48 protein-coding genes and 1 riboswitch (2 of these 49 running past the window's edge) are annotated in these 57,671 nt (G+C 48.4%); of the genes, 41 read left to right on the top strand and 7 right to left on the bottom strand.

Annotated features, from left to right (window positions below; genetic code table 11):
- Together M2277_RS05020 and M2277_RS05015 are read left to right on the top strand one after the other, a co-directional pair.
- Positions 1–568, top strand: the 3' portion of a protein-coding gene (locus tag M2277_RS05020; protein ID WP_148246605.1) for an ROK family protein. 314 nt of this gene lie to the left of the window's left edge; 568 of the gene's 882 nt are visible here — the last part of the coding sequence; its start codon lies off the left edge, out of view; its stop codon occupies positions 566–568.
- 200 nt (positions 569–768) lie between these two features.
- Complete coding sequence (locus M2277_RS05015; RefSeq protein ID WP_006212211.1) at positions 769–1,782, top strand: HRDC domain-containing protein; 1,014 nt, start codon at positions 769–771, stop codon at positions 1,780–1,782.
- A 73-nt stretch (positions 1,783–1,855) separates the two neighbouring features.
- Here M2277_RS05015 and corA read toward each other — a convergent pair whose 3' ends face one another.
- A complete protein-coding gene (gene corA, locus M2277_RS05010) occupies positions 1,856–2,791 on the bottom strand; it encodes a magnesium/cobalt transporter CorA (RefSeq protein WP_006212209.1) in 936 nt (311 codons plus the stop codon).
- A 442-nt stretch (positions 2,792–3,233) separates the two neighbouring features.
- Positions 3,234–3,362, top strand: a riboswitch (SAM riboswitch).
- 132 nt (positions 3,363–3,494) lie between these two features.
- Between corA and metA the strand changes: the two genes are divergently transcribed.
- From metA to glnA, 22 genes are all read left to right on the top strand, one after another.
- The gene (gene metA, locus M2277_RS05005) at positions 3,495–4,412 is read left to right on the top strand and encodes a homoserine O-acetyltransferase MetA (RefSeq protein WP_006212207.1); all 918 of its coding nucleotides are present in this window, start codon (positions 3,495–3,497) and stop codon (positions 4,410–4,412) included.
- Positions 4,413–4,436: 24 nt separating this feature from the next.
- Positions 4,437–5,621, top strand: coding sequence for a PLP-dependent transferase (locus M2277_RS05000; protein ID WP_036639671.1), 1,185 nt, complete (start codon positions 4,437–4,439; stop codon positions 5,619–5,621).
- The gene (locus M2277_RS04995) at positions 5,618–6,895 is read left to right on the top strand and encodes an aminotransferase class I/II-fold pyridoxal phosphate-dependent enzyme (RefSeq protein ID WP_280754283.1); all 1,278 of its coding nucleotides are present in this window, start codon (positions 5,618–5,620) and stop codon (positions 6,893–6,895) included. The genes M2277_RS05000 and M2277_RS04995 overlap by 4 nt, the downstream gene beginning before the upstream one ends.
- Positions 6,896–7,011: 116 nt before the next feature.
- The gene (mqnC, locus tag M2277_RS04990; RefSeq protein WP_148246606.1) at positions 7,012–8,145 is read left to right on the top strand and encodes a cyclic dehypoxanthinyl futalosine synthase; all 1,134 of its coding nucleotides are present in this window, start codon (positions 7,012–7,014) and stop codon (positions 8,143–8,145) included.
- A 173-nt stretch (positions 8,146–8,318) separates the two neighbouring features.
- Positions 8,319–9,224 (top strand): putative sporulation protein YtxC, encoded by a 906-nt coding sequence (locus M2277_RS04985; RefSeq protein ID WP_148246607.1) that lies wholly within the window; start codon positions 8,319–8,321, stop codon positions 9,222–9,224.
- A gap of 462 nt (positions 9,225–9,686) precedes the next feature.
- Complete coding sequence (gene thrS / locus M2277_RS04980; RefSeq protein WP_006212202.1) at positions 9,687–11,624, top strand: threonine--tRNA ligase; 1,938 nt, start codon at positions 9,687–9,689, stop codon at positions 11,622–11,624.
- 93 nt (positions 11,625–11,717) lie between these two features.
- Positions 11,718–12,461 (top strand): 3D domain-containing protein, encoded by a 744-nt coding sequence (locus M2277_RS04975; protein ID WP_006212201.1) that lies wholly within the window; start codon positions 11,718–11,720, stop codon positions 12,459–12,461.
- A gap of 131 nt (positions 12,462–12,592) precedes the next feature.
- Positions 12,593–12,886 (top strand): hypothetical protein, encoded by a 294-nt coding sequence (locus M2277_RS04970; protein WP_006212200.1) that lies wholly within the window; start codon positions 12,593–12,595, stop codon positions 12,884–12,886.
- A gap of 198 nt (positions 12,887–13,084) precedes the next feature.
- The gene (gene liaF / locus M2277_RS04965) at positions 13,085–14,182 is read left to right on the top strand and encodes a cell wall-active antibiotics response protein LiaF (protein WP_280754282.1); all 1,098 of its coding nucleotides are present in this window, start codon (positions 13,085–13,087) and stop codon (positions 14,180–14,182) included.
- 5 nt (positions 14,183–14,187) lie between these two features.
- Positions 14,188–15,288, top strand: a complete 1,101-nt coding sequence (locus M2277_RS04960; RefSeq protein ID WP_040680955.1) for a sensor histidine kinase — start codon at positions 14,188–14,190, stop codon at positions 15,286–15,288.
- Between the two features lie 18 nt (positions 15,289–15,306).
- Entirely contained in the window at positions 15,307–15,960 is a 654-nt protein-coding gene (locus M2277_RS04955; protein WP_006212197.1) for a response regulator, read from the top strand.
- Positions 15,961–16,112: 152 nt separating this feature from the next.
- Positions 16,113–17,768 (top strand): S1C family serine protease, encoded by a 1,656-nt coding sequence (locus tag M2277_RS04950; protein ID WP_280754281.1) that lies wholly within the window; start codon positions 16,113–16,115, stop codon positions 17,766–17,768.
- A 130-nt stretch (positions 17,769–17,898) separates the two neighbouring features.
- Complete coding sequence (locus tag M2277_RS04945; RefSeq protein WP_006212195.1) at positions 17,899–18,585, top strand: response regulator transcription factor; 687 nt, start codon at positions 17,899–17,901, stop codon at positions 18,583–18,585.
- Between the two features lies 1 nt (position 18,586).
- Positions 18,587–20,038 carry a sensor histidine kinase gene (locus M2277_RS04940; RefSeq protein WP_006212194.1) on the top strand — a complete coding sequence of 484 codons (1,452 nt, stop codon included), beginning with the start codon at positions 18,587–18,589 and terminating at the stop codon, positions 20,036–20,038.
- A gap of 52 nt (positions 20,039–20,090) precedes the next feature.
- The gene (locus M2277_RS04935; protein ID WP_040680968.1) at positions 20,091–21,041 is read left to right on the top strand and encodes a 4-hydroxy-3-methylbut-2-enyl diphosphate reductase; all 951 of its coding nucleotides are present in this window, start codon (positions 20,091–20,093) and stop codon (positions 21,039–21,041) included.
- A 306-nt stretch (positions 21,042–21,347) separates the two neighbouring features.
- A complete protein-coding gene (locus M2277_RS04930; RefSeq protein ID WP_280754280.1) occupies positions 21,348–22,304 on the top strand; it encodes an ABC transporter permease in 957 nt (318 codons plus the stop codon).
- Between the two features lie 31 nt (positions 22,305–22,335).
- Positions 22,336–23,232, top strand: a complete 897-nt coding sequence (locus M2277_RS04925) for a carbohydrate ABC transporter permease (protein WP_063480420.1) — start codon at positions 22,336–22,338, stop codon at positions 23,230–23,232.
- A 79-nt stretch (positions 23,233–23,311) separates the two neighbouring features.
- A complete protein-coding gene (locus M2277_RS04920; protein ID WP_063480419.1) occupies positions 23,312–24,976 on the top strand; it encodes an extracellular solute-binding protein in 1,665 nt (554 codons plus the stop codon).
- A 79-nt stretch (positions 24,977–25,055) separates the two neighbouring features.
- Positions 25,056–26,630: a helix-turn-helix domain-containing protein gene (locus M2277_RS04915; RefSeq protein ID WP_006212189.1), complete on the top strand. Its 1,575-nt coding sequence runs from the start codon at positions 25,056–25,058 to the stop codon at positions 26,628–26,630.
- A 38-nt stretch (positions 26,631–26,668) separates the two neighbouring features.
- Positions 26,669–28,465, top strand: a complete 1,797-nt coding sequence (locus tag M2277_RS04910) for a sensor histidine kinase (RefSeq protein ID WP_006212188.1) — start codon at positions 26,669–26,671, stop codon at positions 28,463–28,465.
- Positions 28,466–28,642: 177 nt separating this feature from the next.
- Complete coding sequence (gene aroF, locus M2277_RS04905) at positions 28,643–29,698, top strand: 3-deoxy-7-phosphoheptulonate synthase (protein WP_036639642.1); 1,056 nt, start codon at positions 28,643–28,645, stop codon at positions 29,696–29,698.
- Between the two features lie 296 nt (positions 29,699–29,994).
- Complete coding sequence (glnA, locus tag M2277_RS04900) at positions 29,995–31,419, top strand: type I glutamate--ammonia ligase (RefSeq protein ID WP_006212186.1); 1,425 nt, start codon at positions 29,995–29,997, stop codon at positions 31,417–31,419.
- 161 nt (positions 31,420–31,580) lie between these two features.
- Here glnA and M2277_RS04895 read toward each other — a convergent pair whose 3' ends face one another.
- On the bottom strand, positions 31,581–32,618 hold the full coding sequence (locus tag M2277_RS04895) for a LacI family DNA-binding transcriptional regulator (protein WP_172963910.1): 1,038 nt from the start codon (positions 32,616–32,618) through the stop codon (positions 31,581–31,583).
- A gap of 482 nt (positions 32,619–33,100) precedes the next feature.
- Here M2277_RS04895 and M2277_RS04890 point away from each other — a divergent pair, with 482 nt between their 5' ends.
- The 8 genes from M2277_RS04890 (at position 33,101) to M2277_RS04855 (ending at position 42,309) form a co-directional block, all read left to right on the top strand.
- Positions 33,101–34,444 (top strand): ABC transporter substrate-binding protein, encoded by a 1,344-nt coding sequence (locus M2277_RS04890; RefSeq protein ID WP_148246612.1) that lies wholly within the window; start codon positions 33,101–33,103, stop codon positions 34,442–34,444.
- Positions 34,445–34,552: 108 nt separating this feature from the next.
- Positions 34,553–35,446, top strand: a complete 894-nt coding sequence (locus M2277_RS04885) for a carbohydrate ABC transporter permease (RefSeq protein WP_006212185.1) — start codon at positions 34,553–34,555, stop codon at positions 35,444–35,446.
- Complete coding sequence (locus M2277_RS04880) at positions 35,446–36,282, top strand: carbohydrate ABC transporter permease (RefSeq protein ID WP_006212184.1); 837 nt, start codon at positions 35,446–35,448, stop codon at positions 36,280–36,282. Before M2277_RS04885 ends, M2277_RS04880 begins: the two co-directional genes overlap by 1 nt.
- Positions 36,283–36,306: 24 nt before the next feature.
- Positions 36,307–39,033: a GH36-type glycosyl hydrolase domain-containing protein gene (locus M2277_RS04875; protein ID WP_280754279.1), complete on the top strand. Its 2,727-nt coding sequence runs from the start codon at positions 36,307–36,309 to the stop codon at positions 39,031–39,033.
- Positions 39,034–39,116: 83 nt separating this feature from the next.
- Positions 39,117–40,001, top strand: coding sequence for a hypothetical protein (locus M2277_RS04870; protein WP_063480416.1), 885 nt, complete (start codon positions 39,117–39,119; stop codon positions 39,999–40,001).
- Positions 40,002–40,175: 174 nt separating this feature from the next.
- Positions 40,176–41,264, top strand: coding sequence for a 3-phosphoserine/phosphohydroxythreonine transaminase (gene serC / locus M2277_RS04865; protein ID WP_036639632.1), 1,089 nt, complete (start codon positions 40,176–40,178; stop codon positions 41,262–41,264).
- Between the two features lie 129 nt (positions 41,265–41,393).
- Positions 41,394–41,858 carry a tRNA (uridine(34)/cytosine(34)/5-carboxymethylaminomethyluridine(34)-2'-O)-methyltransferase TrmL gene (trmL, locus tag M2277_RS04860; RefSeq protein WP_006212180.1) on the top strand — a complete coding sequence of 155 codons (465 nt, stop codon included), beginning with the start codon at positions 41,394–41,396 and terminating at the stop codon, positions 41,856–41,858.
- A gap of 196 nt (positions 41,859–42,054) precedes the next feature.
- Positions 42,055–42,309 carry an AbrB/MazE/SpoVT family DNA-binding domain-containing protein gene (locus M2277_RS04855; protein WP_009595823.1) on the top strand — a complete coding sequence of 85 codons (255 nt, stop codon included), beginning with the start codon at positions 42,055–42,057 and terminating at the stop codon, positions 42,307–42,309.
- Positions 42,310–42,594: 285 nt separating this feature from the next.
- Here the strand turns inward: M2277_RS04855 and M2277_RS04850 are convergent, their stop codons facing one another.
- Together M2277_RS04850 and M2277_RS04845 are read right to left on the bottom strand one after the other, a co-directional pair.
- Positions 42,595–43,680 (bottom strand): phosphodiester glycosidase family protein, encoded by a 1,086-nt coding sequence (locus M2277_RS04850; RefSeq protein ID WP_148246616.1) that lies wholly within the window; start codon positions 43,678–43,680, stop codon positions 42,595–42,597.
- Positions 43,677–44,084 carry a hypothetical protein gene (locus M2277_RS04845; RefSeq protein WP_348537768.1) on the bottom strand — a complete coding sequence of 136 codons (408 nt, stop codon included), beginning with the start codon at positions 44,082–44,084 and terminating at the stop codon, positions 43,677–43,679. Before M2277_RS04845 ends, M2277_RS04850 begins: the two co-directional genes overlap by 4 nt.
- 381 nt (positions 44,085–44,465) lie before the next feature.
- On the opposite strand from M2277_RS04845, the gene M2277_RS04840 reads away from it, so the two are divergent.
- Together M2277_RS04840 and M2277_RS04835 are read left to right on the top strand one after the other, a co-directional pair.
- Positions 44,466–45,122 carry a helix-turn-helix transcriptional regulator gene (locus M2277_RS04840; protein WP_280754277.1) on the top strand — a complete coding sequence of 219 codons (657 nt, stop codon included), beginning with the start codon at positions 44,466–44,468 and terminating at the stop codon, positions 45,120–45,122.
- A gap of 110 nt (positions 45,123–45,232) precedes the next feature.
- Entirely contained in the window at positions 45,233–46,447 is a 1,215-nt protein-coding gene (locus tag M2277_RS04835; protein ID WP_036639622.1) for an aminotransferase-like domain-containing protein, read from the top strand.
- A 141-nt stretch (positions 46,448–46,588) separates the two neighbouring features.
- Here the strand turns inward: M2277_RS04835 and M2277_RS04830 are convergent, their stop codons facing one another.
- On the bottom strand, positions 46,589–47,368 hold the full coding sequence (locus tag M2277_RS04830; protein ID WP_036639619.1) for a DUF2161 family putative PD-(D/E)XK-type phosphodiesterase: 780 nt from the start codon (positions 47,366–47,368) through the stop codon (positions 46,589–46,591).
- 266 nt (positions 47,369–47,634) lie between these two features.
- Between M2277_RS04830 and M2277_RS04825 the strand changes: the two genes are divergently transcribed.
- Entirely contained in the window at positions 47,635–49,530 is a 1,896-nt protein-coding gene (locus M2277_RS04825; RefSeq protein ID WP_036639617.1) for a PrkA family serine protein kinase, read from the top strand.
- Between the two features lie 240 nt (positions 49,531–49,770).
- Entirely contained in the window at positions 49,771–50,838 is a 1,068-nt protein-coding gene (locus M2277_RS04820) for a globin-coupled sensor protein (protein ID WP_036639614.1), read from the top strand.
- Positions 50,839–50,955: 117 nt separating this feature from the next.
- On the opposite strand, the gene M2277_RS04815 is transcribed toward M2277_RS04820, so the two are convergent.
- Positions 50,956–52,347: a SpoVR family protein gene (locus tag M2277_RS04815; protein WP_006212170.1), complete on the bottom strand. Its 1,392-nt coding sequence runs from the start codon at positions 52,345–52,347 to the stop codon at positions 50,956–50,958.
- A gap of 273 nt (positions 52,348–52,620) precedes the next feature.
- Between M2277_RS04815 and M2277_RS04810 the strand changes: the two genes are divergently transcribed.
- Entirely contained in the window at positions 52,621–54,417 is a 1,797-nt protein-coding gene (locus M2277_RS04810) for a S9 family peptidase (RefSeq protein ID WP_280754276.1), read from the top strand.
- Positions 54,418–54,484: 67 nt separating this feature from the next.
- Here the strand turns inward: M2277_RS04810 and M2277_RS04805 are convergent, their stop codons facing one another.
- Positions 54,485–55,459 carry a cation diffusion facilitator family transporter gene (locus tag M2277_RS04805; protein WP_006212168.1) on the bottom strand — a complete coding sequence of 325 codons (975 nt, stop codon included), beginning with the start codon at positions 55,457–55,459 and terminating at the stop codon, positions 54,485–54,487.
- Positions 55,460–55,754: 295 nt separating this feature from the next.
- Here M2277_RS04805 and M2277_RS04800 point away from each other — a divergent pair, with 295 nt between their 5' ends.
- The 4 genes from M2277_RS04800 to glpX form a co-directional block, all read left to right on the top strand.
- Positions 55,755–55,937 (top strand): GapA-binding peptide SR1P, encoded by a 183-nt coding sequence (locus M2277_RS04800; protein WP_006212167.1) that lies wholly within the window; start codon positions 55,755–55,757, stop codon positions 55,935–55,937.
- A 186-nt stretch (positions 55,938–56,123) separates the two neighbouring features.
- Positions 56,124–56,786 (top strand): helix-turn-helix transcriptional regulator, encoded by a 663-nt coding sequence (locus M2277_RS04795; protein ID WP_006212166.1) that lies wholly within the window; start codon positions 56,124–56,126, stop codon positions 56,784–56,786.
- A 13-nt stretch (positions 56,787–56,799) separates the two neighbouring features.
- The gene (locus tag M2277_RS04790) at positions 56,800–57,606 is read left to right on the top strand and encodes a pyruvate, water dikinase regulatory protein (RefSeq protein WP_006212165.1); all 807 of its coding nucleotides are present in this window, start codon (positions 56,800–56,802) and stop codon (positions 57,604–57,606) included.
- 46 nt (positions 57,607–57,652) lie between these two features.
- Positions 57,653–57,671 carry the beginning of a class II fructose-bisphosphatase gene (glpX, locus tag M2277_RS04785; protein WP_280754275.1) on the top strand. Its footprint extends 956 nt past the window's final position, so the window shows 19 of its 975 coding nt (coding positions 1–19); it begins with the start codon at positions 57,653–57,655; the stop codon falls past the right edge of the window.

Below are 57,671 nucleotides of genomic sequence, written 5' to 3'. Positions count from 1 at the left end.
TGTAAACGGTGCAGCTCTCGGTGAGTATACCTGGGGAGCGGCTCAGGGACTGGACAGCTGTCTTTATATTACGATTGGTACTGGAGTAGGGGCAGGCGCAGTGGTTTCAGGCGAACTGATCCATGGTCTGTCACATCCGGAGATGGGACATATTTATGTGCGCCGCCACCCGGAAGACCAGTATGAAGGAACTTGCCCTTACCATGCAGACTGTTTGGAGGGTCTTGCAGCTGGTCCATCGCTCAGCAAACGCTGGGGAGTTCCAGGGGTAGAATTGACACCGGATCATCCAGCCTGGGAGATGGAAGCCCATTATCTGGCTCAAGCGCTGATGAATTATGTGCTGATCTTGTCCCCGCAGCGAATCGTGATGGGCGGAGGCGTCATGAAGCAGGAGCAGCTGCTCCCGCTGATACGTACGAAGCTCCAGGAGCTGCTGGCGGGATATGTCCAGCATCCAAGCCTTCATGATGCCATTGATCAATTCATCGTACCGCCAATGCTGGGAGATAACGCAGGTCTTTGCGGTGCCTTGGCACTGGCCAAGCTGGCGGTGGATGAAGCGTAGAGCGTTCAAGCGTAACGCTTTATTTCTTGTAAACCATGAGTGAAAAAACCTGTTGGATTACGTTACAAAATATGGTATTATAGTTTCAACAGTATAATCGTTGGAACGGGAAGCACCTTTCTTGACGCTGCGGCGGAGGAGAGGTGCTTTTTTGCGTTGTCCTATCGTTGTGCTGAATGAGTAACGGGAGGCAGTGAGGGATGTTAATTGTGTTCATGAATCAAATGAGCGGAGCGGATGAGTCGGGTCATCTCCGTTCTGCTCAAGTATGGATCGGCGAGGATGAAGGAGTATGGCGGCTCGGTTGGCGGAATATAGAGCCGGACGGTGAGGTACTCGATGACGAATGGTATGAAGGGAACTCATGGAATGAGCTGTTATGTGTGTACCGACACCGATTGGCGATGAAGCTCGGGGAAGGATTTCGGCCGCTGATCGAGGGGATATTTCATGAACCGGGAGAGAGTGCCGGCAAGAATCTGGGCGTGCAGAAGCTGCAGTGTTACAGTGAGCTGTACGGCTCGGAGGAGCTGTATACAGAACTGTGCGCCTGGCGCAGAAGGAAGGCGGCATCCGGGAGAAAAGCACCTTACTTTATTGCTAGTAATCGGGTTTTGAGACTAATCAGTGCTTTTGTTCCCCAAACGGAGGAGGAGCTGCTGCAGCTTCCTGGAATCGGGGTTAGCAAGGCCTCGGAGCACGGAGTAGAATGGTTGGAAATGACGGCAAGAATCCAGCGCACAACAACGTTTCCGCTGAATTGGGTAGACGCGCAGCTGCAGGAAGAGGTGTTCTTATCCTGGCTGTACAAGCAGAAGGAACAGAAATATAAACAGGAGCTGGATCGCTTTCGCATTCGTCGTACCGTGCTGCTTGGCATAGCCGAGGGAGTGTCGCTAACCCAGCTGGAAGAGCGTACATCGTTATCAAGGCGGGATTTGGTCGAGGAATTGGAAGGGCTCGAGAAGGAGGGCTATGACACCGAGCAGCTGCTGCAAGTAGAATTGGATGAGATTACGGATTTGGAGCAGGAGACGGTATGGAAGGCGTTCGAGGAGCTGGGCGATACGTTTCTTAAGCCGGTATTGCAGCGCGTGTATGGACAATCTCCGAATGGTGATGAGGCTGGCGGAACGGAGCGGCTGTATGAGCGGCTTCGCCTGATGCGGATTCGCTTTCGCCGGGAAGAGCCCGGGAAGGCAAAAGTCGGCTAATAGGCATTAACGAAATCAGGACGGAATCTCCTATGAGCAAGGAGGTCCGTCCTGATTATATGAATCCTATATATCATATCCAGTCTTTTTTGCGGAACAAATAGAACATGAGAGCGCCGGCAAATACCATGATGCCGATAACAACATAATACGAATATTTCCAATGAAGTTCAGGCATATAGTCAAAGTTCATACCATAAATGCCCGTAATCAGCGTTAGTGGAATGAAGATGGTTGTAATGGCCGTGAAGACGCGCATAATTTCATTCGCCCGATTGGCGATACTGGATTGGTAAGCCTCGCGAAGGTTACCCATGAGATCCCGATAGGTCTCAAACGTTTCTGAAATTTTAACGGCATTCTCATAGATGTCACTGAAATATTTCTGCAGTTGGTCATCGATTAGCCGGAGATCCTTTTTGTTCAAGGTGTTGATAACTTCCTTCTGAGGTCCAAGGACTTTTTTTAGCCACAGGATTTCACTGCGCAGGCCGATGATTTCACTGAGATGAGATTTCTTGGTATGCATGAGGATGTCTTCCTCCAGCTTCTCGATCCGTGCTTCAATGCGGTCCCCGACAGAGAAATAATTGTCTGTGACGAGGTCGATCAACAGATAGAGGAAACGGTCAGGCGTGCTAACCTCATCCTCCCAAAGGAGCGGCTTCACCGAACGGAGTTCATGAATCTTCTGCTTGGTTACCGTAATAATAAAATGTCTGCCCAGGAAAACGTTTAATGCCCGAAGAAAAATTTCCTCGTCGTCAAACCGGATGCTGTTCACGACGATAAAATAATGGTTCTCATATATTTCGATTTTGGGACGCTGTTCCTCTTCACTGAGACAGTCCTCAACTGCAAGATCATGCAGGGAGAAGAGGGGCTGCAGCTCGGCTAAATCATCCACGTCTGCATCCAGCCAGTAGAAGCCGCTGGCCGGAGCTGTCAGCGTCATTTCGATGTCTTCAACAGGGGTAAATACACCCGAATCGACCAACCGGATTTTCATCTGATATCACTCCTTTGTCAATTACAAGCTGCTTGGTTAAGCAGTAAAGGCACAGGATATCAGCTAACCGGCGTACAGGCATAATCTAAGGAAGGGATGAATACGATAAAAGCGCATGAAAAATAACGCTGCCCTCTGCCGGTAAGCTGATCTTAATCCTATGCGGTTGTGCGTCTTGTGCATCCACTTTCTGGCTCGGGTCACCGTCCATCTTCCATGTCACCTCTTTCATACTCGGTTTCAAACAGCACTTGTCTAGTATAACGCCGGGTGTGGGACCTTTCAAGTTGAAATCCGGCGTATGCAAGACCCTAGTACAGGGTATGGGAGCCCACGGTGAAGTGTGACGGATTAAACGAAAAGGTTCTTGACGAACAATTGCGGATGATTTAAAGTAAATATCAATTACGAACCATGTTTGAAGACAATTGAATAAAGCGAAATCTTATCAAGAGCAGGTGGAGGGACTAGCCCTATGAAACCCGGCAACCGGCGGCAACATCGCACGGTGCTAATTCTTGCAGGAGATACGACGATTCTTATGAGCCGCGTATAGCCTGACAGATGAGAGAGGCGCATTGTGATACGTATATGATGACCTTTCTCTACTTGAGAAAGGTCATTCTTGCGTTTATACAGTCTAACGCTCTTTCTCACAGCTTAAATGGATGTATCATTTCACAATTTGAAGGAGTGAGCCCTTATGCCAATTAAAATTCCGGATGCCTTGCCGGCAAAGGAAGTTCTGGCTGGAGAAAACATTTTTGTAATGGATGAAAGCCATGCCTTTCACCAGGATATCCGCCCATTGCGGATAGCTATTCTGAATTTGATGCCTACCAAGGAAACCACGGAGACGCAATTGCTACGATTGATCGGTAACTCCCCTCTTCAGGTGGACGTTGTGCTTCTTCATCCCAGCTCCCACGTTTCGAAGAACACGTCGGCAGAGCATCTTGAATCCTTTTACAAAACCTTTGAGGAAGTGAAGAACCGCCGTTTTGACGGCATGATCATTACAGGAGCCCCGGTGGAGCAGTTGGAATTTGAAGAAGTAAATTACTGGAATGAGCTCACCGAGATTTTTGAATGGAGCAAGACGCATGTGACTTCCACGCTGCACATCTGCTGGGCGTCTCAGGCAGGGCTTTATTATCATTACGGTGTGCCCAAGTACAGCCTGGAGGAAAAATGCTTTGGCGTATTCCCTCATACGATTAATGAGGCGTGTACCAAGCTTCTTCGCGGCTTTGACGAATTGTTCTTTGTTCCGCACTCCCGTCATACGGAATTTCGGCGCGAGGACATTACAGGGATTGACGATCTGGTCATCCTGTCCGAGTCGGAGGAAGCAGGAATCTACTTGGTTTCAAGCCGGGACGGAAAACAGATTTTTGCCACAGGACATTCCGAGTATGATGCAGACTCTCTGAAGTGGGAATATGACCGCGATGCTGCCAAAGGATTGGACATTGCCCTGCCGCGCAATTATTACCCGAATGATGATCCAACCAGAACGCCTCCATCCATATGGCGTGCGCATGCAAATTTATTATTTACTAATTGGCTCAATTACTATGTATATCAAGAAACGCCATACGATATTGGTCCGCAAATATAGCAGCGTACAGGAGGAGAGTAAGTGATGGAGAAGAAACCATTAAGTATAGAGAGCCGGCTGGCACAGATCGGATCGGTGCAGGAGCCGGTGACAGGTGCAGTTACATTTCCGATATATCAAGCGACGGCCTACCGTCATCCGAAATTAGGGCAGAGCACGGGTTTTGATTATGCCCGCACGAAAAATCCCACCCGATCGGTATTGGAGGATGCCTGCGCAGAGCTGGAATCCGGTGATGCCGGATTTGCATGCAGCTCAGGCATGGCTGCGCTGCAGACGATATTTTCCCTTTTCGGTCAGGGGGATCATCTGATTGTTTCGCTGGATCTGTATGGAGGAACGTACCGGCTGTTAGAGCGGATTATGTCCAAGTTCGGCGTAACGGCGACCTATGTGGATACGAATGACATGGATGCACTGGAGCGGTCCAGGCAGTCAAACACGAAGGCTGTGTTTATCGAGACACCGACCAATCCGCTTATGATGATTACGGATATCGAAGCTGTCTGTACATGGGCAAGACATCATCAGCTCATCAGCATCGTGGATAATACACTGTTAACTCCATACTTCCAAAGACCGATTGAGCTTGGGGCAGATATCGTCATACATAGTGCCACCAAGTATTTGGGAGGACATAATGATGTGCTGGCCGGCATTATCGTAACGAAAGGCAAAGAGTTATCAGAGGAGATGGCTTTCCTGCACAACTCCATTGGCGCAGTATTAAGCCCGTCTGATTCCTATCAGCTGATGAGGGGAATGAAGACACTTGCGCTTCGGATGGAGCGGCATGAAAGTAATGCAACTGCGCTTGCTACATTCTTGACCACACACCCTGCGATTGGCGAAGTGTTTTATCCTGCACTGCCGGATCATCCGGGGCATGACATACAGAATCGTCAATCCAGCGGCAACACGGGCATCTTCTCGTTTAAGGTGAAAGACGCCCGCTATGTAGAGCCTGTACTAAGACATATTACACTGATTGCGTTTGCCGAAAGTCTGGGCGGTGTGGAATCGTTGATGACGTACCCGGCCGTCCAGACTCATGCGGATATCCCGATTGAGATTCGCGAGGCTATCGGTGTAGATGACCGTTTGCTGAGGTTCTCGGTTGGCATTGAGCATGCGGAGGATTTGATCGCTGATCTGGATGCTGCCCTGAACGCAGCCATGGCTGAAGTGGAAGGGAGCACCGGAGAATGAGTATCGATAAAGGTCCATCAGGATTGGAGTCACAAGTCAACGGCAACAGCGTGCCGGGAAAAAAAGGTCGCGAAGGCGATGAACTCCGATTTGAAACCAAATTGCTTCATTTCGGCGGAGAGATCGACCGGGCAACCGGTGCATCGAGTGTTCCGATATATCAAGCCTCCACGTTTCACCATGAGGATATTTTCAACCCGCCGCTGCATGATTACAGCCGTTCCGGCAATCCGACGAGACAGGCTTTGGAGGATTATATCGCCCTCCTGGAGGGAGGCGCGCGCGGCTTTGCCTACGCTTCCGGCATGGCGGCGATTTCCAGCTCATTCATGCTGTTATCTGCCGGCGATCATATGATTGTAACGGAGGATGTCTATGGCGGAACCTACCGCCTGCTGACCAGCATTCTGAGCCGTATGGGCATCGAGAGCACTTTTGTTGACATGACGGATTTGGATCAGGTGAAGGCGGCGCTCAAACCGAACACAAAAGCTGTGTATATGGAAACACCTTCGAACCCGACGCTGAAGATTACCGACATCGGTGCAGTGACGGATTGGGCGAAGGAGCATGGTCTGCTCACCCTGCTGGATAATACGTTCATGACTCCGTTTTACCAGCGTCCGATCGAGTTTGGCGTGGATATTGTCATCCACAGTGCCACCAAATTCCTTGGCGGGCACAGTGATGTGCTGGCAGGTCTCGCTGTTGCGAGAACACAGGAATTGGGAGACCAATTGAAGCAGCTGCAAAATGGTCTGGGCACCGTGCTTGGCGTTCAGGATTCCTGGCTGCTGATGCGAGGAATGAAAACCCTCAGCACGCGCATGGCTCATTCGGAGCAAAGTGCAGCCAAGCTGGCAGCCTGGCTGCAAGGCAGAAGCGACATTAAGCAAGTGTATTATCCCGGCCTGCTGAGCCATCCTGGTCGGGAAGTGCACGAGAAGCAGTCCAGCGGTTATGGCGCGGTGATCTCCTTCGATGTCGGCTCGGGCGAGCGGGCGAAGGAGGTGCTGAACCATGTGAAGCTGCCGCTTGTAGCGGTGAGTCTGGGTGCTGTGGAGAGCATCCTGTCGTACCCGACGATGATGTCCCATGCGGCCATGGGCGAGAAGGTTCGGCATGAACGCGGCATTACGGATGGTCTGCTTCGTTTCTCGGTCGGACTTGAGGATGTGGATGACCTGATCGCTGATCTGGATCGTGGTTTTGCCGCCAGTCATGAAGTTCCAAGACGAAGTGATGAACTGAATATACGCTCTGCCAAATCATAGAATTCGGCATCCTGTCACGGACGGGATGTCGTTTTTGCTGGCGGAATGTGGTAGGATGGGATAGATGAAGTTTTACTGGTGCTTTGTAATTTTGTTCTAATAGGGAGGCTGCAAGAATGAGTGCGGTAAACCGTATTTTGGATAAAGCTTTACGCGGTGATCGTTTAGATCTGGAAGATACTGTTACGCTGTTTGAGAGTGATGAGATTGAGAAGATTGGACATGCGGCGAATGTTATGACAAAGCGTCTGCATCCCGATCCCATCACAACATTTGTTATTGGCCGGAATATTAACTACACGAACATTTGTGATGTATTCTGCCGTTTTTGTGCTTTTTACCGCAGACCCGGCTCTTCAGAGGGGTATGTTCTGCCCGATGAGACCATCTTCCAGAAGATTCAGGAAACCGAGGACGTGAACGGTACTGAAATTCTGATGCAAGGCGGAGTTAACCCGGATTTGCCTTTCACTTATTATACGGATCTGCTCCGCAACATTAAGAAGCGGTTTCCTAACATTACGATGCATTCCTTCTCGCCTGCGGAAATCATGAAGATGGTTGAGATCTCCGGGCTGACGCTGGAAGAGGTTATGCGTGAGCTTCATGCGGCTGGTCTCGACTCCTTGCCTGGCGGCGGTGCAGAAATTCTGGATGATCGTATCCGCAAAAAAGTCAGCCGTCTGAAAGGCACATGGCGCCAATGGATGGATGTTATGCAAACGGCTCATAAAGTCGGCATGAATACAACGGCTACGATGGTTATCGGTCTTGGCGAATCGATGGAAGAGCGTGCGCTGCATATGCTTCGTGTACGTGATGCGCAGGATGAATGCATTCAGAACGGTTACGATTCCAAGGGCTTCCTGGCCTTCATTCCGTTTACCTTCCAACCGGACAATACGAACCTTAAGCGTGAACGTGAAACACCGGAAGCGTATTTGAAGACAGTAGCGATCGGTCGTCTGGCCATCGACAACGTACCGAATTTGCAATCGTCCTGGGTAACGATGGGTCCTGAGGTTGGTAAGCTGTCCCTTACTTATGGCTGTAATGACTTTGGCAGCACGATGATGGAGGAGAACGTCGTATCTTCCGCAGGTGCCGTATACAAGGTCAATATTGAATCCATTATTCAATTGATCCGCGAGACCGGAAATATCCCGGCTCAGCGCAACACCCGCTATGATATTCTTCGTGTTTTTGAAGATAACAGCACCGTTGAGCGCGACTTTGTTATGCAGAACTAATCTTATACTTTCTGATTTGTTTAGGGTGGGCCGAAGGATTTCGGCTCGCCTTTTTATTATGCAGACCATTTATTAGATATTCTCCGGACTTGCTTGTTTTTCCAAGCGAGAGTTCCGTATATCCCCGAGCGGGTCCCCATATACTGAAAAGGGAACTCGAAAGGAGTGATTCCATGGAACTGTTCAGCATTTCTGTCGGTACAAGGACGGAAGACGAGAAAAAGACGTTTCACCGTATATTGTCAGACAAGCAGAAAGAGCTACATAAACAATGCAAGCAGCTGAAATTCGCATTCACCGCTTCGAATGACCGCGTTATTTGGACGTGCTCCGGCAAACTTCCGCTATCCTCATGGACCGTATCTGCCGACACGCTGCGGCGGCTCACTTCCGAAGCAGTCACTGCTTATATTATGGAAGAGAAGGAGCAGGAGATTGCTGCACGGTTGATGTTCTCGGAATTCGAGTTTGATGACGAGGAAGAAGCAGGGCGGATTCTGCAGTGGTTCCTCATGCTGCTGCAGAAGGAAGAGGGCCCGTCGGGGGACTTCTGGCAGAGCCGCAGGCGCAGGCTGTCTGAGGGCATCTATCAATGCCTTAACGAGTCACCGGAGCTTAATCTGGATGGGTTCATGACCTTCCGTCTTCAGTCCTATGAACAGGAGCTCCGCGAGATGGCGGAGTATGCAGTGGATGAATTTATGCTGGATCAGCAGTACGAGGAATTTGTGAGCCTGCTGAAATATTTTGTCTATTTCCAAGAGCCGAAAATGCCGCTGGTCCATGTGATTCATAAAGGGGATGAAGATTTTCTGCTGCTGGACGGCAATCTTCGGCCGATTGAGCGTCCTCGCGATGACGGACTTGTGATGGAGAGGCTTGATCAAGAGATGGAGATTGAGGATATGGTCGTCAGTACATTGATAGCCGTGTCACCGGCTCGAATGATTATCCACACGAGACAGCCGGAGCTTCCTGTCATTGTGACACTGGCCCATATTTTTGATAACCGTGCCGAAGTATGCTGCAGCTGTCCGGAATGCAGTGCACTTCTTGGAAGTGGTCGAATGATGACTTGACGTTTCGAAGCAGTCAGGATTATAATTACTGATAAATTCACGTAAAAGCTCTGACAAAGACATGAATCAATTCGGATTAGACCGCTCAGAGAGAGGAAACCTCGGCTGCAAATTTCCTCCGGTTCACCATTGGTTTACCCCTTTGTAGCTGTGTCGTCGAACCCGCACATCAAGATCAATGCGGATGAGTAGGCTTCACCGGTTCATGACCGTTACTTCATGCTGATGAAGGATCTTCTTGATGATGTACCAGGTACATCCATTGATGGAGAGATCGAATTAGGGTGGAACCACGGGTATAACACTCGTCCCTTCGCGGGACGGGTGTTTTTTGCATGTTCCGGCGTCTGACGGAGAGTGCACGGGTTTGTGAATCCGAGCGCTTGCTTGCGGAGGGAACTGGACTAACGCGTCCTTCATATATGGAAGAAACGTGAAAACCTTTTTTGGGAGGAATACAAGGTGGCTATTAACATTAAATTGCCTGACGGCTCTGTACGCGAGTATGAGGCAGGCAGCAGTATCGAAGATGTGGCTGCATCGATCAGCAGCGGGTTAAGAAAGAATGCAGTTGCGGGCAAACTGGACGGGATTGTCGTTGATTTATCAACGCCGCTGCAAGACGGAGCCTTGATTGAGATCGTTACGCAAGATACGCCCGAAGGGCTTGAAGTGATGCGTCACAGTACAGCGCACTTGCTGGCGCAAGCAACCAAGCGGTTGTATGGAGCAAAAGAAGTCAAGCTGGGCGTGGGTCCCGTCATTGAGGATGGCTTCTATTATGACATGGATCTGGAGGAGCCGTTGAATCCGGAGGATCTGCAAAAGATTGAGAAGGAAATGGAACGCATCATCGGCGAGAATCTTCCGATTGTCCGCAAGGAAGTAAGCCGTGCAGAAGCCCTGCGCGTATTCGGCGAGCTCGGGGATCCATACAAGCTGGAGCTTATTAATGCCTTGCCTGAGGATAGTGTCATTACAATTTATGAACAGGGCGAATTCTTTGACCTTTGCCGTGGACCGCATGTTCCTTCAACCGGCAAGATCAAAGTATTTAAATTGATGAATGTGGCGGGTGCATACTGGCGCGGTGACAGCAAGAATAAAATGCTCCAGCGCGTATACGGCACAGCGTTTGTAAAAAAAGCGCAGCTGGATGAGCATCTTCACCTGCTCGAGGAAGCCAAGAAGCGGGATCACAGAAAGCTTGGCAAGGAACTGCAAATGTTTACGTTCTCGCAGCTTGTTGGACAAGGCCTGCCGATCTGGCTGCCAAACGGTGCGAAATTGCGCCGTACCCTGGAGCGTTATATCGTTGACATGGAGGAGCGTCTTGGTTACCAGCACGTATACACGCCTGTTCTCGGAAACGTGGAACTGTACAAAACCTCGGGTCACTGGGAGCACTATCAGGAGGACATGTTCCCGAAAATGGAGATGGACAACGAAGAACTGGTCCTTCGCCCTATGAACTGTCCTCACCATATGATGGTGTATAAGAGCGATATGCACAGCTACCGGGATCTGCCGATCCGCATTGCCGAGCTTGGCATGCAGCATCGTTACGAGATGTCCGGGGCACTGACCGGCCTGCATCGCGTACGTGCGATGACGTTGAACGACTCGCATATCTTCTGTCGTCCGGATCAGATCAAGGAGGAATTTGCGAGAGTCATTCAACTGATCATGACGGTTTATAAAGACTTCGGCATTCATGATTACCGTTTCCGCTTGTCGTATCGGGATCCTCAGGATACCGAGAAGTATTTCCAAAACGATGAGATGTGGGAAATGTCCCAGCGCATGCTGCGTGAAGTTGTGGAAAGCCTCGACATGCCGTTCTATGAAGCGGAAGGTGAAGCGGCCTTCTATGGTCCGAAGCTGGACGTGCAGATTCGTACGGCACTGGGCAAGGAAGAAACGCTGTCCACCGTTCAACTCGACTTCCTGCTTCCGGAGCGCTTTGAACTGGAATACGTTGGGGACGACGGTCAAAAGCACCGTCCGGTTGTTATCCACCGCGGTATTCTGGGCACCATGGAACGCTTTACGGCATTTTTGCTCGAAAATTTTGCAGGCGCACTGCCGCTGTGGCTCTCGCCTGTACAGGTTAAGGTGATTCCGGTCTCCAACGCCTTTGAAGACTACGCCAAGGAAGTGGCGGAGAAGCTTCAATTCGCAGGCATCTCGGTAGAGCCGGATCTTCGCAATGAGAAGCTGGGCTACAAGATTCGCGAAGCACAGCTTGAGAAGATTCCTTACATGTTCATCGTAGGTGAGAATGAGAAAAATGCGGGTGCCGTTTCCGTTCGCAAACGCGGCGAAGGGGATATCGGCGCGCAGTCGCTGGACGATATCATCCTCAAGCTTCGTGAAGAAATCAACACCCATGTCGTTTAAGTTGAAGTAAGAAGAGCAGCATGCAAACCTCTGCCAAGATGTATATTCTATTTGAGAAGTGGGAACCCTCGCTAGTAAGGGGGAGGTACTCACATGATCCAATGGAAAACATGGCAGAGGTTTTTTGCTGGTTTTATTTTATCAGCAGTCTTGTTTAGTGCAGGTTCTTCAACAGTAGATGCCTACAACTTGATTCTAAGCGAATCCTTCGAATCAACAGACACCAGGAATGTTTATGAACCTTACGGGGAAATTCAAGGCTCCGATTACATCGAAATGTCTCGGTTCTATGCGCTCCGAGTAGCAGGGTTCAGTGATATCAATAGATACTTGGAAATTCCCGACACAGCCAAGAGAAGTGAGCCTGACAAGAAGCGTGGATCCGTTCCTGTGCTTGCACCGAAGGATGATCAGGTGCTGCACACCGTGAAGGTAACCGCTACCGGGTACACGGCCGGTTATGAATCCACCGGGAAGAAGCCGGGACATCCGCAGTATGGAATTACCTATTCCGGTGTGAAGGTTAAGCGGGATCGAAATACGCTGTCAACGATTGCCGCAGACCCGGATGTGTTTCCAATCGGGAGCATTCTCTATGTCCCAGGCTATGGGTATGGCATTGTAGCGGATATCGGGTCTGCCATCAAAGGCCAGAAAATCGACCTTTACTTCTCCACAACCAAGCAGGTGTTTAAAGAGTGGGGTAAAAAGGACGTCGAGGTGCAGGTCATTAAGACCGGCAGCGGCAAATGTACGGAAGAAATGCTGAAGACGCTAGATAATGCAATTGAGACCTATCACTTCCTGCCTTCATCGGTGCTTGAAGAAGCAATTTAAGGCTCTTTAAGCACGCGCTCAAGGAATAAAGATTTCGGAATAATGACTGCTTGTTCTTCGCATACTACTTTTCGGGGGCAAAACCCCTGAAGAGGATGATGGTATTGCATAAGAACAGGGAGGTGAATACTGTGGCTAAGAAGAACAAGGTGCAAGAGAACTTTAAAACACCGAATGAAAAGTTTAACGCTGAGTTTGCTGAAGATACCAGCATAGCCAGCAACCCTAAAGGGAATTCCAAAGTTCAAGAGAACTTCAAAACACCGAATGAAAAGTTTAATGCTGAGTTTGCTGAAGATACCAGCATCGCCAGCAACCCAAAAGGAAATTCCAAAGTTCAAGAGAACTTCAAAAAACCGAACGAGAAGTTTGATGCTGAGTTTGGCGAACTGAACACACCAGGGGACCATTCTGCAAACCGTTAAGGTTTAGATGCCAGCGTCCGTTCGTGAAAAATAAGACCTCCGCTTTAGCGGAGGTCTTTTATTATGGTTAAATACCCATTTTTATCCACTCACTCGGTCTCAAGACGGAGATCACTTTCATTCCACCGCCGCTAACCGGTTCATTCCAATATGTTGTACACTGTAGTTAAATAAAAAAATGAATTGGAAGGCAAGGGGATGACCATGAGTAGAAAAGGATGGAGCCAGCTTAGCAGCGGATTGCTGCTCATTGGTATCGGCGTTCTGTTTCTTCTAAATCAGCTTGATCTTATAAATGTGGACCTTGGTTATATATTCTCGACCTTTTGGCCGGTGTTCCTTATCTGGTTCGGGCTGCAGAGTTTGATTTATGCCCGTGGAGGAGCCCTGTGGGGTGCTGTTGTACCCATCATTATCGGGACGTATTTTCTCGGAAGAAACCTGGATTTGGTTGATTTCTCATTTGGCGATCTTATCAAGTATGCGATTCCGATCATTTTGATTGGTTTTGGATTGCAGGTGATCTTTAAACCGAGACATCATACACCGCCACCTTCACCGCCAAGTCCGGATGATTTCAGTTCGCATCGCCGGGAGGACTATGATCTGCCTGAGCCGCCGGAAGCCCGGCCGCTCGATTCTTCCCTCGATGAAGAGTTCGAACGGAGATTCGGCAAGCCAGACAAGGCTGACAAGGCTGACAAGACCCATTCGGATCCAGAGCCAGCCTCTATGCACGATCGTGAACGAGGTAAAGGATATCGATGGGATGGACAGCAGCATGAACGCCCGCGCCAAGAGCGTGAGGATCGCAGTCGCTTTAGGGTTCATGTTGATTTTGATAATGACGGCAGAAGCTACGGTGATGGCTCCGACAATACAGATCACCATCATGACCAATCCTGGAATGGTCATGATACGGTGAACAAGTCCTCTTTTATCGGGGACGTGCATATGGGTAAGGATTATTTTCAGCTGAAGCCAACGAATATTTCGCAGTTCATTGGAGATACGGTGCTTGATCTGACGAAGGCTCAGATTCCCTATGGGGAAACGAAGATCAATATCTCGGCTTTTATCGGGGATGTCAAGGTGTTTGTTCCGAATGATTCGGATATCGGCATCCATGTCACGACCAACTCTTTCATTGGCGATATGAAGGTGCTGGAGGAAAGCCGAAGCGGGTTTATGAGCAATGCCGGATTGGAAAGCCCGCATTACAGGGAAGCGGGTAAGAAGATTCGAATTATTGTTAGCGTGTTTATCGGTGATGTCAAAGTGAACAGGGTAGGATAACTGTTATGATGGGAATTTTGAAAAATACCAAATGGGTGATTTTGTTTTACTTTTTGCTGATTGGAGCCGGGGTTGCTGTTTTCCTGTATACAGCGAACCAATCCGGCTACATACATATTGAAGATAACCGGCTGTGGGTGTATTACACGGTCGGTGTCCTTCTGTTTACGGGGATTGCGGGATACATTGCAGGACAGCGCATTCAGCGCCCGCTGGATTTGCTTCATCTGAACATGCTGCAGGTTGCCAAGGGAAATCTGAATGTGCGGCTGCCGGCCATGGAAGACGGTTCTTTTGCCAGAGTGTATGATGAATTCAATGGAATGACGGAAGCGCTGGAGAAAAAAATGAAGCTCCTGCAGCGCCTGGGCGAGCAGGATGTCATTGAGAAGGAAATCGCTGCGGAAGCGGCGGTCCTTGAAGAACGGCGCCGAATGGCAAGGGATTTGCATGATACGGTTAGCCAGCAGCTGTTCGCGATTCATATGTCGGCCTCATCCCTTCCGGCGGTTCTCAAGCGAAATCCGGAACAGGGCGATAAGGTGCTGGGGCAGTTAATCGAGATGTCTCATGTTGCACAGAAACAGATGCGGGCACTGATTGCACAGCTTCGTCCCGTGGAATTGGAAGGCAGAACCCTGGAGGAGGCACTCGAACGGTGGTTCCCGGATTACTGCCGCCAAAATGGCCTGAAGGGCATGAAGGATGTTGAAATTTACGGAGGGGTATCGGATGCGATTGAGCATCAGCTGTTCCTGATCATTCAGGAAGCGGTTGCCAACATCGTGAAGCATGCGGGTGCAAGTCTTGTCAGCATGTCCCTCCGGGAGGACCAGAAACGTGTCATTTTAAGCATCAGCGACGACGGTGTTGGATTTGACGAGGTTGCAGGCAAGCAGGGCTCATACGGGCTGTCTACCATGCGTGAGCGCGCCGAGAAGCTCGGCGGGCAGGTGGATATCATAAGCAAGAAGGGTGCAGGCACGACGGTTCGCGTGAATATTCCGCTTTTTGAAGCAGAGGGGAAACAGGGATCGACCACGGAAGAGAGCAAGGATCAGGAAGATCGAGAAGAGCTGGAAGAACTGGCTGAGCCAGTGGAATAGAGAGGGGACAACATCATTATGGGTACGATTCGGATACTGCTGGCTGATGATCATGATATGGTTCGCATGGGGTTGAAAACGTATTTGTCGCTGGACCCGGGATTTGAAGTCATCGGTGAGGCAGCGAATGGGCAAGAGGTTGTCGATATGTTGCGGAATGGAGATGAGGCATCGAGGCCTGATCTCATTCTTATGGATTTAATGATGCCGGTCATGAACGGGGCCGAGACTACACGTGCCGTCATGTCCGAATTCCCTGATCAGAAGATTGTCATTCTGACAAGCTTCCTTGAGGACGAACTTGTGGTGGAGTGCATTGAAGCGGGTGCTGTCAGTTATGTGCTGAAGACCGTATCGGCCGATGAGCTTATATATGCTCTCCAGGGGGCATTCAGAGGCATGCCGGTGATGACTAAAGACGTATCGGAAGCGCTGACTCGGGGGATTCGCCGACATATGGTGAACGGGGATGAATCCGGACTCACCGAGCGTGAGAAAGAGGTTCTGCTGCTGATTGCCGAAGGGAGAAGCAACAAGGAGATCGGGGAAGAGCTGCATATCAGCATTAAGACCGTGAAGACGCATGTCAGCAATCTGTTGATGAAGTGTGAGCTGGATGATCGCACGCAATTGGCGATTTATGCCCACCGGAAGGGCTGGGTCAAAATGTAGCGAACAACTCATATTCCGGGATGTAGCCCAGCTTTCTTTTTATCTGCCTTTTAATTGTTTTTAAGGTACTATTAAGGTTTATAGTACACAATAAGAACAGTTAATCAATTAAACCACTTGGAAGCAAGTGATTTTAAATAGGAGGTAGACCTATGGACGATCAAAGAAAGCGTTACGGGTACCCGGATGATGAGGCAAACAACAACGAGTCGAATAACAATGAATTACCGAGACGTGAGAATGAATCTTCTTCTGAGAATTCTTCTTCTTACTACTATTCTTACGGACCGTTTCAGTCCATACCCAGTGAGCGTGATGACGAGCAGACAGATCACCCATACCGCAGCAGAGAATCGCAGGAAGTGGAGGTTACCGCTCCTCAGCCTGTTAAACCGATACCATCTTCGGGCTTCTCGAATTCCTCCGGAAGCCAGGGCGGAGGTGGCGGCGGACCTGTGGATTCCATGACAAGAAATAAAGACTGGAATTATAATCAGAAGCCTAAAACTTCAGTGAAGACCGTGCTCCTGTCCTTCCTGGCAGGCGTACTCGTCATCTCAAGTTTGATGTTCGCCGCGGATCGTACGAATTTATTTACTCCGGATGCAGCGTTCTCATCTGAGCCAGCCCAAGAAACTTCGGCTAACGTGAGTGATAACGGCGGAGCAACAACGGCATCGGCGATAATTCCTTCGGGTCAGGGGGATGTATCCGCGGTTGTGGATCAGGCAAGTCCGGCTGTCGTGCTGATTGAGACACTGGTTAACAGCAATAATAGACAAAGCACGAATCCGAACATGAATGATCCGTTCTGGTACTTCTTTGGTGGCGGCCAATCAAGCCAGGAAGGAAACGGCGGGAATAGCGGTAATGGTGGAAACAGTGGAAATGGCAGCAACGGAGGACAGGAATCCCAGCTCCAGCCTTCAGGGATTGGCTCGGGTTTCATCTTTGACAAGTCCGGATATATTTTGACCAATGAGCATGTTATCCATGGTGCCGATGTGATACAGGTCACGGTACAAGGCATTAAAAAGCCTTATGAAGCGAAACTGCTCGGTTCCAGTTATGAGCTGGATTTGGCCGTTCTGAAAATCGAAGGGGCCGATTTTCCGTCGGTGGAGCTAGGTGACTCCAATTCGCTGAAGGTCGGTGAATGGCTTGTGGCTATCGGGAACCCGCATGGTTTTGAGCATACGGTAACCGCAGGCGTACTTAGCTCGAAGGAACGCGAGATCGATATTCAAGGCACGAACGGCGAAAGTGAGCGGAATTATGAGCATCTTTTGCAAACCGATGCCTCGATTAATCCGGGTAACTCAGGCGGACCGCTTCTTAACCTGAAAGGTGAAGTCATCGGGATGAACGTAGCGGTCAGCGCGGAAGCGCAAGGGATCGGGTTCGCGATTCCGTCCAACACGATTAAGGAAGTTGTGGAATACCTGAAGAATAATGAGGAAGTTCCGAAAGATCCGGTTCCGTTTATCGGGGCAAACCTGGGAACGGTCACTCCGCAAATTTCCCAGTCCCTGGGTACCGACGTGACGGAAGGCTCTTATGTTGACAGCGTTGTGTTCCGTTCGCCGGCATATGAAGCAGATTTGCGTCAATATGACATCATTGTTGGTGTGGATGGAACAAAATATCCGACTTCGTCAGATTTGGTTGACTTCATTAAAACGAAGAAAGTCGGAGACAAAATTACGCTGAACGTAGTTCGTAACGGCAAGAACATGGACCTGCCGCTGACGATCGGTGATAAGAACGAGTTCGATCTTTCCCAGCAGCAACAGCAGCAACAACCGTAACCCCGGATAGGTGTATACAACAAGCGGAAGGGATCGTTCCCTTCCGCTTGTCTTGTCCTTGAGACGACCGATATAATGGGATTGTGACGTCGTACTAAATATAACGCTATTAGATAGAGGAGATGCCGCTATGCGATCCCGGATATTAATTGTAGATGATGATGAGAAGATTATTTCCATGCTGCGCAGAGGACTTGCGTTTGAGGGCTACGATGTCCTGACCGCATCCAACGGAGCAGAAGGATTGAAAGTGATATTGAGTGAGGACCCGGATGTTGTCGTTCTGGATGTGATGATGCCCCAAGTCGATGGATTTGAAGCGTTGCGTAGACTCCGGGAAGGCGGAAGCACGACACCGGTGCTGATGCTGACGGCGAAGGACGAAGTGGAGAACCGGGTGAAGGGACTCGATACCGGAGCCGATGATTATCTCGTTAAGCCGTTTGCGCTGGAAGAGCTTCTTGCCCGCGTAAGGGCGCTGCTGCGCCGTAAAACCGGCGACGATTCGTCTAACCACCGGCTGACCTACGAGGATCTCATAATGGATACGGATGCGAGGGAAGTCATTCGCAGCGGTCAGAGACTGGAACTGACGGCGAAGGAGTTTGAGCTGCTGCATCTGTTTATGCAAAATCCGAAGCGGGTCCTGTCGCGCGATTTGATTATGGATAAAATATGGGGCTATGACTACAGCGGAGAGTCTAATGTGCTGGAGGTTTATATCGCCATGCTCCGGCAGAAGACCGAGGAACATGGAGGGAAACGGCTGATCCAGACGATCCGCGGAGCCGGCTATATTTTAAGAGGAGATAACTAGCATGTCCATTCGGTTAAGACTGACAGCGTGGTATACCGGCATCTTATTTGTGACACTGCTGATTTTCAGCTCGGCGGTGTATGGCTTTGTCCATTTGTATACGTATGAGGAGTTAAAGCAGCGTATTGAGCAGCAGGCTGACAAAATTGGTTTCACGCAAGGGGCGGTGGAGGTTCTGCCTAATAGATCCTCGGCTATCAGCTTGGAAGAAGCAGATCTGTATGTACAGACCTATACATTTTATAATGGTAAACTATGGCAATCTCAAAATATGGCTTTTAGCGGCATTCAATTTGACGTCCCTTCTGTAGAGAAGGCTTTAAATTCAAAACAAGCGTTTAAGCGTGTTACCGTGAACGGTAATTCGTTTTTGGTATTTGAAAATCGTGTTGTAGAGACAAATTCAGGGAAATTGTTTGGGTGGATACAAGTCGGTGCTAACACGCGTACCATTGAACAAACCCTGGACCGGCTCCAATCCATCCTGATCATGGGTTCGGCAGCCACACTTGTGATTGCATCAACCTTGGGACTGTTCCTGGCTCGCAAATCCATGAAACCGATCGGCAAGGTCACCGAGGCGGCGGAGCAGATCCAGAAGGGCACGGACCTTAGCGTTCGAATCGAATACGACGGGCCGCAGGACGAGATCGGGCAGCTGATTGGTACCTTTAACGGGATGCTTGAGAGGACGGAGGGGTTCTACAAAGAGCTTGAGGATGCCTACGCCGCACAGCGCCGTTTTGTATCGGATGCTTCCCATGAGCTTAGAACTCCATTGACAACCATTCGGGGGAATGTGGATCTGCTGCAAAAAATGTGGGAGGTAGCACCCGGCGAAAGAGCGGATATGGACGAAGCCACGATCAAGCAGATCTCATTCGAAGCGGTGGGAGATATATCGGATGAAGCCAAGCGGATGAGCCGGCTGGTGAACGATATGCTGTCTCTGGCAAGAGCCGATACCGGCCAGACCTTCGAGCTGGATCCCGTACCACTCCAGCCGTTGGTTGAAGAGGTCGCAAGGCGGGCTCATTTCCTGGAGAAAACGGCAGAGTGGCATGTGGGCGAACTGTCCGTTCTGAATGGTGTTTACGTGGAAGGCAACAAGGATTATTTACAGCAGATGCTGTTCATATTCATTGAGAATGCATTCAAGTACACGCCGGAGGGCGAGGTGAGCCTGGATGTTGTCCTGTACAAGGGACAGGTCGGGCTTCGAATTTCGGATACGGGAATCGGTATGGATAAGGACGAGGTTCCGTTCATATTCGAACGTTTCTACCGTGCGGATCAATCCAGAGGCATCACGAGCGGGACCGGACTTGGACTCTCCATTGCCAAGTGGATCATTGATGAGCATAAGGGGTCTGTGGAGGTTGTAACCCGAAGAGGGGAAGGCAGTACCTTTATCGTCTGGCTGCCCGTCGTATTTGCTCCTCCTCTGGAATAGGTTATAATAGACTAGATCGTTTACGTATTACAAGGGAAAGCAGGTGAGGATCATCGAAGTCTTGAGAATATCACCGAGAGGTTATTGTTATGGAGTCGTTGATGCCATGGTATTGGCACGTCAGGCGGCCCAGAATTTGGATCTTCCTCGGCCTATTTATATATTGGGCATGATTGTTCACAACAGTCATGTAACGCAATCCTTTGAGGATGAAGGCATCATTACCCTGGACGGTCCGAATCGGATGGAAATCCTGAGTCAGGTGGAGAGCGGCACCGTTATTTTTACCGCGCACGGGGTCTCTCCGGAAGTACGCAAGCTTGCACGGGACAAAGGATTAACGACACTGGACGCCACTTGTCCGGATGTTACCAAAACCCATGATTTAATCCGGGAAAAGGTAGCCGACGGGTATGAAATCATTTATATCGGCAAGAAGGGTCATCCGGAGCCGGAAGGTGCCATTGGCATCGCGCCGGATCATGTGCATCTTATCGAGAACGAGGAAGAGATCGAGCAGCTGCAGGTGAAGTCATCCCGAATCACCATTACGAATCAGACTACGATGAGCCAGTGGGATATCAAGCATATTATGAAGAGTCTGCTGGATAAATTTCCGGGAGCAGAGATTCATAACGAGATCTGTCTTGCCACGCAAGTGCGGCAGGAAGCTGTAGCCGAGCAAGCGGGACAGTCGGATTTGGTTATTGTGGTTGGAGATCCGCGGAGCAATAACTCGAACCGGCTTGCCCAGGTGTCTGAAGAGATTGCAGGCGTTCCCGCTTACCGTATCGGGGATGTGACGGAACTGAAACGCGAATGGCTTGAAGGAGTAGGCAAAGTGGCAGTTACATCAGGGGCATCAACACCGACTCCAATTACCAAGGAAGTCATCGCTTATTTGGAACAGTATGAACACGATAAGCCGGATACTTGGGAAATCAAACGCACGGTGAATATGAGCAAGCTGCTTCCCCCGGTTCGGGTGAAGAGTAAGTCATAAGAATTGCCATTTATATGCTCAATTAAGACCCATCGCAGGTACTGCTTGCGATGGGTCTTTTCATGTTTAATTTCAGAAATATTTTTTACAAATCATAGGATTAAAAGGTGGAAACTGTAATTTTTCTAAAAGCCATATCTCTCACTTTACATAAGAAAGCAATATTCCATGTTGTGTAAGCGTTTCACTTTTCGATTGAATAATATCATTTTTCGTTGAATAGGCAAATGTTTATATTTGATAGTTTAAACTACAATGTTAGACATCAGATAAACTTCATGGCATAGAACACACGGGGGGTTGGATATGGCGCAAATATCCGTAGAACAGGAACCTGTTCCAAAACGGAAGAAGGACAGCTTGTTAATTCGCTTTGCTAAACAATGGGATATTCAGTTAATGGTGCTTCCTGCACTCGCACTCATTTTTGTGTTTAGCTATATACCGATGTACGGTATTTTGATGGCTTTTCAGGATTTTAACATTTTTAAAGGCATGGGTGACAGCCCTTGGGCAGGATTCAAACATTTCGAAATGTTCTTTGAATCACCAGAGTTTATGACGGTCATGAGAAATACGATCGTAATCAGTTTGCTCAAGTTTCTCATTGGATTCCCTGCACCGATTCTGCTTGCACTTATGCTGAACGAAGTCCGGCATATGTTCTTCAAAAGACTCGTGCAAACGGTCAGTTATCTGCCGCACTTCCTGTCTTGGGTTATCGTTTCAGGCTTTGCGATTTCTCTCTTGTCAACGGATAACGGCAGCGTAAATATTTTGCTTCAGAAGCTGAATTTGATTGAGGAACCGCTCAACTTCCTGTCCATTCCGGAATACTTCTGGACAATTCTCGTAACGACAGGGATTTGGAAAGAAATCGGGTTCTCCTCCATCGTATACTTGGCAGCTGTGGCCGGGGTTGACCCGCATATGTACGAAGCTGCTGACATGGATGGTGCAAGCAAGTTCAGACAGATCTTTACGATTACGCTTCCCTCGATTATGCCGGTTGTAAGTATTTTCATGATTCTTGCCGTTGGTAACTTGCTTACTGCAGGTTTCGAAGAAATCTTGCTCTTGGCGAAGAACCCGGTATTGCGAGAGGTTTCCGACGTTATCGACACGTATGTTTATCGAATAGGTATTGAAAATTCCCGATTCTCATATGCAACGGCTGTAGGCTTGTTTAAAGCGGTAATCAGCGTCATGCTTCTGACGATTGCCAACTTGATCGCACGTAAATCAGGTAACAGCTTATGGTAAGAGAACATTGTGATGAAGGGAGTCGGTAGTTTTGGTACGGTTAGCATTCGGTGACAAAGTGATGATGGTTATCATATATATCTTTCTGGCATTATTGGCCTTTGTAACTTTTTATCCGTTTTGGAACGGACTTGTCATTTCATTTAACTCGGGTTCAGATACAGCAATGGGTGGCGTTACCTTTTGGCCCCGGGACTTTACATTGGAGAATTACGGGATCGTGTTTCAGGATACCAGGCTGCTGAATGGTTTCAAGATTTCGGTGCTTCGTACCGTGATCGGAACCATCTCCTCCATACTCGTAACATCCATCTTTGCTTACGGGATGACCAAGAGCGAATTGATTGGCCGCAAGTACTACATGATTATGTGTATCATTACGATGTATTTTGGCGGCGGCTTGATCCCAACCTTTATGCTCGTTCGTGGTTTGGGTCTGATGGACTCCTTCTGGGTGTTCATTATTCCGGGCTTGGTAAGCGTGTGGAACATGATCATCTTCCGGACTTTCTTCAACGGTCTTCCGAATGGTCTTGAGGAATCCGCCAAGATTGATGGCTGCGGCAACTGGGGTATTTTCTTCAAAATCATTCTCCCGCTGTCCGGTCCGGTTATCGCAACATTATCGTTATTTACGGCAGTTTCCCATTGGAATGAATGGTTCTTGCCAAGTATTTATATCAATAACGAGAACCTGCTGCCCATTCAGACCATGCTTCGCCAAATATTGAGTTCTAATATTATGTCTGAACAGATGAGCAACCTGGATTCGGCTTCTCAAGCCGTTCTCTCGCGGATGCAGAGTGTAACTTCTAAATCGCTGTCCATGGCAACTATGATGGTGGCAACGCTTCCGATTATTATGGTGTATCCATTTGTCCAGAAGCACTTCGTTAAGGGTGTTCTGGTAGGTTCCCTGAAAGAGTAGGAAGAGATAACGCGTGTTGTTTGAAGCATGAGCTTTGGACATAAATATCAAGTGTAAAGACGAAAGGGGAAATTAGAGAATGAGGTTGAGAAAGAAATCGCTGACCACATCGATGACGGCCTTGCTGACTGCAGCGCTCATGCTTTCGGCATGCGGCGGCGGAGCGAAAACTGCTGACCCAGCTCCTGCGGACAAAGGTGGAACTAGCACGCCTCCAACAGAAGAAGCAGGCAAGTTTGTACTTGGCGAAACTCCACTGGAGTTCAGTTTCTACGGTCATTATAACGAGTATACCATGCCTCCATGGGGGCAAGACGAATCTTCGAAATGGATTAAAGAGAATAAGAAAGTAACCGTAAACGCCATTCATTCGCAAGGTAACGCGCAGCAAAAATTCAACACCATGATTGCTTCCACTCAGCTTCCGGATGTCATGTGGATGGACCGTGGACCGGATGTAGAGAAGCTGCGTCAAGCTGACATGCTTGTGCCTTATGATGAATATCTCGATAAATATCCTAACCTGAAAGAATGGATGGGTGAAGAAGGTCTGAACATGCTTCGTTCCCCTGACGGTAAACTGTATCAGTTCCCGAACTGGTATACAAACCAGCCGAATGGTAATGCAGGGTATGTTATTAATAAACAAATTTACACAGAGCTGGGTTCTCCTAAACTGGAAACCACAGATGATTTGTATGAATACCTGAAAGCAGTAAAAGCCAAGTATGGCGATAAAGTTGTTCCGTTTGAACCACACGTTCAAGGTCAAGGCATTGAAGTTCTGTATTCCGCTTTTGCTGAAAATGCTCTAACTCGCTGGATCAGCATCCGCGGCGTACCTAACGGCGATAAGCTGACTTCTATCTTTACGGATCCAATCTTCCGTGAGTCGATGCAGTATTCTGCGAAGCTGTTCCGTGAGAAATTGATTTCTCAGGATGCTATGACTCAAACGGTTGACCAGGTTAAAGAGAAAGTGAACACTGGACGCGTTGCAGTATACGCTGCATCAAGCCCGACTGAAAATGCAATGAACGCTCATGCAGAGTTGGCAGCAAAAGATCCAAACGGAGGATACTTCATGATCTGGCCGATTCACAAAGAAGGCCTCGACAAGAACAAAATCTTCCCTGGTACTTATACTCAATTGGGTTGGAACGTAAGCGTAATTACGAAGTCCGCTAAAGATCCAGAAGCTATCTTTGCTTTCCTGGATTGGTACACAGGTCCTGAAGGACAAAGCGTTTTGATGTGGGGCCCTCCAGGAGGATATTGGGATGGCTTTGAAGAAGACGGCGTGACACCTAAATTCACGGAGAAATATGTATCTGATGCAGCCGGTCTTAACAAACTTCAAGCAATCACAACGAACCTGCACTGGAATGGTAACACGGTCTTTATTGATACAGCAAAAGCAAAATACGAGAGTACATTGCCAGAAGAGCAGCGCAACTGGTCCACTCGTTGGCAGTATGAAATCACTTGGAAAACCCAAGCGAATGCTACGGAATACATCAACCTCGATCCGGCTCCGGACAGCGAGGAAGGAATTATCCGTCAGCGTGTAGAAGATATCTTTACAGAATCCAGAGCGAAAGCCCTGTATGCGAAGGATGATGCAGAAGTATTGGCTATCCTCGACAAGGCTGAAGCGGATGCACAATCTGCTGGATACGATAAACTTCTTGCATTCAAAACAACGAAATGGCAAGAAAACGTTACAAAAATGAAAGGCCAATAATAATCTTTACTTAAACCAAGAAGGGTATGCTGCTGATGCAGTATACCCTTATCGGAATTTATAGGGGAGATGGTAACCTGTGTATAAAGTGCTGCTGGCAGACGATGAAATACTGGACCTAGAGGGCATGAAGAGCTTTATTCCATGGGAGAATCTCGGAATGAAAGTGATAGACTCGGTCAATAATGGCTTCGCCGCCTATGAGGTTCTCGAGAGGGAGAAGATCGACATCCTCGTTACCGATGTCCGCATGCCCAATATGACTGGGCTGGAGCTTGCACAGCGGGCGCTGAAATTGCAGGAGGAACTTCGGATTATCTTCGTAAGCGGTTACCAGGACTTTGGTTACGTGAAGCAGGCTATCGCTTTGAACGCGTGCAGTTATGTTTTGAAGCCGATGGAAGATCAGGAACTGATCGATGCCCTGACAAAAGTGAAACTTGAGCTCGATCGCCTTCATGAACGCAAGGAGACGGAGCAGGCCTATCAGCAGATGATCCCTATCCTCAAAAATCAATACTTGCTGCAAATTCTTCAGAAGCCTTACGATGGCGCGATACTGGATATCATCAAGCGGGAGTACCGTTTTACAGAGCTTCATTGGCCGGTGTGCGTCATTTTGCTGGAACTTGATAATGTAAGTACATGGCGCAACAGCTCGCTCGATTCCGAGGAAAAGCTTAGTGTTGTGGAGAACTACTTTGCAAGATTACATAAACTTCTCGACGCGAACGGCTTTGAGCATATATGCAAGGTGAACGATCAGCGGACAGCCGTGCTGCTTAGCGGTGGCCGAGGCAAAGCGGAGATTCAGTCCCTTCTGGAAGAATTGAAGCAAGAATGCGCCTATACCATGACTGTAGGGGAAGGTAAGGCCGTCCACAAGCTGGAGGATCTCCATACATCCTATCAGGAGGCTTTAGCTGCCCTGGACTATAAGATGTTTCGGGGCAAAGGCAGATGGATTCTGTACAGCGAGGTGCCTACCGAAGATCGTGAAGATGTAAAAAGTCTCGATATCCGCTTCGATGCATTGTTTACAGCCATGACAGAGTATGATATTGTTCGTATCTATGATGAGTTGGAAGCGATTCAATTACTTGCTTCCAATATACGTTCCAAGTTCACGATACGCAATTTAGCTGTGTATATCATGGTAAAGCTGGAAGGTCATCTTCAGACGATTAATGAAGAATTGTACCGAATGGCAGGCTTGGAGCTCAAGAATTTTGATATTTTGCTGCACTTTGAAACGATGGATGATATTTTCTCATGGCTGCGCATGAAGGCAATGGAAATATCGGAAATGCTCAAAAACCGAAAATCAACCAAGAATGGACGCTTGGTCGAAGAGATTATTGAGAATATTCAGGCGCGCATGCATGAGAACATTACACTGCGAGATATGGCAAACCGTTTTTCTTTCTCACCGAATTATCTCGGGGTACTCTTCAAAGAAGAAACCGGGCATAACTTCAGCGATTATGTGATTAAACTCCGCATGGAGCGTGCGAGAGACCTGCTCAAGACAACTAAGCTGAAAATATACGAAATTGCGTCACAGACCGGGTATCAATATTTACCTTATTTCAGTCGGCAGTTTAAGGAAATGTACGGAATGACACCCTTGGAATACCGGCGCAAGCACTCTTAACTTGCAAAATACAGATTAGATGTGGGGTCATGCATGTTATGGCGGGGAAATTCGAACGAATACGGGTCAAGATACCATTCGGTTACAAGTTGATGATTTCGTACTGTGTGTTCATCATTATACCGGTATTGCTTGTGGGTCAAATCGCGAATCAAGTCTTCGTTAAGTCAACTCGTGAGCAGACGTACAACAACATCCAGGGAACACTTCATCAAATGAGCGAGAATATTTCTTACAAGATGGAGGATATGATTCGAATATCAGACATGCTGTATTTCGATACGACCTTTAACAGCCGGCTGCGATATACAGAAAGCGCCTGGGTAAGCTACGATACAACGATCAATGTGCTCATTCCGAAGCTGGAGACAGCGGTGAGCACAGCGAATCGGAGGATTTGGCTGTCGATCTATCTGCGCAATGACGATCTTAGGGAGATCTATGACAGTTACGCGTATTCGGATCCGCTCGACTCTAACAAACGTCTATTCGATATTTATCAATATGAGCGGCTTGAGAACAGGACCTGGTATAAATTATATCCCAAGGAAGAGAATTACGGAGTGACACTCCAGTGGAAACAGATTGAGGATGATGCGAGCAACGGCCGTATCTCATTGCTGCGGAGACTGGTCGATATCAGTACGACCATTAAACCGCAGGAGATCGGATTCATGCGGATTAATGTCAGCATGACAGATTTGTTCGAAAGCATGGATTACAACAAGATCGGCGATGGCACAGCGTTGTATTTATCGGATTCCCAAGGACGCGTGGTCCTGTCATCGGGCGGCAAGCAGACCAACGTCTTTAGAGAGAAGGAGCTCCGTAAGAACGGGGATTTGCTTATCCGCAAGCCGATTCCTCAGCTGGGCTGGGATCTCATTGCCGTGGTTCCTGCCCAAATTGTGGAGAAAGATACCGTAAAGATACGTAATCTAACCTATCTGATCTGTCTCATTTGCATTGGTATCTTTTTTGTTGTCAGCATCGTGGTCTCAAGATATTTCAGTCGAAGGGTGTCCAAAATCGTATCGGTGCTTGATTCATTTCAGGAAGGTGAATTCCATAAACGGGTGTCTTTTAAAGGAAATGATGAGTTCACCCACATCTCCTCTGCTCTGAACGATATGGGCAGCAATATCGGTAAACTGATCAATGAGGTGTATCTCGCCGATCTGCAGAAAAAAGAAGCGGAGCTGGAGTCGCTTCATGCGCAGATTAATCCGCATTTCCTATACAATACGCTATCTTCCATCAGCCGCTTGGCACGGTTCGGGATGCTGGATAAACTTCAGCGCATGGTGATGGATTTGGCGAAGTTTTACCGTCTGTCGCTGAATGATGGCCGTAATATCATCTCGGTGAAGAATGAATTGGAACAGGCTCAGGCGTATGTTGATATTCAAAAGATCAAATACGATGAGCGGATGCAGGTTACCTATGATTATGCGCCTGAGGTGGTACGGTATGAAACGGTGAAATTGATACTGCAGCCGTTTATCGAGAATGTGCTGGAGCATGCATGGACCGGGGAGTATATTCATATCCGAATTACGGCCACAGTGCTGGAAGTGGAAGATGTGCTGGAATTCAAAATCATTGATAACGGCGTGGGCTTCCCTCCCGGCAGAGTTCTTGATAATACAGCTGGTCAGGATCTGACCAATGCCGGATACGGCATTCGGAATGTAGACCAACGGATCAAGCTTCACTACGGTAATGAATATGGGGTCACTTTGTTCAGCCGTGCTGGCATCGGGACAACCGTAAGAATTGTCATACCGCTGGTTAAGCGAAAAGTGGCAGAAGGACGTAATAAAACGTTATTGTAAAACGGAAAGAGCAGATCTCCCGATCATGAAGGCTTGAAGAATGGGCTTGACGACGGGAGATTTTTTTTGTATATTTACTTTATCAGTTAAAAGCATAAAAGCTTAAAAGCGAACAAGCGCGAAAGTGAGCATCAACTCATTCACAAACAAGAATATATTCAGAAAGAAGGTTATATAATGATCGTTATCACTTCAAATCAAATATTAGAGGAACAAGTACAGCATATCGTAGGGGAAATTGAGAAGGAAGGACTGCAGGCTCATGTATCCCGAGGGGCGGATCGGACGGTAATCGGTCTTATCGGCAGCGTGAATCCGAAACTTGCGGAGCATCTTCGTCAAATGAAAGGTGTAGAGAACGTAGTCAAGATCTCCAAGTCCTACAAGCTGGCGAGCCGTGATTTCCATCCGGATGATACCGTTATCGATATTAAGGGCACCAGGATTGGCGGCGGCAACCTGGTTGTCATGGGGGGACCGTGCGCAGTGGAATCTGCGCAGCAGATTGACGAGATTGCACAGCTGGTCAAGGCAGCAGGTGGGCAAGTGCTCAGAGGAGGCGCATTTAAGCCTCGTACGGGTCCATACAGCTTCCAGGGTGTTGGCGTCGAGGGTTTGATCATGATGGCTGAAGCGGGCCAAAAACATGGCCTGCTGACGATAACAGAGGTTATGACCCCCGAATACGTTGATATTTGCGCCGAGTATGCCGATATTCTTCAAGTAGGTACCCGAAATATGCAGAATTTCGATTTGCTTCGCAAACTGGGCACCTGCGGCAAGCCGGTTTTGCTCAAGAGAGGCTTTAGCGCCACCTATGATGAGTTACTGAATGCAGCGGAATATATTCTTGCCGGCGGCAATCCGAATGTTATGCTCTGTGAACGCGGAATCCGAACATTCGAAACGTATACCCGAAATACATTGGATTTATCTGCCATCCCGGTTCTGCAAGGGTTGAGCCATCTTCCGGTGATCTCGGACCCAAGTCACGGAACGGGCCGGCGCGAGCTCGTAGAACCGATGTCCAAGGCTTCTGTAGCGGCTGGAGCAGACGGTCTTATCATTGAGATGCATACGGATCCTGACAATTCCATGACGGGAGATGGCGTTCAATCGCTGTTCCCGGATCAATTCGCCGCGCTGCTGAAAGACTTGGAGCAACTGGCTCCATTGGTAGGTAAAAGCTTTGCCACTTCAAAAGCACCTGCCTCTGAATTTGTGCGCGTATAATAATCGATATAGGTGAATTTGATAGACTTAAGCATATCGTTCGCTATATGAGGATAGCTGGGCCAGTCCCTTATTTATAGTAGTAGACACTTGCAGCAAGCTCGCAGGTGTCTTTTTGCTTCGTTTACATTAACTGGTTTTCAATGTCAGTATATATAACATCATTTTTAAAAATACCTTACATAGGTATTGACGTCAGGTTATCTCCCGGCATATAATGACGAAAAGAAATCGAAAGATTATGAACATTGTTAAGCTGTTTTAGTCTTAATGTTCGGAAATTGGGAGGAAGAGACATGTCGGTAGAGAAAGTATTGCAAACCATTAAAGAGAACAATATTGAGTGGGTCGATTTTCGTTTTGTGGACTTGTCGGGACGGGCGCATCACATTACCTTGCCGGCTTCAGAGGTAGATGAAGAAACATTCGTGAACGGGGTAGCGTTTGATGGATCTTCTATTCCAGGATTCCGCGGCATTGAAGAATCAGATATGGTAATGATGCCAGATCCGGAATCTTGCTATATCGATCCATTTACAGCACATCCTACACTTAACATTATGAGCAACATCTTTACACCGGAGGGCGATGCTTACGAGCGTGATCCACGCGGTATCGCAGCTCGCGCTGAGCAATATCTTCAAGAGGCGGGAATCGGTACAGCAGCATTCTTCGCACCTGAATCCGAGTTTTTCCTGTTCGATGATGTTCGCTACGAAAGCTCCATGAACAGCTCCAGCTACTTTGTAGACTCCGAGGAAGCAAACTGGAATACCAACCGCAAGGAAGAAGGCGGCAACCTTGGTTTCAAAGTTGGCGTTAAGGGCGGATACGTTCCAGTGGCACCTATTGATACACAGCAGGACATTCGCAGCGAAATGTGCCGTTTGCTTGAGGAGGCAGGACTGCGGGTTGAGCGTCATCACCATGAGGTAGCAACGGCAGGGCAGGCTGAAATCAACTTCCGTTTTGACACATTAAAGAAAACAGCTGACAATTTGTTGATCTATAAATACATCGTGCATAACACGGCTCGCCAATATGGCAAAACGGCTACATTCATGCCGAAGCCACTGTTCGGAGATAACGGAAGCGGCATGCACGTTCACCAATCCATTTTCGATGGCGATACCCCTTTGTTCTACGAAAAAGGAGCTTATGCTAACCTGAGCGAAACGGCTATCCACTACATTGGCGGTATTCTGTACCATGCACCGGCATTGATTGCTTTGACAAATCCGAGCACAAACTCCTTCAAACGTCTGGTTCCAGGCTATGAAGCACCGGTTAACCTCGTGTACTCCAAAGGCAATCGTTCCGCAGCAGTTCGGATTCCGGTTGCAGCTGTAACACCTAAAGGCTGCCGCATTGAGTTCCGTACACCGGACTCCACGGCGAATCCTTACCTTGCATTCTCGGCCATGCTGATGGCTGGCCTGGATGGCATCAAGCGCAAAATCGATCCGACGGCACTGGGCTACGGACCATTCGATAAGAACATCTACGAACTGTCTGATGCTGAGAAGAGAGAAATCCGCAGCGTACCAGGTTCCCTGGATGAGGCTTTGGATGCTCTTCAAGCAGACAGCGAATTCTTGACTGAGGGCGGCGTGTTTACGCAGGAATTCCTCGATAACTTCATTGAGCTCAAGCGCTCTGAAGCTAAAGCGGTTAACATCCGTGTTCATCCGCATGAGTACTCCCTGTACTACGACCTCTAATACTCATATTAAAAAAAGCTTAGGGCCTGTGGCTCTAAGCTTTTTTTAGTATGTAGATGGATGGAAAGTAGATAGTGCTGTCCAAGCGAGCAGAAGGGCGGCCTTCCGGGTGAGGAAGGTGAGGAAGGTGAGGAAGACCGTCGGTCCAATTGGACAAGCAATCAGAAGTAACCGAAGTGATGTGTCTTGCTCCCGCAAGATTCGCGTACGATAAGCTCAGGCTCAACAACAAACGAGCTGACCGGTGATTGCTTATTGATCAGGTCGTAGAGCATAAGTGCGGCCAATCGGCCGATCTTGTCTTTGTTTTGACGAATGGTCGTTAACTTGGGTGTAGTATATTTACATGCTTCAATATCGTCACAGCCAATGATCGAAACATTGTCTGGCACATTCAGGCCTTGCTCCTGAAGCGCCTGGATGGCCCCAATGGCAATCTGATCGGAGGCTGCAAAGATGGCACGGGGCAGCGATCCTGCCTGGATCAACCGTGTCATGGCCTTATATCCGCTTGCTTCGTAAAAGTCATCCCCGTTCAGAAACCACTCCGTACGGGCAGGAAGCCCGAAGCTCTCCATAGCGTTGCGATAACCGGCCTCACGCATGTTGGAGATTTCAGATTCCTTGCTGCCCCCAATGAATCCTAAGTCTCTGAAGCCTTGGAGGTAGAAATGTTCAACGACCTTCGAGGACATTTTATAGTTGTCCGACATAATGTGCCCCGACATTTCGCCGATCAGCTCAATGTCGACCCCAATACACGGAATGTCGCTCTCATCAAGCTCCTTAATGGAGGGCTCGATTTCTTCCCCGGATATAATGACACAGCCGTCCACCTGATAATGACGACATCTTCCGAGATAGTCGGCATCATCACCCTGGAATTTTTCATTCGAAAAAAACAGAAGGTCGTAACCGAGGACACCCATTTGTTTCTTGAACGAATTCAGAACCTCAACGAAAAAAGGATGGGTAAAATCCACATTCAATTTCCCGGCAAAAATAACGCCTATTAAATTGGATTTTTTCGTGGCTAATGTTTTCGCGGAGTTGGAGGGGGTATATCCGGTTTCTTTCATGATTTCCAGCACACGAGCTTTGGTCTCCTCGGATACATCACTATAGTTGTTAATAATCTTGGAGACGGTGGAAACGGATACCCCCGCCATTTTAGCGATTGTTTTAATATTCAACCCCATACTAAACGCCCCTTATTTGTTTATCAAGTCACCCCGAAATTTTCGTGGATTTTCGTTATAATTGTTAAAAAAACCTAAATATCAGCATAAAAAATGCCGCTTTCAACTTGTTTTTACGTTTAAGATGATTCGTTCGAAACTTTTTATAATTCTCTATTCGAAACTGTTTCGTAAAAATAGTGTATCCGCTTTAGTACTTTAAGTCAATGGAAGGAAGCGGCTATATAGCTGGAGTATCAAGGGGAAATAACGGAATGATAACGAGACGAAAAATTGTATTGAATGAGGTTAAAAAAAGCTTTGACAAACAAAATGTTATGAGTAATAATAGGCCTTACGAAACCGCTTTCGGTATAATTCGCTGAATTACGAAATGGATTACTGAAATTTTCGTAGCATCAAGACTATACTGGACGAAAAGAAGCGGAATAATGAATCCGGTTTCATAAATGAATTGCAAATTAATTTCAGGGGGTAAAGAAATGATTAAGAAATTATCAGCAGTACTTCTGGCGGGTGCTTTGACTTTCTCGCTAACGGCTTGCGGAGGAAGCAGTGATTCGGCCGATAAAGAAACACCGGCTAAAGGCGATAAGAAGGTCATCAAAATTTTACACTGGAAACAGGATAACATCAATAAAGCAGTTGAAGAGATCAACAAGAAATTTGAAGAGAAGTACCCTGAGTATAAGGTGGAATATACCACTACAGGACCGGATGATGAATTTAAGCAGGCGCAGAGAGCGAGAATCACGGCAAACGATGTGGACGTTCTGGCTGATTTGTCCGGGATGAGACTTTCTCCGCAGGAATGGACGCCAGGTGCTAAGGTGCCCGATTGGCAGCAGTGGATTGATACAGGACTGATCGCAGATTTATCGGACCAAGCCTTCATTAAGAATTATAATGCTAACGATATCGAAAAAGCCGGAACTTATAACGATAAAGTCTATGCAGTTCCAACAGGCAAGGTAGCCATGTCCGGCCTTTTCTATAATAAAGAGATTTTCGAGCAAAATGGTCTGAGCGTTCCAAAAACGTGGTCGGAGTTCATCATGCTTAATGATGATCTGAAAGCCAAAGGCATTACCCCGATTGTTGTTGCAGGTAAAGACGTATGGCCTTTGAAACTCCCTGTATTCGCTCTGCAAGCCAAAATTCTGGGTGGCGGAGATCAACAGAAATGGATTGAGGGTGTTTGGAAAGGCGAGACGGCTTATAACGATGAAGAGGCAGTCGAAGTATTGGAAAAAATGAAGACGCTTCAAGACAATTACATGATTGACGGATTCATGGGGATTGATTATGCAACAGCGCCTTCTTATTTTGCAACAGGCAAAGCGGCGATGCTGGCTGATGGATCCTGGGATGCTCCAACCATTGCAGCTGCCAACCCAGAGCTGAAGTTCGGATACTTCCCGCTTCCTGCAACAGAAGATGCGGCGAAGAATGCATCCTTTGTCGGCAAGTATGATGTAACCTGGTATGCTGCCGAGAAAGGACCGAACAAAGAGGGAGCATTGAAATGGCTTGAGTTCTTCTCCGAACCGGAGAACTACACGACATTTGTAAAGGCTGCCGGTTTCATTCCAACACAGGATAACATTCAAACCGAAAGCGATTTTATCGACAACGAACTTACTCCGTATCTGGGGGACTTTGAATTGGCGTACGAAATCATGATGATCAACCGTCAGAATATCGGCGAGCATCTGGCTGCTGAGGGTGTTCATACTGAATTCCTGGCTCCGGGCGGTCTTTACAAAACAGCGAAGGAATTGGCTGACATTCAGCAAAAAGAATGGGAAGCCGCAGCTCCTAAATAAAGATTTCTTCTACTATAAAGAGACCTATATAGAATGAACCATACTGTAATCGGGGTCTGTGCAACAGGCCCCGACATTTATTGAATCGGGATTTGCGAGGTGAGAGAGATGTATCCATTTGGAAAAGGGTTTAATCGCTTCATACCATTATTGCTGCTGCTGATACCCATGGCATTATACATTGTTTTTTATTTTGGACCTTCGATATTGACGGTCATTTACTCCTTTACCGACGTTAAAAACCTCCCCGGCAGCACCTATCAATTTGTCGGGCTTGATAATTACAAGGATTTATTCTTCTCGGGAAATTCAGGCGAACGCTGGCGCTCCATTATAAATACCCTGATCTTCATGTTCGTTGTTACGATTGTACAAAATGGAGTTGCTCTATTTATTGCCGTGATCATCAATCAACGCCTTAAAGGAGATTATTTCTATCGTGCGGTGTTTTTCTTGCCGGTTGTACTAGGCGTAGCTGTGGTTGCCCTAATCTGGGGGATGATGTTTGATCCGTTAAACGGACCGGTCAACCGCCTCTACGATGTTCTTTTCGGATATCAGGATATGTTCTTCGGAAGTTTCACCCATGCGTTCGGCTATATTATATTCGTACAGATTTGGATGTACATGGGATACTCCATGTTGATCTTTCTGGCAGGACTGCAGTCGGTTCCAAAAGATTTATATGAGGCTGGTCATATTGACGGCACTAGCAAATGGCAATCCTTCCGTCATATTACCTTCCCTCTCATCGCACCGTCTTTCACGGTGAATATGCTGCTGTCTATTATTGGGGCTATGTCGACGTTTGATATCATTTTGGCAACAACAGACGGTCGATTTAATACCAGAACGATGGCATATGACGTGTACAAGGAAACATTCCGCGGCAGCTTGGAAATGGGTCTTCCTTCTGCGCTTTCCGTGATACAGTTCTTGATTATTCTCCTCTTTGTTGTTGTTGCCGTCAGACAAACGCGTAAGAGAGAGGTGGAATATTGATGCAGAATTCCAAAACAACTCAAATTCTTTCTTACGGCGTCGTATTTCTGCTTCTGATTCTGTATGTCGTGCCGCTTCTGCTGGTGTTCAACATTTCGCTTAAATCCTTTAATGAATATTTGCTCAATCCCATTGGGATCGTCCAGAACATTGAATGGGGCAACTACACGCAAGCATGGTCTGAGGGCAATTTTGCCGGTTATTTCACCAACAGTCTGATTTACACGGTGGCGGCAACGGGGCTTACCATCATTGTTTCGTTGTTTGCCGCTTTTCCGGTTGCGCGCGGATATGTCATGTGGAGCGGATTCATTTATATGTTCTTCTTGCTGTCCCAGTTCCTTCCGAACCCGATGGTAGCCCAATATAAATTAATGCTGTCCTTTAAAGAGAGTGTTTCATTTTTCGGTTACGATACCAAGCTCGGTTATATTTTACTGAAAACGACGGGCACAGGCGTTGTATTCATGATGTTTGTGGGCTATATCAAATCGATCAGCAGAGATCTGGATGAAGCCGCAGGGATGGACGGTTCCGGATATATTCGTTACTTGTTCCAAATTATTCTGCCCCTTATGAAACCTGTGATAGCAACAGGTGTCATTCTGACCGCGATTGGGGTGTGGAATGACTTTGTAGGTCCGATCATGTATCTTCCAAGTCCGGCTAATTATCCGATCACGTTTGGCCTAAAAGAGTTCAGAGGGCAGTACGGGAATAACTGGCCGCTGCTTGCATGCGGAATAACGATCGTGGCTGCACCATTGATCATTCTGTACACGTTCATACAGAAATACCTTGTGGATGGCGCTCTTGCAGGAGCGGTTAAATCCTAATGGCATAAAGGGGAAGAGAACGATATGAAATCGACAGGATGGAAGTTTCAGGGGAACCAGGGCGTGTTTTCATTGAACATGCCTGAACATAACAGCTATTTATATTTTCCGTTAGTTAATGAAGCCGGCATGATGTCAGCCATAACGCCGAATCTTCATGGAGAAATCACAAGCAGTCACAATACTTTTTTGATGTCACCCGTATCGGTAGAGGATCTGCATAATTCTAAATCTGCACGTAATTTCTGGGTGTATATCGATGGGTACGGGGCATGGTCCGCAACTGGCAATTCCGCCAGGCAGAATGCAAACCGATTCATGCAGCAGGAGGAAGAGAGCGAATTAGAAGCAGGGTTTCTATGGCATAAGCTGAAGCGGATTAACCGGGAAACGGGACTGCAAGCGGAAGTGACGAGTTTCGTTCCTGTAACGGATGACAAAATTGAATTGATGAAAGTGAAACTGACAAACACAAGCGATCAGCCGCTGAAGCTGACGCCTACCGCAGCCATCCCGCTGTACGGACGCTCGGCAGATGATCTGCGGGATCATCGTCATGTGACTTCACTGCTGCATCGGATCTTTGTTCATCGTAAGGGGATCGAGGTGCAGCCTGTTCTGTCGTTTGACGAGCGCGGTCACCGTATCAATCAGGTGTGCTACAGCGTGCTGGGTGCAGAGGCAGATGGTGCGGAACCAGCCGGTTATGATCCGGTACTCGAGGAATTTATCGGGGAAGGCAGCGCACTGGATTGGCCCGAGGCTGTAGTTGCCAACAAGAAAGCGGGTGCAGCGGCTGGTGATACGCTGGAGGGCTACGAAGCGATTGGGGCTCTCCGGTTTCATGAGCTTCAATTGCTGCCAGGCCAATCCAGAGCTTATGTGATCGCAATGGTCATTTCAGAGGATCGCATAGAATCCGGCAGGCTGGACGAAACGTATTTATCGGAGAAGAGTTTTGATGATCTGCTTAAGCAGAACGAGAACTATTGGAATGACAAGCTGGCAACCGTGTCCTTTCATACTGGAGATCAACAGCAGGATATGTGGATGAAATGGGTAACGCTGCAGCCTATATTGCGCCGTTTATACGGGAACTCCTTCCTCCCCTATCATGACTATGGCCGTGGAGGCCGCGGATGGCGTGACCTGTGGCAGGATTGCCTTGCACTGATGATTATGGAGCCATCTGAGGTTCGATACCTTCTGCTCAATAATTACGCAGGTGTGCGAATGGACGGAAGCAATGCAACAATTATCGGAACCAAGCCGGGTGAGTTTATCGCGGACCGGAACAATATTCCTCGCGTATGGATGGATCATGGTGCCTGGCCGTTAATGACCACCCTGCTTTATATCAATCAGAGCGGGGATCTGGATTTCCTGAAGCAGCCTCAAACGTATTTCCGTGATGTGTTTGTGAAACGGTGTCAGGAGAAGGACAGCCACTGGTTGCCGGAGAATGGGAGTAAGCTCTTAACCGTGAATGGCAGGGTATATGAGGGAACGATACTTGAGCATATTTTGCTGCAGAATCTGGTTCCGTTCTTTAATGTAGGCGAGCACAATAACATCAAGCTGGAGGGAGCAGACTGGAATGATGGTCTGGACCTAGCGCCAGGCAGAGGCGAGAGTGTAGCATTTACTGCGTTTTATGCGAGCAACTTGATGCAGCTTGCTGATGTATTGCTGGCATGGCAGGAGAACCACGGTGTCGATTTCATTGAAATTGCAGAGGAAATGGCTGTTTTGCTCGATTCGTTAACGACTCCCGCTTCCTATGAGGATGTTAAAGGGAAACTCGAACTGCTGGATAGGTATTACGAATCAGTAAAAGTCTCTGTGACCGGAAACAAACTGAAATTAAGTTTAGCGGATGTTGTACAGGATTTGAAACTGAAAGCGGAATGGATCATCCAGCATTTGCGCCGCAACGAATGGATCACAAACGAAGAAGGGTATGCGTGGTTCAACGGATATTACAATAATGATGGAGAACGCGTGGAAGGCGATTTTCCCCATGGTGTGCGCATCACGCTTACAGGTCAGGTCTTTGCTGTCATGGGCGGAATTGCTGACGATGATCAGGTAAGCCGGATTACGAAGGCTGTGGATCGTTATCTGAAAGACCCTAACATCGGTTACCGCCTCAACTCGAATTTTGGCGAGATTCAACAAAATCTTGGACGTGCGTTCGGATTTGCGTTCGGGCATAAAGAGAATGGCGCCATGTTTAGCCATATGAGTGTCATGTATGCGAATGCTCTGTATAAAAGAGGTTTTGTCCAAGAAGGATATGAGGTGCTGCAGTCGATTTATGATCTGAGCAATGACTTTGATCGCAGTCGCATGTATCCTGGTATTCCTGAATACATCAATGAGAAGGGAAGAGGCATGTATCCCTATCTCACCGGATCAGCAAGCTGGCTTCTGCTTACGATGCTGACCGAGGTATTTGGCGTGAAAGGTAATCTGGGACATCTTCGCTTGGAACCGAAATTACGTTCCTCTCAATTTGGAGCTGATGGCAACGCAGTTGTAGATACAAGGTTTGCTGATCAACAGCTTCAGATTGTATACAGCAATCCAAGTGGATTGGATTATGGAAGTTATGGGATTCAATCGATTACACTGAACGGCGAGAAGGTTCAGCTGCGCAGTATCACCCGAGGGGCAGCTGAAGTGGATCGTTATACGTTGACTGCGTTATCCATGAATGAATCTCATATCATTCTTGTCGAGCTCGCCTAACATAAGAACATGCAAATTGACGGAAGCCCTGGCAGACAAGTGACCGGGGCTTCTTCATCATGAATGGAAAGGGAGCGATTAGCATGAGCCATCTATTAACGAACGGACAACTAGCCGTAGATATAGCGGATATTGATAGTTACCAAGGCACACGTTTTGATCGGACCGGATTCATTACACAGGTCAGGCTCGTGGGGAGCGGTCATACGTTCTGTGTTCATGAGTATGCAGAGGGATTTAACCCTGCCGGCGGATCAGGATTATGCAATGAATTTGGTCTTCACGACGGAATGGGGTACTCGGAAACCAGGGTAGGCGAGTGGTTTCCTAAACTAGGGGTGGGCCTTCTTAAGCGGGTTAATGAAGACGGTTATAACTTTCAGTATACGTATCCGCTGGAACCTTTCGATGTGGATATCACGGCGGACGATTTAAACATCACGTATGTGGTTCATGCAAGGAACACAAAGGGATATGCAGCCAGGCTGGTTAAGAAGATCTCCATCCAAGGTACCTCGTTGACCATGGATTATGAGCTCTGCAACGAAGGTAGCCGAAGGATTGATACGGAGGAATATATCCATAATTTCATAGGTATAAACGATCAGGACGCAGGACCAGAATACAAGCTGCGGCTGCCTGTACCTGTCCGATTTACGGAGGTTGAATCTGACTATACCTCCGGCTTGCTGTCTGTCCAGGGTTGCGAGGTGAACTGGAACGCCAAGCCGAGCAAGCCCTTTTATGGAAAGCTGGAAGGTTTCAACGGCAGTGACCATTCTTATTCATGGGAGCTCACGCATAAAGCCAGCAGGGCGGGAGTAAGGGAGAGCAGTGATTTTCCAGTCGCTTACATGGCGCTATGGGGTACTGGCCACGTGATTTCTCCCGAGGTGTTTATTCGTCTGAGTCTGGCTCCGGGAGAACAGAAATGCTGGAGAAGGCAGTTCCAATTCTTCAGTTGGTAAACAAAAGGGTGTCCCTTTTGGGTCTTCGCAGGTTCGAATTGTAGGATTTATCCGTTTTTGATGGAGAATAAAAAATTGTATAAAATGCACTTGATGGACCTTCGCTTTGTTGCTATGATTAGCTTTAAATCTATAAAGCGATAAAGGGAACAAGGAGAAAGGGTGGAGAGTCTTTTGAGCAAGAGAGCATACAATTTTAATGCAGGGCCTGCTGCGCTGCCGCTTGAAGTGTTGGAGCGCGCTCAGGCTGAATTCGTCAATTACGGGGATACGGGCATGTCGATCATGGAAATGTCGCATCGCGGTGCCGTCTATGAAGCAGTTCATAATGAAGCGCAGGAACGCCTGCTGTCCCTGCTGGGAAATCCGTCCGGGTACAAGGTGTTATTCATTCAAGGTGGTGCCAGCACGCAATTTGCGATGATTCCGATGAACTTTTTGGGACAAGGCCAGGTTGCAAATTATGTGATGACAGGCAGCTGGGCCGAGAAGGCGATTAAGGAAGCCAGGCTGATTGGCGAAACCCATGTTGCCGCCTCATCGGAAGCGAGCAAATACATGGCTTTGCCTGAGCTTCAAGATATCAAGCTATCCGATCATGCAGCTTATCTTCATCTGACTTCCAATGAAACCATTGAAGGCACACAGTTTAAGGAATTCCCGGATACCGGATCCGTACCGCTGATCTGCGATATGTCGAGTGATATCCTGAGCCGTCCTTTTGATCTAAGCCAATTTGCCATGGTATATGCCGGTGCGCAGAAGAACCTTGGACCATCCGGCGTGGCCGTTGTGATTGTCAGAGAGGATATGATTACAGATTCTCCTAAACATCTGCCAAGTATGCTCCGTTATGATACTTATTTGAAAAACAATTCGCTCTACAATACGCCGCCGTCCTTTGGCATATATATGATTAACGAGGTTCTCAAATGGATTCAGGAGAAGGGGGGCCTTGAAGGCGTTCAGGAGCTGAACCGCAAGAAAGCCGCACTCATCTATGATGCCATCGATAGCAGCGGCGGTTTCTATCGCGGCTGCGTGAACGCAGAAGTGCGTTCGGATATGAATATTACGTTCCGTCTGGGCACGGAAGAGCTGGAGAAGGAATTTGTGAAGGCTTCGGAGCAAGAAGGCTTTGTCGGTCTAAAAGGCCATCGCAGCGTCGGCGGTTTGCGCGCTTCGGTGTATAATGCCCTTCCGTACGAGAGCGCTCAGGCGCTTGTACAATTTATGCAGCAGTTCCAGAACAGCCGCAGCTAATACATCATCGAAGATGAACAGAAATAACCTTCCGCCCATCAGCGGAAGGTTATTTCTGGATACCCCGGGAATTCGGGATGGAATCGGTTATAATAGAAGAAAACAGAAGAAAAGGTGGACTTTATCAACATGGCATTACACATCGTACTAGTCGAACCGGAAATCCCCGCCAATACGGGCAATATCGCCAGAACCTGCGCCGCAACAGGCACTCATCTGCATCTGGTCCGTCCGCTCGGCTTTAATACAGATGACAAAACATTGAAGCGGGCAGGGCTGGATTACTGGTATGCCGTACATATTGAATACCACGATTCCTTTGAGGAATTAAAGGCACTGTATCCGGACGGACGTTATTTCTATGCCACGACGAAGGCAACCAAGCGTTACATGGATATCGAGTATCAGGATGGCGATTTTCTGGTTTTTGGCAAAGAGACCAAGGGCCTGCCTCCAGAGCTGCTTGCTGCAAATAGCGAGCATTGCATACGGATGCCGATGACAGATAAGGTCCGCTCGCTGAATTTGTCCAATTCGGCTGCGATTATGGTATACGAGGCATTACGCCAGCTGAATTTCCCGGGTATGGATTAAAAGCTGCAAAACTTCGAGTTTTTAGGGAAAAATCATCCAGTATACCTATTTGATATTGAAAAAAACTAAGAAATTCTTAATATCCAGCAGGATTCGACAACTTTTTATCGAACTATTATACTAGGCCCTTATTATCAGTTCTGTAATTGTGGTGTCAGAAATCACTTGTTGAAAATGAAAGAGGTGTACAATCGTTATGAAACCTGCTGGTGTTGTTCGTAAGGTCGATCAGCTGGGAAGAATCGTTCTGCCTAAGTCTCTGCGGAAGAGATATCAAATGAACGAGGGGGATCCCGTAGAAATTCTTGTACAGGGGGACCATATTATATTAGAGCGCTATCGTCCGAAGTGTGTCTTCTGTGGTTCTATGGATGGTGTAAGCGAGTTTAAAGAGCGCTACATCTGCTCGCAATGCATGTCCGAAATGCAACAGCTTCCGAAACATGCCTAGTTGCCTAATATGAATTACCTTTTGAGCATCGCTAAAGAGCGGTGCCTTTTTTGTTTCGCAATAAAATAAAAACTCCCCCGTATTTCGGGGGAGTTTATGCCTTACAGGCCTTTGGTTTTATCATCATTGTATGACGAGGTCCAAATGCCGACCATGTAAAGGGCAAACACGAGCATGACGATCCAAAAGGTTAATGAGAAAGACATCCTTGCCACCTCCTGCTAAGCTATTCTTATTATAACCACCTTGGGCGAAAAAATAAATGAGAATATGAAGCCGATTCCATTACTCGAAAAATAGGAAGTGTGTTGGCACGGGCCGCAGACTTCCGTCTGATGGCTTGTTCACGACACGACCGTTCAGGACAAGGGAGGCCGAGCCGCCGCCATCCAGATTATAAGCGTCGATGACGCCCAATTTTTTCAGCTTGTTTTGCAGTTCCTGCAGTGTAGCGCCGGATTTACCCTTCTCATCGTATCCTTCGGTTACGAGAATGAGCAGCTGATCATCCTTGTAATTGCCGATGACCGTGCGAGGTGCCCGTCCAGGGGCCGTTCGCCACTTCTCGGGAATGGTGGTTTTGTAGCCGTTTTGGAGCAGCACGGGCACAAAGGTAGCACCGAATACCGGATCCAGGCGATCAAGATCGCTCTGATTGTAGAATTTTCCACCGATCAGCTTGCCGGATTTGCTCATGCCAACAAAGGAAAGATCCTTAAAGCTCGGTTGAAATCCTGAAACGTACTTGCCCTTATAAAAGGTTGTGCTTAGCGGATGCCTGCCCCCGTTGCCATCCGCGTATCCGCCGGCATTAATGCCGGCAACCGCGCCATGCCGACTTACCGCACGCATGGTCGTTTCGACGGACCCGGGTCTGCCGCTTTCACTGCCCAGTGACATACTCATGGCGGAGGGGTCCTTCAGCTTGACCTTCATCGCGTAACCGTGATAGGTACCCGGATTGATCTTATATAACTCGATTCGAATCCGGTCGCTGTTAACCGTCTCGATCGGGACCCCCAGTTTGCTTGTGATCCGGCGGTTATAGATTTGCTCCGGGCGTGCAGCCTGGGATTCCGCGGTTCGCAGAATCGTTCCTACCGAGGCTGTCGTCTGCTGATAGAGCTTGGCTGTTTTTTCAATAGAAGATATCGTTTGCTCCGCAGTGACGGCCGCTTGATCCAATTCTTGCATGATGACGGCGGACTGTTCCGATATGCTGCTGGAAGGTATGTACTCAGCGGTTTCGTGTGATAGGTGCGGCGGCTTGGTTATCAACCACATACACAGCAGCAATCCGATAAAAGGAGCGATGGCTAGCATAAACGTGCGGTTGAGCTGCTTGGGACGAATATATCTCAGCCTGGTCACTTGAGCAGCTCCATCTTGCGTTCCAGCTCCTTCAGCTGTTTCTCTACCTGGCTTAACTGACTATACAGCTTATTGCTGTTGTCCGTCTTGCCGCTAGCCTGATCCTTGGTAAAGGTCAGCAGTTCATTAAAGGACTGAACCTTGCTCTGCATCTCATCCATTTCCTGAACCAGCTCATTAAACCTTTGGTCATACTCCGCTTTGAACGATGCCATCTCCTTGCGCGTATCCTGCTGCAACTGCACAACGACCTGCTCTTTTAAATGATTGCTATATAGGTAGGCTGCGGTCGTCCCCAGCCCGATCAGAACAATCCAAAATACCCAGAACCATTTGGTAGACGGCTCTTTTTGATGCACTTCCTCACGGGATTTATAGGGGGCATTGTTTTCCGGCTCTAACATTGGCATATCATCACCCCTCAAAAACTATCATTTTTTCCAGATATCATTCTATCATGTCAGGATTACTTTCGCAAAGACGAACAAAAAGCGCGCGTTTTTTATGAAAAATAGATTGCCTAGAAAGTTAGAGTGGGATACAATCTGTATAGATTTGATTATCAAATAGGATACATATAAGACATTCGCCATACATATCGTCAAAGGCCCTGCGTCTATAGGATTAATTAACCTTTTTTCTATACGGATAACAGGATGGAATTGTATCAATCCATAGCCGCAAACAACGAGAAATCGCATGCCGGGTATGTAAGGAAATGACGGCGCTTACTTAATAGAGATGATAGAGATTCAAGTTCGTTGAAACAGGAGGTCTATTAGAAAATGAATCAGGTTTGGCGGGTAGTTATAGTTGGCAGTCAACCTACAAGCATGCTGGGAACAAAATTGATTTTGGAAGAGCAGCAGGATCTGCTCGTTGAGGGAATGACATCCTCAGATTCAGAAGGGCTTCGATTGGTCGGGGATTTGCTTCCTGACTTGGTTCTATTGGATTATCACCTGCAGGAACACACGTCTGAAGCCGTGCTGGAGCAGATGAAGCAGCTGTCTCCGAGGACCCATGTTGTCATCATGACCGATAACGATGGTCTTCCCTTGCTGCAATCCTTGATCAGCCGCGGCGCAAGCGGGCTGTTATCCAAACAGGCATCCACCTTTCAGCTTATACATATGATTACCGGCCTGCGGGAAGGTGTTGCATCACTGCCGCTCGAGTGGGTAAGGCAAGGAATATGGCCGCTAACGGCCTTTGCCATGAATGAAGGTGGACTTCAGCTCTCCGAGACGGAGGCCTTTATTATGGAACGGATTGTCCAAGGCATCACCTACGATAAAATTGCCATGGAAATTCAAGTAAGCCGCCGCTCCATTGATAATTACCTCCGCAAAATATACGTGAAGCTTGGGGTCTCGACCCGTGCGCAAGCGATCGAAAAGTACGCACTGTATACCCGCCAAGGCAGGCAAATATATGCGTGATGTGGTTCATAAGGTATAATATATAAACATCAGGAATACCTTTTAGAGGTTGTTAAGAGGCTCCTGAATACAAAACCGAGGTTTTGATAACGGTTAGAGGAGGGACTTCCATGCAGTATTCCTTTGCTTCCCGTGCACAGACCCTTTTGTCATCCCCGCTGCGCGATATCAGGGAACTTGCGAAGCGGGATTCTTTTATTTCCTTGGCAGAAGAGCTTCCGGCCGAAGAGTTATTCCCTCTGCATTCTCTGGCAGAGGCAGCGACATCGGTCCTGTCTGAGGATCCGCTAGCGCTGCAGTATGGTGAGGCGGAAGGATACGGGCCGCTCCGCGAATGGCTGAGCCAGGATTTTTCCCGGCGAAAGGGGCTTAGCGTTCAGCCCCAGCATATTTTACTGACAACCGGTACGCAGCAGGCCATTGACTTGCTGGTCAGGGTGTATGTGGACCCGGGTGACCCGGTGCTGGTCGAGAATCCAACCTCGCCTGGACTGCTTCAGGTGCTGCGTCTACAGGGCGCCCTCATTGTGCCTGTTGAGGGAGATCAGAACGGGATGCTGCCAGAGCATCTCGAAGCGATGATCCGGCAGCACAAGCCGAAGCTGCTGATGGCTGCGCCCAATTTTACCAATCCGACAGGCGTGATGTGGAGTTTGGAGCGGCGCAAGCAGGTGCTGGAGCTGTGTGTTCAGCATGGGCTTCTCATTGTGGAGGATGATTCTTACGGCGATCTTTATTTTGCGGATGCCAAGAATCAGGGGACAAGAATTCCTTCAATATTCTCACTGGAGGAACCCCAGGGTAAGCATGTTCTATATGTTGGCTCCTTCAGCAAAACGGTTGCACCGGCGCTTCGTACAGGATGGGCCGCAGGAAATCGGCGCGTCATTGAGATGATGACGGCGGTGAAGCAAATGGCCGATTGGCAATCCAGTATGCTGAATCAGCGGATGCTGCACAATCTGCTGGAATCCAAGCATTTTCAGCTGGAGGATCACATCGGCATGCTGAACCGGGAGTACGCAACGAGGCTTAAACTGATGGTAGAGCTGCTGAAGCGCAGCGCATGGAAGGATTCGACGTATGCGGTACCTTCCGGCGGGATGTTTCTCTGGGTGCAGCTGCCACCTGGCTTGAATGGCGATGCGCTGCTGAGAGCTTCTTTACTCAAAGGTGCGGCTTTCCTGCCAGGCTCGATGTGTTCCGCCGAAGATCATACCCGTGAATGCATCCGGCTGAATTTTACGCATCCGGGCCGGGATGAGCTGCTGCTGGGCATGAATCTGATCAGCGAAGCGGTGCTGGAATTTACTGCCCGTAATTAGACATGGAAGGCTGCTTCTTTAAGTATCGTTAATAACATAGGGTAGGCTGCTGATTGGACCTGTTATCAGGTCTGGAGTAGAATCAGCAGCCTTTTTTTGCATCACGGGATTTGCCGGTTTTCGGGCTGATGAATGTACATTTTATGATTTTAACACGGTGGCGTAGTCTGCCAGGGCTTGGATACCGGCAGGCGTCAGCACGTAGCGTCCGCGGCTCACCCGGCGGAACCAGCCATAATAATTGCGCTGCAGGATATCAGCAGCCGATCCTACGCCGCTTCGATCACGCACAGCCGCGGGGGAAATGCCGGGCAGCGCAGCGGCTGCACGCCCTGCTTGAAGCCCGTGCTCCTGCTCCTGCAGTTCATGCAAGCTGCGCTGCTCCGCTTCCGCGGAATTCATGGCTGCAGCTACACGCAGCGTTTTCTCGCGATATGCGGTAACCAGCTTGGCTCTTGTTATGCCGCCCGTGTTGTAATCGCCGCTGCGCTCCCGAAACTCATACAACAGGCGCTCCTTCCGTCTGATGGCCGTTCGGCCCGTCTGTACGGCCATCTCCGGCTCACAGAGCACTTCCACAAAAGGCGCTTTGGTTTTGTAGAAGGTTACCGTGATAAGTCCCAGACCCAGGCGCCCGCATAACCCTGAGAGCTCGTTCCAGCGCTGATTGACCGCTCCTTTTTTCGCACGGCTCTTCTCGACCGCCAGATAAACGTACGGAGTCAGCTTCAGTCTCTCGATGCCCTGGAGCAGCAGCGCAAGATTAAATGTTTTTTTTAACTCCACAATAAGCGGCTCCTCGAGGCCTTCCTTCATACCGACAAGATCACAATGGCGAACCTCACCTTTTACTTCATATCCATTCATTTCAAAAAAGGCTTTTAAGGGAGCGTACAGCTCGGCTTCATGCTTTATCGCCATGGTTACTCTCCTTTTGATCCGAAACATGTTTGATGTCACGTTAATGTAATTTCAGTATAGCATGGGGACTGCTTTCATGCGTATCCGGGTGTAGACTGCTCGGAGAGTTCATCAAAAAAGCACTTGCTTGACTTCGAAAATAAGGTCAACTATTCCAAGTAAGCCGCATAGGTATGTAATACACTTTTTTCGAAAATGGAATGTTTTCTAATGACGCTGTGGAATGGAAGCCAATCCCCATAAACAGACTCATAGGAGGTAGCGATATGGATATTTTCGAACGCATAGCATCGTATCGGGCTGAAGGCGACCGTTTGGCGTGGAGCGGCACATTCAGGGAATACATCGAATTGCTGAAGAAGGACCCCTCTCCAGCCATGACGGCACATGCCCGTGTATATGACATGATCGAATCCTACGGTTTTGAGGAGATCGGGGGTCAGAAAAAATATAAGTTTTTTGAACAGGAAATTTTCGGTCTCGACCGTGCGGTTGAGAAACTCGTAGAGGAATATTTCCATTCCGCGGCCCGCAGGCTCGATGTACGCAAACGCATACTGCTGCTTATGGGGCCGGTCAGCGGCGGTAAATCGACCTTGGTTACGCTGCTGAAGAGGGGCCTGGAGAAGCATTCCCGTACCGACCGGGGAGCGGTGTATGCGATCTCCGGCTGCCCGATGCAGGAGGAACCGCTGCATTTGATTCCTCTTGAGCTCAGACCGGAAATCGAGAAGGAGCTTGGCGTTCGAATTGAGGGGAATTTGTGCCCGGCCTGCCAGTTGAGACTCAAAACCGAATACGGCGGAGATATCGAGCAGGTTGAAGTCCAGCGGGTGCTCATCTCCGAGGAGAGCAGAGTCGGCATTGGGACATTCAGCCCTTCCGACCCTAAATCCCAGGACATTGCGGACTTAACCGGCAGCATCGATTTTTCCACCATCACGGAATATGGCTCAGAATCCGATCCTCGTGCGTACCGTTTTGACGGCGAGTTGAACAAGGCAAACCGCGGTCTGATGGAATTTCAGGAGATGCTGAAATGCGATGAGAAGTTTCTGTGGAATTTATTGTCCCTGACCCAGGAAGGAAACTTTAAAGCAGGCCGCTTTGCGCTGATCAGCGCGGATGAGCTGATTGTGGCCCATACCAACGAATCCGAGTACAAAGCGTTTATAGCGAACAAGAAAAATGAGGCGCTGCAGTCCCGGATGATTGTGATGCCGATTCCCTATAATCTGAGAGTCAGTGATGAGGAGAAAATCTACTCAAAGCTGATTGGCCAAAGTGATATGAAGCATATCCATGTGGCGCCGCATGCCCTTCGTTCAGCCGCCATATTCTCCGTATTGACGCGCCTGAAGGAAACGAAGAAGCAGGGCATGGACTTGATCAAAAAAATGCGCATGTACGATGGTGTGGAAGTAGAGGGCTATAAAGAAGCGGATTTAAAAGAGATGCAGAATGAATACCTGGAAGAGGGGATGTCCGGTATTGACCCGCGTTATGTCATCAACCGGATTTCAAGTGCTCTTATTAAGCAAGATCTTCAGTGCATTAACGCGCTGGATATGCTGCGGGCGATCAAGGACGGTCTGGATCAGCATGCTTCCATCACGAAGGACGAACGGGAGCGTTATCTGAACTTCATCGCCGCCGCACGTAAGGAATATGATGACTTGGCCAAGAAGGAGGTGCAGAAGGCTTTTGTGTATTCCTTCGAAGAGTCCGCCAAGACGCTGTTTGAGAATTATCTGGATAATATCGAGGCGTTCTGCAACTGGACGAAAATCCGCGATCCGCTGACCGATGAGGAGATGGATCCGGATGAAAGACTGATGCGCTCGATCGAGGAGCAGATCGGAGTCTCGGAAAATGCGAAGAAGGCTTTCCGGGAAGAGATTATGATTCGCATCTCAGCCTACTCGCGCAAGGGCAAAAAATTCGAGTACCACAATCATGAGCGCCTGCGCGAAGCGATTGAGAAGAAGCTGTTCACCGATCTCAAGGATATCGTCAAGATTACAACCTCGACCAAAACACCGGATGCCGTGCAGTTGAAACGGATCAACGAGGTCAGCTCCAGATTGATTGAGGAGCATGGATATTGCCCGGTATGTGCCAACGAGCTGCTGCGCTATGTGGGCAGTCTGTTGAACCGGTAATGTCGAAGCTGTATGTTGAAGTTGTAATCTAGAACAAAGTGATTAACGTGAGAGACCACTCTATGGATTCGGGGTGGTTTCTCACGGTTTATAAAGGAGTTATCCTGGTTATGATTGGTGCAAACCTGCGTGTAATTAGGACTTTAGGATTATGTCCAGGTGGTAAATATAGGCTATAATGGACCCTAAGTACTTGAACCTGTGATATGGATCACGCTATTTAGGAGTGGATTTTTCGAAATGATTGATGTTTCCCCAAAAAGACGTCAACAGCTGGAGTTTATCGGATTGGATGAGCACGGGTTGGCGCTGTTAGCCAACCATCGTGATGTGTTTGAGAAGGTCGTGGAAGAGGTCGTTAACCGGTTTTACGCGCAGATCGGCACACAGCCGCAGCTGATGCAGATTATTGATCGTACCTCGACCATGGAGCGGCTGAAGGAGACCCAGCGGGTGTATTGGTTGTCACTCGCAGCTGGCAGAGTGGATGAGTCTTACATTTCCGACCGAATCAAGATCGGACAGGTTCATTCCAGAATTGGCCTGACAACGGACTATTATCTCGGAAGCTACATGGTGTATCTTGATATTGCAGCCGATTTGCTGAAACAAATCGTGCCGGATCAGTGGACTCAAGTGGTGCATGCGCTTAGCAAAATGTTTAATTTGGATTCCCAGCTCGTACTGGAAGCTTACGAAATGAAAGAGAAAGAGAAGATTAACCGATTGGTCACGGATCAGCAAAAAATGTTGGAAGCGATTACAGAAGCAGTCCAGGAATTGACCGCCATGATTGTGGAGCTGGATCAAAGTGCAGCGCTTATGGCCGACAATGCCATGAAGACAGCAGAAGCGCAGGATAAAGCGCATACACTAACTTCGGAGCTTGGCAATGAAATCCTGCACATCGAACAGATGGGGAGTTTGATCCGGGAAATTTCGGATCAGAGCCACTTGCTCGGCCTGAATGCCGCGATTGAAGCAGCTCATGCTGGCGAGTTAGGCCGAGGTTTCGAAGTTGTTGCTGGCGAAGTGCGAAAGCTTGCCACCCATTCCAAGAAGGCGATGGACGAAATTCAGGACAAGGTCAGCGGCATCATCCGCAAGCTGGGGCTCGTTGAACAGGAATCGGAGAAAACGTCAATTAATGCCCGCAATCAGGCGGCAAGCTCGCAGGAACTGGCTGCCTTCGTGAAGATGATGGAGAAGCTGGCTGATGATTTGGAATCGCTTCAACATGAGTATGATGTTCAGAAGCATGATACCCATGTCGAAACCTTGAAGCAAGCTGAGAAGGTGACCGTCTAGGTCAAGCAGCCTACGCATGGATCGTTGAATATCGGTAAACAAAGCACCCGCGATGAGGGATTCACTCACTCGCGGGTGCTGTTGTTGTAAGCAGATATATCCATGCATCAAGCACTGTTAAATAAATCGCCGATGAAGTTTCTTGCCGTCATAGGAGAACAGAATCGGTTTGCCTTCGATCATGCTGTGCAGATGCACAGGTTTGCCCCAGAGCCGGTAAACATAAGGGATGGTGCGTTCCATGTATTTAAGGTCAAGCTCAATCCCTTCGTATAAATGCTTGATCATCATCTCACCGGAACGGAGATGATCGCCATCGGTAATGACGAGAAACGGGGAACCTCCGTTCACACGGGAAACGACCAGCTGGTCGCGGATATTCTCCCATGCTTTGTCGGTGATTTTCCACTCCGGCCCCTTTTTCTCAAAAACGTAGAGATCCAGATCCTCCACTAATTCCTTTGTCAAATAATTGCGCAGGAATGAGATGTCCGAATCATATTCGCGTACATCAAACATCTTCTCCCGGTCCCAGCGGCGTTCGATATCCTCGAAAATCTTAAGCCCGAGGTAATAAGGGTTCAGGCTGTGGCGTGACGGCTGTACGACCGAGGCGTTAAGCTTGGCGAATTCCACGGTTTCCTCGCTGGTCAGATCCATTTCCCGCAGGATGCGCTGATGCCAGTACGAAGCCCAGCCTTCGTTCATGATCTTCGTTTCCATCTGCGGCCAGAAGTACAGCATCTCCTCTCGCAGCATGCTCATGATATCCCGCTGCCAATCCTCCAGAATATCGGAGTGTTCCTGAATAAACCACATGATGTCTTTCTCCGGTTCCGGCGGGAAGCGCTTTGGTGTCGGGGTTGAATTCTCGGCTTTCTCTTGCTTTTCTTCATCGATGTCCCACAAATCGTCGTACCGGCCAGGGGGCTTATGCCGTTTGGCTTCCTCCTTGCGCTCCAGTACCCGGCGAGCATTGTAACGCTGCTTGTCGAGTTTATCCGGTCTAATAATATGAGGATCTACATGCTCCTGAATCGCAAGCACAGCATCGATAAACTGCTCAACCGCTTCGGTCCCGTGCTCAATCTCATAGCGGGAGATACGCTCGGCCGTTGCCGACATGCTCTCGACCATATTGCGGTTGGAGACGGAGAAGCGGGCGTTGTTCTTGAAGAAATCACAGTGTGCCAGCACATGGGCCACAATGAGTTTGTTCTGGATCAGGGAATTGCCGTCCAGGAGAAACGCGTAGCACGGATTGGAGTTGATGACGAGTTCGTATATTTTGCTAAGGCCGAAGTCGTATTGCAACTTCATTTTATTAAAGGTTTTTCCAAAGCTCCAATGGCTGAACCGGGTGGGCATGCCGTAGGCGCCGAAGGTGTATATGATGTCTGCCGGGCAGATCTCATATCGCATAGGGTAAAAATCAAGGCCAAAGCCTGTAGCGATTTCGGTAATCTCCGCAATAGAACGTTCCAGTTCCGCGATCTCGTCTTGGTGCACGAGGATCCCCCCTTCGTCATGAAAAACATGGCTCTTATCATTTATATGGCAACTCGCTGCAGATATGCGGGCTGAAGAGGGGAGGGCGTGAATATGTACAGGCCGCTTCTAGAAACTGGGCTTTCAGCTCAGTCTGAAGATGTAGGAAGCGTCCGGTCTATGTAATGATGTTCTGTATGAAACTTTGCGTTATAATGGGAGTAATCCAGCGGATTGGAAGACTTGCCCATTTATTAACCGATGGACAATAATATGAAGTAGGGAGGCATATGGATGATTGAATTTCCCAAACCCGATGTAGAACAGTTTTTTCAAACGTACAGTATTCGTACTTTTGGAATCAGTGCAGACGAGTCACGGCTTGTGTTCAGCAGCAGTCTGAACGGAAAGTTTAATTTATGGGCGATGGATTTAGCAGGGGATACAGCTTACCCTTACCCGCTTACATACAATGATCAGATCAGCAGCTTTATCAAGCTCGACCCGGAAGGACGACATATTTTAACAGCCTTTGACCGTGATGGGAATGAGAACTATCAATTCCACGCGCTGCGCTGGAACGGCGGGGAGCCGATTCCTCTGTTTGAAGGAGCGTCAGGGGATGACAAGCATTATTTTGTACATCTGTCAGAGGACGGCAGACGCTTATACTATGTAACTTCGAAAGACAATCCATCCTTCCTGAACTCGCGCGTGTTTCATCTGGACACCAAAGAGGATCAACTTCTGCTTGAGGGCAAGGATACGTCAACCGAAATGTGTGCAGTAAGTCCCGATGAGAAGACCATCGCATACACCAAAATGTATGCCAACACCTACTATGTGAGTTATGTGCAGCGTGAAGGCGAAGAGCCGTTGTGCCTGACCCCTTCTCCTGAGCAGGTGCATATATCGGGCGATGCGCTGTTTATTGACAACGATCAAGTCATTTTTGCTACGGATTATGAATCGGAATTTTCCTACGTTGCCCGCTACGATATTCCTCAGCAGAAGTTTGAGCCCTTGTGCCGTATCGATCGGGAAAGCATCCAGCTCCTGCGCTATCATAAGGATTCGCAGACGCTGTACATCGTTACGGAGAAAGGGGTGGGGGATCGGCTGTATGCCTATTCGCTCGATAGCGGCGAGTTAACGCCCATACCGCTTCCTTCCGACATTGTGGAGCAGCTGAATGTGACAAAGTCGGGCCATCTGTACCTGCTCGCCCGTGGTGCCGTGAAGCCGCTTAACATTTACCGCTATGCGGACGGCAAGTGGAGCATGATAACCAAGAACGTTCTGACAGGATTAACCGATGAGGATTTGGTGGCGCCGGATGTCGTGACCTATAACTCTTTTGACGGCATGGAGATCGAGGCGCTCTTGTTCCGTGCCCAATCCCATGTTGCGAACGGTTATACGGTATTTTGGCCGCATGGAGGTCCGCAAGCCTCGGAGCGCAAGCAGTTCCGCTCCATGTTCCAGTATATTCTAGCCAAGGGATACAACATCTTCTGTCCAAACTTCCGCGGCAGTACGGGTTATGGCAGCTCCTTCGTGAAATTGGTGGAACAGGATTGGGGCGAGGGACCGCGCAAGGACTGTCTGGCAGGGATGGATTGGCTGTTTGAGCAAGGTATTTCAAGCCGGGAGAAACTCTTTGTCATGGGTGGAAGTTATGGCGGTTATATGACCTTGCTGCTGGCAGGGCGCAATCCGGAGTATTTCAAGGCTGCTGTCGATATCGTCGGGGTCAGCAATCTGTTTACCTTCTACAACTCGGTACCGGAGCATTGGAAACCGATTATGGAGCGCTGGATTGGCGATCCGGAGCGGGATAAGGAAAGATTCATTAAGGATTCGCCGATTACGTATCTGGATGACATGGTGAATCCGATGCTGATCATTCAAGGGGCTAACGATCCGCGTGTCGTTAAGGAGGAATCCGACCAAATCGTCGAGGCGCTCCGGGCTAAAGGCCGGGATGTGGAATACCTTGTGTTTGACGATGAGGGCCATGGCATCACCAAAAAGGCCAATGAAAAAATCGCTTACGCGCGCATGGATGAGTTTCTTAAACGCAATCATTAATCATTAGGGCAAAAAAAGAAGAGGCATCCCTCGGGTCCATCAGACCTTGAAGGTTGCCTCTTTCCGTTTATTGATCCAGATCCTCGCGAGGATTCCACAGCTTGATTCCGTCGTCTTCCAGGATACCCAGAGTTACATCCGAGATATTCGGATCCTGTGTCAGTATGGCGTTGATTCTCATTTTGGTATGGCTGGCTTCGGCAAGCGACATCCCTTTTTTCAGTTCGATATACGCCTCCACGTGATAGTTGCGGCCCTCTTGCAGAATACGCAGACGGTTGATATCCCGCACGTCCGGGTCGTTAAGAATGAGATTGGAGATTTTCTCCTCGACATCCTTAGGCGCGGCAACTCCGATCAAGCCCACCATGTTGTCATATCCAACTTTAAAGGCAACGCCGACCATCAGGCAGCCGATCAGAATCGTAGCAATTCCGTCCAGGATGAGGAAATCCATGAAATGCGCAAACACGATGGCAATGAGAGCGAAGAGGGCGCCAAGCGTGGCAACAATGTCTTCATAGAACACCAGCCTTGTTGGCGGAGCAGCGCGACCGGCATTTTTGAATGCGGCAGGCAGCAAGGCAAAACCGGTTGCTTGAACGCGGGTTTCCTTCATAATCTCTTTCATGGCTTTCATCAGAATGGAGCCGTCTATAATGACAGCGATGACCAGTACGATAAAATTGAGCCAGAAATTCGTAGCTTCTTCAGGGTGCTTTAATAACTTGAACCCTTTGAGTATCGTTTCATACGCCATGATGGTCACCACGATAACAGCAACCATGCAGACCAGATTAATAACCCTGCCGAATCCGGTCGGGAACTTCTTGGTCGGCTTTCGCTCTGCCAGTACGCTGCCCACAAATACAAATCCCTGGTTCACGGCGTCAGCCACCGAGTGCATGGCGGATGCAAACATCGTTCCGCTGCCGCTGATGGAGGCGGCAATTGCCTTAATAATAGACAATCCGGTGTTGCCCAAAGCCGCAATCGCTGAAGAGGTGTTTCCTTTCTTAATGAGCTGCCAAGTGTTCTTCAATCCAAACCCTCCGTCTAAAATGTCAATTTCTATTTAATCTGAAGTATATATTATCATACCATTCCAAAATAAGGGTATCCTCATTCTCGGCAAGAATGGTAATTATCACGAAATTTACTTACCATGTTTTTTAATACATTAAACATGATTGACTCATATCTTCATTTCTTACCCAATACATTAAGAATATAGTGGAAAATAAAGGGATGAGTAAGCAGAGGAGAATTGAATTCGGCCCCTTAACGAGCAAGCAACTGCCTTGCAGCAAAGTCAATAAACATAAGGAGGAAATGTTATGAAAGCGTTAACAAGTCCGGAGGCAGTAAAGGGTAATGGGAACGAGGAATGGGGGCTTATTATTTGCTCCAGATGCGATGAAATGGTGGACACGATTCCTACCGACGGCGTAAAGATCATCTACGGATATTGCGGCAAAGGAGAATGCAAAGGCACCGGGCCCAAGGATGGATCATCATAACGATTAGCTAAAATGAAAACGAAAGCATGCTTAAGGGACGTCTGTTCCGAGGGCATGCTTTTTTATTGAATTATAAGCTTTTTTGATGGGAACCAAAAAAAATATTGATACCCAATAAAGCAAATTTAGACGAAAATATGTTGCATATATAATATATATGACGTATTATATCGGCAAGTAGAGGAAATGCATGCAGGAGGGATCACTATCGAACTGACGACAAGGCAGCAGGATATCGTCGATATCGTAAAAAAACACGCACCCATTACAGGAGATCAGATTGCGGAGATGCTGAATGTCAGCCGAGCTACGCTTCGCACCGATTTATCCAAGCTTGTGGTGTTGGATTATATCGATGCCAAACCCAAGGTAGGGTATTTTCTGGGGAAGCGGGGAACTCCTGACCGGGAGGAGAAGTTCCGCCTTCTCAAAATGAAGGTTGGCGACCTGCACGGCGTTCCGGTAATTGTACGCGAGACAACGACGATTCACGAGGCCGTTGTATCCTTGTTTCTGGAGAATGTAGGGAATCTGATCGTTACCGACGCCGATGGTCATCTCGCGGGCATTGTGTCCCGCAAGGATCTGCTCAAGGTGACGCTTGGAAATCCGACGGCGTCCTCCATGCCGGTAAGCCTGATTATGACCCGCCAGGCGAATGTGACAACTGTTCAGCCGGAAGATACGGTACTGGACGCCGCACGTAAAATCATCAATCATCAAATCGACAGCTTGCCGGTTGTTGTGCCATCCACCACGGGGAATCCGGGGGAGCACTGGAAGGTCGTGGGCCGGATCACGAAGACAAATATCATCAAAATGCTGCTCGACATGGTAGCCGAGGAATAGTGGGAGGAATCGGATGAATCAGGCAATAACTCATTTCATAGCAATCTGTTCAGACTCCATCGGGGAGACGGCCGAAGCGGTTGTCCAAGCTACATTGCGCCAGTTCGAGCTCCCGAATACAGAGATTAAGCGATATATGAATGTACGGGAAGAAGATGAATTGACCGAGCTGATGGAGGAGGTGGCACGGCGCGGAGGTTTTGTGGCTTACACGCTCGTGCAGCCGGAGCTTCGCGAGGTCATTCGAGAGGAAGCCGTGCGGCTCAATATTCGTACAGTGGATATTATGGGTCCGATGATGCAGGCGTTCGCCGATACGTTTAACGACTATCCCAAACGGCTGCCGGGGCTGCTGCACCGGCTCGACGACAGCTACTTCCGGCGTGTGGAAGCGATGGAATTTGCTGTTCAGTATGACGATGGCAAAGATGTGAGTGCCATCTTGAAGGCGGATATCATCCTGCTGGGCGTATCCAGAATCTCGAAGACGCCGCTATCGATGTTTCTCGCTCATAAAGGCTACAAGACGGTGAATTTTCCGATTGTGCCGGAGATGTCACCCCCATCCCAGCTCAGAGAAGTAACGAATGGGAACATCATTGGACTTACGATAGAGCCGGAGCATCTTCTCAAAATCCGCAGCGAGCGTTTAAAAGTAATGGGGCTCCCGCATCAGGTACAGTACGCATCCCTTGAGAGGATTCAAGAGGAGCTGGATTATGCCTTGTCGCTGTATACAGAACTGGGATGCCCTGTCATCGATGTCACCGACAAGGCCATAGAGGAATCCGCAGGTCTGATTATGAATTTCTTGAAGTAAGCAGGCAGGAATGGGTATGGAAAAAAGCAGAAGGAGGGGATTCATAATGGAGAGTTCATTAGCAT

The sequence above is a fragment of the Paenibacillus sp. LBL genome, from assembly GCF_029893715.1.
In the GTDB taxonomy this organism is placed as follows: domain Bacteria; phylum Bacillota; class Bacilli; order Paenibacillales; family Paenibacillaceae; genus Paenibacillus_AQ; species Paenibacillus_AQ glucanolyticus.
Note: the sequence above shows the minus strand (reverse complement) of the source record. Positions and strands in the feature narration are given on the sequence as shown.

Coding starts and splice junctions, on each gene's coding strand:
- M2277_RS05015 (WP_006212211.1), top strand. CDS start 769: ATGTTAATTGTGTTCATGAATCAAATGAGCGGAGCGGATGAGTCGGGT.
- corA (WP_006212209.1), bottom strand. CDS start 2,791: ATGAAAATCCGGTTGGTCGATTCGGGTGTATTTACCCCTGTTGAAGAC.
- metA (WP_006212207.1), top strand. CDS start 3,495: ATGCCAATTAAAATTCCGGATGCCTTGCCGGCAAAGGAAGTTCTGGCT.
- M2277_RS05000 (WP_036639671.1), top strand. CDS start 4,437: ATGGAGAAGAAACCATTAAGTATAGAGAGCCGGCTGGCACAGATCGGA.
- M2277_RS04995 (WP_280754283.1), top strand. CDS start 5,618: ATGAGTATCGATAAAGGTCCATCAGGATTGGAGTCACAAGTCAACGGC.
- mqnC (WP_148246606.1), top strand. CDS start 7,012: ATGAGTGCGGTAAACCGTATTTTGGATAAAGCTTTACGCGGTGATCGT.
- M2277_RS04985 (WP_148246607.1), top strand. CDS start 8,319: ATGGAACTGTTCAGCATTTCTGTCGGTACAAGGACGGAAGACGAGAAA.
- M2277_RS04975 (WP_006212201.1), top strand. CDS start 11,718: ATGATCCAATGGAAAACATGGCAGAGGTTTTTTGCTGGTTTTATTTTA.
- liaF (WP_280754282.1), top strand. CDS start 13,085: ATGACCATGAGTAGAAAAGGATGGAGCCAGCTTAGCAGCGGATTGCTG.
- M2277_RS04960 (WP_040680955.1), top strand. CDS start 14,188: ATGATGGGAATTTTGAAAAATACCAAATGGGTGATTTTGTTTTACTTT.
- M2277_RS04955 (WP_006212197.1), top strand. CDS start 15,307: ATGGGTACGATTCGGATACTGCTGGCTGATGATCATGATATGGTTCGC.
- M2277_RS04950 (WP_280754281.1), top strand. CDS start 16,113: ATGGACGATCAAAGAAAGCGTTACGGGTACCCGGATGATGAGGCAAAC.
- M2277_RS04945 (WP_006212195.1), top strand. CDS start 17,899: ATGCGATCCCGGATATTAATTGTAGATGATGATGAGAAGATTATTTCC.
- M2277_RS04940 (WP_006212194.1), top strand. CDS start 18,587: ATGTCCATTCGGTTAAGACTGACAGCGTGGTATACCGGCATCTTATTT.
- M2277_RS04930 (WP_280754280.1), top strand. CDS start 21,348: ATGGCGCAAATATCCGTAGAACAGGAACCTGTTCCAAAACGGAAGAAG.
- M2277_RS04920 (WP_063480419.1), top strand. CDS start 23,312: ATGAGGTTGAGAAAGAAATCGCTGACCACATCGATGACGGCCTTGCTG.
- M2277_RS04910 (WP_006212188.1), top strand. CDS start 26,669: ATGGCGGGGAAATTCGAACGAATACGGGTCAAGATACCATTCGGTTAC.
- aroF (WP_036639642.1), top strand. CDS start 28,643: ATGATCGTTATCACTTCAAATCAAATATTAGAGGAACAAGTACAGCAT.
- glnA (WP_006212186.1), top strand. CDS start 29,995: ATGTCGGTAGAGAAAGTATTGCAAACCATTAAAGAGAACAATATTGAG.
- M2277_RS04895 (WP_172963910.1), bottom strand. CDS start 32,618: ATGGGGTTGAATATTAAAACAATCGCTAAAATGGCGGGGGTATCCGTT.
- M2277_RS04890 (WP_148246612.1), top strand. CDS start 33,101: ATGATTAAGAAATTATCAGCAGTACTTCTGGCGGGTGCTTTGACTTTC.
- M2277_RS04885 (WP_006212185.1), top strand. CDS start 34,553: ATGTATCCATTTGGAAAAGGGTTTAATCGCTTCATACCATTATTGCTG.
- M2277_RS04880 (WP_006212184.1), top strand. CDS start 35,446: ATGCAGAATTCCAAAACAACTCAAATTCTTTCTTACGGCGTCGTATTT.
- M2277_RS04875 (WP_280754279.1), top strand. CDS start 36,307: ATGAAATCGACAGGATGGAAGTTTCAGGGGAACCAGGGCGTGTTTTCA.
- M2277_RS04870 (WP_063480416.1), top strand. CDS start 39,117: ATGAGCCATCTATTAACGAACGGACAACTAGCCGTAGATATAGCGGAT.
- trmL (WP_006212180.1), top strand. CDS start 41,394: ATGGCATTACACATCGTACTAGTCGAACCGGAAATCCCCGCCAATACG.
- M2277_RS04855 (WP_009595823.1), top strand. CDS start 42,055: ATGAAACCTGCTGGTGTTGTTCGTAAGGTCGATCAGCTGGGAAGAATC.
- M2277_RS04845 (WP_348537768.1), bottom strand. CDS start 44,084: ATGTTAGAGCCGGAAAACAATGCCCCCTATAAATCCCGTGAGGAAGTG.
- M2277_RS04840 (WP_280754277.1), top strand. CDS start 44,466: ATGAATCAGGTTTGGCGGGTAGTTATAGTTGGCAGTCAACCTACAAGC.
- M2277_RS04835 (WP_036639622.1), top strand. CDS start 45,233: ATGCAGTATTCCTTTGCTTCCCGTGCACAGACCCTTTTGTCATCCCCG.
- M2277_RS04830 (WP_036639619.1), bottom strand. CDS start 47,368: ATGGCGATAAAGCATGAAGCCGAGCTGTACGCTCCCTTAAAAGCCTTT.
- M2277_RS04825 (WP_036639617.1), top strand. CDS start 47,635: ATGGATATTTTCGAACGCATAGCATCGTATCGGGCTGAAGGCGACCGT.
- M2277_RS04820 (WP_036639614.1), top strand. CDS start 49,771: ATGATTGATGTTTCCCCAAAAAGACGTCAACAGCTGGAGTTTATCGGA.
- M2277_RS04810 (WP_280754276.1), top strand. CDS start 52,621: ATGATTGAATTTCCCAAACCCGATGTAGAACAGTTTTTTCAAACGTAC.
- M2277_RS04800 (WP_006212167.1), top strand. CDS start 55,755: ATGAAAGCGTTAACAAGTCCGGAGGCAGTAAAGGGTAATGGGAACGAG.
- M2277_RS04795 (WP_006212166.1), top strand. CDS start 56,124: ATGCATGCAGGAGGGATCACTATCGAACTGACGACAAGGCAGCAGGAT.
- M2277_RS04790 (WP_006212165.1), top strand. CDS start 56,800: ATGAATCAGGCAATAACTCATTTCATAGCAATCTGTTCAGACTCCATC.